Source organism: Myxococcales bacterium, from assembly GCA_016717005.1.
Taxonomy (GTDB): domain Bacteria; phylum Myxococcota_A; class Polyangia; order Haliangiales; family Haliangiaceae; genus UBA2376.
Window position 1 is genome coordinate 590424 of record JADJUF010000007.1, and the last position, 57671, is coordinate 648094.

Below are 57671 nucleotides of genomic sequence, written 5' to 3' on the forward strand. Positions count from 1 at the left end.
TGCAGGCTGCCGGGCAGGACGATGTCGGCGTGGCGCGCGGTGTCATTCACGAAGAAGTCGATCGCGACGAAGAACTCGAGCTTCTCGAGCGCCCGCGCACGAACTGGTTGTCGGGCAGCGAGACCTTCGGGTTGAAGCAGATCGCGAGGAGCCCCTTGATCTCGCCCGCGTCGATCTTGCGGAACATTTCGTAGGCATCGACACCCGGACCTGGGAGGTCGCGCTCGTCGATCTGCCAGACCGACGAGACGTACGCGCGATGCTCCGGGTTCGAGATCTCGCGCAGGCCGGGCAACTGCGTGCACTTCTGGCCGTGCTCGCGTCCGCCCTGGCCGTTGGCCTGCCCGGTGATCGTGCCGTAGCCGCTGTGCGGCTGGCCGATCCGGCCCGACGCCAGCACGAGGTTGATCGCGCCGAGCGCGTTCTGAACGCCGTTGGAGTGGTGCTCGATCCCGCGCGCGTGGAGCAGGAAGCTCGACTTCGCGGTGCCCCACAGCTCCGCCGCCTTGCGCAGCGAGCGCTCGGGGACGCCCGTGACCTCCGCGGCGCGCGCGAGCGGCCAGCTCCGGCAGTACTCGGCCACCGCCTCGAACCCGACGGTGTGCGCGTCGACGAACGCGCGATCGAACCAGTCCTGCTCGATCATCACGCCGAGCACCCCGGCGAAGAGCGCGGCGTCGCGGCCCGGCCGGACCGGGAGGTACAGGTCGCACGTGCGCGCGATCGGCGTGATCCGCGGGTCCTGGACGATCACCTTTGCGCCTCGCTCGCGCGCCTGCCAGATGTAGTTTGTCGTGATCGGCGCGCACTCGGCGACGTTCGAGCCGGCGACCCAGATCAACTCGGCGCCGACCATGTCCTCCACGGGCTCGTCGTGCGATCGATGCCGAACGCCTTCATGCTCGCCGCGCCCGCGCTCACCATGCAGAGCCGGCCGTTGTAGTCGATGAACGGCGTCTTCAGGCAGACCCGCGCGAACTTGCCGAGCAGATAGGTCTTCTCGGTCGTGAGGCTCGCGCCGCTGAGGACGCCGATCGACGCGTTGCCGTGCACCGTCTGTAGCCGCGAGATCTCGCGAGCGACGTGGGCGATCGCGTCGTCATACGGCATCGCCGCGAAGCCACCCGGCGCTTCCGGATCGCGGCGGAGCGCGGTCACCAGCCGATCCGGATGCGAGCCCTGGAGGTAGCGCTTGACGCCCTTCGGACACAGCATCCCGCGGTTGAACGGAAACTCCTCCCACGGCTCGAAGCCGATCACCTCGTTGTCGCGAACCTTGAGCTGGATGCCGCACTGCTGCCCGCAGAAGCAACAGTGCGTCTTCACGAGCCTGTCGGCGACACCCGCCGTGCCGCCGCGGGTGCCGGCGGACAGGTGCGGTCCGAACGCACGGATGATCGCGAGGTCGTCGACGGGGAGTTTCGCCATGGATCAGTCCTTCTCGCTCGCGGTCCACAGGCGGCCCTGGGCGAGCCCGAACAGCGCCCGGCGACAGGCCGGGCAAACCTCCTGGTAGTGACTGGCGCCGCCGGCGGTGGTCTCGTAGCGGAACCCGAGCTCGCGCTCGACGGCGATCAGATCGCGGATCAGCTTCGCGGACGCGAACGGCTGGTCGCAGCGCTTGCACCGCGCCTGCTCGGTGCGCGCACCCTCGTCCTTGTAGAACTCGACGCCGAGCTGGGCCGGCCGCTGGAAGATGTGGAAGAACTTTCCAAACGGGAGCCACAGCATCGTCACGATCACCGTGACGGCATGCAGGATCGCGATGAAGTCGTACGCGTAGCCGCGCAGCCACGTGTAGCTGACCGTCAGCATCAACCCAGAAATGCTGATCGCGGCGAGCAGCATGAGCGGCAGGATGTCTTCGCCGAATTGCTGCACCGCCTGTGCCCCGCGATCGCGCATGCGCCGACGGAACGCGAGCATGACGCCGCCAAGCACGAGAAACGATGCCCAGACCAGGCCGTGGAACACCACGAACGCGAGCACCGAATCGACGGGAAAGTCGCCCGCCGCGAAGCCGAAGATGTACGTGCGGTAGGTGTCGAGGTGCCCGGGCACGGTCTCGAAGTGAATCCAGCCCCAGACGAGCGGAAACGTGATCGCGGCGGCGAGCAGGCAGCCCCACATCAGGAGCATGTGGGTGAGCCCGCGCATGCGCGCCCGGCGGAAGATGAAGCGATTGAGCGCGACCTCATCGACCAGTCGACGCAGGAGGCGGGCGAAGTTCCCCAGCAGGCGGCGCGGGGCGAGGAACGCTCGCCAGCCCTGGCGCCAGTACATGCGCGTCGGCGGGCGCTGGAGCCACATCGAGTAGCGGTAGGTGATCCCGAAGGTCGCGAACAGCGTCGCGAAGGTGTACCCGACCAGCGCCGCGTCGAAGTGCGCCAGGTTGCGCGAGCCGACCACGATCGACACCCCCAGGACGGCCGTGAAGACCGTCGCCCAGACGCTCGCACGAACAGCGTAGGACGTCACGACCGAGCCTCCCTCTGCGACTCCCGACTTTCCAGCTCAACTGTCACGAATCCCCTCCACTCAGTCGCACAGATCCGCGCTTTTTGCCATGTCGAACGTCAAGACGCCCTCACCCGCGGCGCCAGCGAGCTCAAGAGATCGCTGCGCGTGACGATTCCGATCGCGCGGGTCGTGTCGATCGGGTCGACGATCACGATCCGGCCGACCCCAGCCGCGGCCATGCGGTCCGCGGCGATGCGCGCGCTCTCCTTCGGCAGCGCCACGACCGGCGGACGAGCGAGCAGCGTGGCCACCCGCGTGTCACCCTCCGCGACGGCGAGCTCGGCGCGGGTGATGACGCCGAGCAATCGGACACCGTCGAGCACCGGGAACGCCTGGTGATGCGGGCCGAGACCAGCGAGCGCGACGGCCGCCGACTCGTTCGCGTCGACGGTACACAACGCTCTCGACGCGAGCTCGGCGAGGCGCACGTGCGCGAGCCGGTCCACCGCGTAGTCCGCGGCGACCTCCAGCCCGCGTCGCGCGAGCTTCTCCGTCATGATCGTCGTCCTCATCATCAGACACGACACGAAGTACGCCGACGTCACGCCGGTGACGACCGCGACCGCCGAGCCGAGCTGATGCGTCGACTCGATCGCGAACGCGATCGAGGCGAGCAGCGCGCGCGATGCGCCCGCGAACATCGCCGCCATCCCGACGAGCGCACCGACGCGGGGATCGAGGCCGAGTCCAGGTGCGACCGCCGCGGCGCCGGCCACGAGCAGCCAGCCGAGCCCGCTCCCGAGGGTGAGCAACGGCGCAAGCGTGCCGCCTGCCGTGCCGCTGCCAAGTGCGATCGCCCACGACACGAACTTTGCAGCGCACAAGACCGCGATCGTGGCGGCCGTCATCCGACCACCGAGCGCCGCCTCGATATTGTCGTAGCCCACGCCGAGCGTGCGTGGCACCACGAGGCCAACGGCGCCCACGACGACCGCGCCGAGGGCTGGCCACCACATCCAGTGAACCGGCAGGCGCTCGAAGAGATCCTCGATCAGGTAGACGGCGCGTGTCACGTACGTCGAGACCGCGCCGATCGCGATGCCGGCCAGCGCCGCGACCACGATCGCCGCACCGTCCGGCGCCCCGAGGTCCGGCATCGCGAAGCACGCCGCGCCGCCGTGGATCCACAGGCGCAGCCCCCGGCCGCGGCCGTCGCGAGTGCGACGGGCACGACCGATCGTGCGCGGTACTCGAACAGCAGGAGCTCGATCGCGATCAAGACCGCCGCGACCGGTGTGCCGAAGATCGCGGTCATGCCGGCCGCCGCGCCGGCGGCCAGGAGCGTCTTGCGCTCGGCCGTCGTGACATGAATGAGCTGCCCGAGCGCCGAGCCGAGCGCGCCGCCCGTCGCGATGATCGGGCCCTCGGCGCCGAACGGGCCACCCGTGCCGATCGCGATCGCCGACGAGACCGGTTTCAGGAACGTGACCTTCATCGGGATGCGGCTCTCGTTGGTGAGGATCTGCTCCATCGCCTCGGGAATGCCGTGCCCGCGGATCGCACGTGAGCCATAGCGCGCCATCAGTCCCACGACGATCCCGCCGACGACCGGCACGACCACGCCGCCGACTCCGAGGTGGTTCCCCGCCGGTGACGCGGCGTCCAGCGATACGCGCCCGTAGTATACGAGGTTCGTGATCAGGGCGATCGCGCGCACGAGGACCTCGGCGACGCCCGTCGCAGCGACCGCCAGCGCGATCGCGAGCCCGGCGATCCACGCGTCACGGCTGTCCATCACCGCAGGCGGGCCACCGACGTGGTCGCGCGCGAGCGTGGCCGCCAGCGATGGCGCGACCAGCAGCCCGGGCGTCCGGGCCGGGTGAGGCTGGTCAGCGGACACGCGCGAACCTCGACGCAACCGCCTCGTTGCGCGACCCCGGTCGGCCCGCCCTGTGGTCGCCATCGTTGCAAAGATCGTCTATTTAGGTGGGACCCCACATATCACACCGGCCGAATCTTGTGGGCGCCCATGGATGCGATCCGCGCCTGCGGCTAACCTCCGACGGAGTTCGATGACGCTGACCGACACCGAGCCGGCCGCCGTGATGGTCGCGTTGCGACGGATCGTCCGGCACCTGCGCCTCGCCGATCGCCAGATCGAAGCGGCGTCGGGCGTGTCGGCCGCCCAGCTATTCGTGCTCCACACGCTCGTCGATTCGGGTCCGCTGTCCCTCGCGGAGGTGGCCGAGCGCAGCCTGACAGATCACAGCTCCGTATCGACGGTCGTCTCCCGGTTGGTCAAGCGTGGGCTGGTGTCCCGGAGAACCTCGCCGTCCGATCGTCGGCGCCTCGACCTGCGCATCACCGCCGCGGGGCGCCAGGTCATCGCGACCGCGCCGCCGATGCCCCAGCCGCGGATCATCACGGCGATCCGCACGATGCCTGCCGCACGCCGCGCCGAGATGGTGTCCATGCTGGAGTGCCTCGCTGCCGCCATGGGCGCCGACGAGGTCGCGCCGCGCATGCTGTTCGAAGACGAGCAACCAGTGCCGGGCGCACTGAACGAGCGGCCTCGTCATGGAGCAAGGAGCCCCGCGGCGCGCGCGTCGAACCCCGCCGGCCCATCGTCGAGGAACGTGCGCACTCGGCGCAGCTAGAGCCAGCTTGACTCATCCTGGAGGCGGACAGCCGCTCGCGGGTGCGCGACATCCACGCCGGCGATGGCCACGGCAAGGGCGTCACGGGTCGCGCCGTGCTCGCTTCATCGCGGGCCCCTGCCGCCCGCGTACGATCGGTGATGGGGATGTTGTCCGTGTCGGGGATGCTGCTGTCGCACTTGTAGTCGGTCATCGAGAACTCCTGTCTGCCCAAGGCAGCACCGGGGTCCACACGCGCCAACTGCTGGCGCGCGGGACCCGCTGCGGTCCACCCACCCCTGTCTGAGACTCCCGGCCAGCTTCCCTCGCTCGACCCACCGAGGTCACACTGACCGCGATGTCGTGCGCGTCGATCGATCGGCGCGCAGTCGTCACGAATGCTCGCCGCTCACCTCCTCTCCTTCGGCGTCCGCTCGGTGCGGATCGCCTCGGGCCGCGCCGACTGGCTCGGGCCGTCCGTCGAGATCGGCCGTTGAACCGTCCCCGGCTCGCGCGCCATCGCGATGGGCGCTGTGTCCGCGCCCGCGTCCTGGTGCGCGAGGCGCTCGAGCAGCGCGCGGATGCTGTCGCAGATGGGCACGGCGGCAGCGAGCAGCGCCGGGGCGTCGGCGCGGTGGAACACCATCACCTCGCCCGCGCTGTGCGCCAGCTCGGCTACGCCGGCGAGGTCTCCGACCTGGGCCACCGTCATGCGGACGTCCGGCAGCGCACAGCCTGGGTGCGTGCGCGCCAGCGCCTCCAGGCGCAAGCGGTCGGCCATCACGGCGCGCGCGACCGCGCGGAGGTGCGCCGGGAACACGGCACGGTGTGGGGCCCACGGCTGCTTGCCCGCGATCACCTGGTGCGCCGCATGCCGCACGACCCGAGGCGGCTCGAGGCCCAGGCCCAGGCTCCCGACGACCAGCGCGAAGCCCTCGGCGTACGCCAGCAGCCCAAGCACCTCGGTCACGGTCGTCTGTCGCAGCGCGATGCGCGCGATCGTCGGGGTCATCACGCGGACCACCAGCCCACCCACCACACGCCGACGTTCGCCGCGCCCGCGAGCTCGCCCATCACCGCCCCTCCGGTCCGCGGCGCCGGCGCTGACGTACCAGGACACCGACGCGTTCGAGCGCCTCGCTCAGCGTCGTCGAATCGACCGCGAGCACGCGCGCCGCGGCGCTGACGTTGCCGCCCGCGCCCAGGTAGGCGCCCAGGCGCGGCGCCGTGCGCCGCAGGTCGAGCTGATTGTCGGGCCACGCGAACCGGACCATCGCCTCCTGGCGATCGACGGGTAGCTCGGCGAACCGGTGCACGCTGCCCAGCTCGACGAGCAGCGCGTCGAGGAGCGCTGGCACGTCGCTGGGCCGGGCGCTGATCGGCGGCACCTGGATCTCCTCCAGGCGACGCGCGCGCTCCGCCAGCGAGCCGAGCGCGCTCTCGAGCGTCGGCGCCGCGACGATGGCCCGCGCCCGCGCGCGGGGGCCAAACAAGGCCGTGACCAGGTGCGCGCTCGCGTGCTTGCCGCGCAGGGGGCGCAGATCCACGAACATCGATCCGGCCTCGACCCGGGCGAGCGCCGCCGCGACCCCGGTCCGCGTCATCAGCGCGTCGAGCACGACGAACGGCTGGTCGCGGCGTGGCGACGCGCGGTGCAGCGCCGCGGCGAGCAGCTCGGGCTCGCTACCCTGCGGGCCGGTCACGAGCAGCGGCGGTTGCTCGCGCTGCGCCACGTCGACCAGGGCCTGGTCGATCACGGCGTGCGCGTCGTAGCCGAGCGCCCGCTGCAACGCGACGCGCAGCGCGACGAGGTGATCATCGAGCGCCAGCAGCTCAGTCGCGCCCACGGTGAAGCGCTCGCCCGCGAGCAGCGGCGCGCGCTCCTCGCGACGTCCGCCGAAGTACGTCCCGTTCTGCGAGTGGTTGGTCACCACCAGCCAGTTGCCGTCGCGCTCCAGCCGAGCGTGCAACCGCGAGACGTACTGGTGCGGGAGACTCAGATCGATCTGGGTCGGGATCCCAGAGCCGAGGGTGAACGCGAACCGCGTGCGGTCGAGATGAAAGGTCAGCTCGTCGCCGAACACCTTGATCTGGGTCACCGCATCGGACGGCGGGAGCGGCCCCGCCTCGACGCGCGCGAGCGGGTCGGTCGACTGGTTCAGGTTGGTCCGGTCACTGGCAGGTGCCATGGTGCCTACTCATACGATGCGATGCCCGTCCGCCTACCCGGTTGTGGGGTCACTGCGGACATTCCGCGATCCACCCCCGAACTCTGCCATCCATCTAGAATCGCGGACAAATTCAAGGCTACTTCAGTTAGGGGGTCAAGTCCGGATTTTCATCACTTGCCCCCGAATGCAGGTTTTTGAGTTCCATCGGCGGCGCCGCTGGGATAAGCGTAAGAGGAGTCGATGAATCCGATGGAGCCTAGGGTGGCGGGGCCGGCGGCAGCGGCGGCGACGATCGGCCCGTACGAGATCGTCCGCAAGCTGGGCGCCGGCGGCATGGGCCAGGTGTTCCTGGCGCGGCACGCGGTGCTCGGGCGCGAGGTCGTGGTCAAGCAGATCCTGCCGGCGCTGGCGACGTACCCGGCGGCGGTCGCGCGGTTCATCGTCGAAGCCCAGGCCGCGGCTCGCCTCGCGCATCGCCATGTCGTCGTCATCCACGACTGCCAGACCGACGCGCACGGCGTTCCGTACCTCGTGCTCGAGTACCTGCGCGGGTGCTCGGTCGCCGAGTGGCTGGAGCGATGGCAGCGGCGCGCCGCGTCCGGCGCGCCCAAGCCAGTGTCTCCGGGCCTCGTGCTGGTGGTGCTCGCCCAGGCCGCCGCCGGGATCGCCCACGCCCACGCCCACGGGATCATCCATCGCGACATCAAGCCCGACAACCTGTTCCTGACGGCCGCGCCCGCCGAGGACGCAGCCCGGCTCGCCGCGGCCGGTCTGCGGACCGACCTCCACATCAAGGTTCTCGACTTCGGCATCGCCAAGCTCGCCGAGGGGCTCGGGGCCGGCACCGGCACAGGACTCGCGGTCGGCACCCCGGCGTACATGAGCCCGGAGCAGCTCAAGGACGCCAAGCACATCGACCTCCGCGCCGACATCTACAGCCTCGGCGTCGTCGCGTACCAGCTGCTCACTGGCGGAACCCTGCCCTGGGGCGACAGCTCGCCCGTGACCATCTACGAGCGCCAGAGCCTCGAGCCCGCGCCCGATCCGCGCGTTGGCGCGCCTGACCTCCCGCGCGAGCTGTCCGACGTCGTGCGCCGGTCGATGGCGCGGCAGCTCGACGCGCGCTGGGCCACGATCGGCGACTTCATCCGCGCGTTCGCGGCCGCGACGCCCGCCGCGGACGGACTGCCCGACGGGATGCGGATCCTGGCGGCGTACGCCCCCGAGCTGCTCACCGCGTCCCCGGCGCCGGCGCCGCTCGCCGGCCCCGCGACCGACGCGCTCCCACCGGGTGTCATCGCCGCCGCCGCCATGCCCACGACCCTCGGCAGCAGCGCGCACCCACGCGCCCTGGTTCCTCCCGGCCGGCCACGGCGCGGGCTGATCGTCGCGCTCGGCGCCGCAACGGTCGCGGGTGTGGTCGTTGCGATCGTGCTCGCATCGAGCGGCGGCACAACGCCGCCCTCGGGCGCCGCCCAGGCCGCCGCGGGCACCGCGGTCGATGGCGGCGTCGAGACGGACGCGTCGGCGCTCGACGCCGCGACCCTCGCACCGCCGCCCGTCGATGCCGCCACGCCGATCGATGCCGGCCCGGCCGCGGACGCCGCGCCTCGTCGACGAACCACGTCACCACCTCCGCGCGACGGCGCCGGCAGCGGTTCGACCCGCGGATATCGCGACGTCTTGAAGCCTTAGGAACGTCATGCGCCCAGTCACCCTCGCCACGCTCGCGCTCGCCGTCGTCCTCGCCGCGATCACCGCCCGGCCCGCAGCCGCGCAGAAGTCGTGCGACTTCCTGGTGCCACCGTCGGGCGGCGCGTTCGAGATCGCGGTGCATCCGGCCTACCTCACGAGCCTGCAGTTCCCGAACAAGCTCACCAGCGCCAACACGAGCGACCTGGCCGAGTACGAGATCCGCAAGGACGGGGACACCGGCCTGCTCATCCGCCCCAAGGCCGCGTCGGTGCCGCCGGCCAACATCAACGCGCAGAGCGGACCGATCCGCGTCAGCGTCGGCCTGCGCACCGTCGCCGACGCCAAGGACGCGTGCGCCCTCGTGACCTTCACCGCCACCACCGAGGAGGAAGCCCGCCAGCGCGCGATCGACGAGGCCGTCGCCGCCCAGACTGCCGCGCTCAAGGCCGAGGTCGCCGCGGTCAAGCGCGACATCGCCGCGCAGGTCCGAGCCCAGCTCGACGCCGCCATCGCCGACCGCGCGATGGCGCGGCTCGACCTCGCGCGCCTGACCGCGGTCGAGCGCAACGACGACGGGGTCGTGGTGTGGGCCCTGCGCGCGGTCTACCTCGGCAGCGCGCTGCTGGTGAACGTCGAGATCGAGAACCGCTCGGGGGCGACCTTCCGTGTCGCCGGGCTCGAGCTGCGCGACGGCGCCAAGAACCTCGCGACCGCGGCGCGCCTCGCCACTGGCGCCAGCGCCGGCATCGTCGGTACGGTCGCCTCGGGCGCCAAGGTCCGCGGCGTGGTCGTGGTGCGCGACGCCAGTCAGCTCACCGGCAAGGACCTGGTCCTGGTGGTGCGCACGCCCGACGGCAAGGGCCAGATCACCGTGCGCAAGCTGGGACTCCGGTAGTGCGTCGACGCGTCGTCATCACGCTCGTGCTCGGCGCGCTGGCGCCGGTGACGGGGCGCGCCGCGCGTGCCGATCGCTTCGAGGCCTCGCTCGCGGGCGCGGCCCACGGCGGGGTCGCGCGGGTCGGGGAGACCGGCGCGTCGACGACCAGCGTCCCCACGATCGGCGCGACCGCACGCGCGACCTACGCCTGGCGCAACGCCCTGGCCTGGGACCTCCAGCTCGGCGCCGCGCTCACCCAGCCGGCCACGTTCGCCGACGCCGAGATGGACGTGAACGGTCGCCCCGAGCGCGGCGCGGTCACCCGGCGCACGATCACGACCGCCGCGCAGCTCGGCGCCGAGCTGCGCCTGGGCGCGCGCACCGTCCCCACCCTGCGCCTCGGCCTCGGCCCGCAGCTGCGCTACCGCACCGCGTCCGATCTGGGCTCGTTCCCCGACGCCGTGCCCGCCGCGCTCGGCGTCGACGCCGTCGTCTCGGTCGGGCTCGGGATCGATCTGCGCCTCGATCGCCACCGCGTGATCGGCGTCGCGCTCCAGCTCGACCACGCCCAGCCGCTCGGCGACGCCCCGGCCCTCGACGTGATCGCGCTCAACGTCCGCGTCGCGCACTTCTGGTATCCCCGCTGGGGAGCGCCGTCGTGGTGACCGCTCGGCGGTCATTGACCGCGCCCCCGATCCTCGCTACCGCTCGCGCTGGAGGTCGTCTGATGGTGTGTGCCCGCCTCGCGTTCGCCCCCTGTGTCGCCGCGCTCGCGCTGGCCGCCGCGGCGTGCGTCGGCGACGACGGCCCCGGCCCCGACGGGCCCAGCGGCACCGTCGGCGGACGCGTGCTCATGACCCTCGACGGCCCGCTCATCGGCGCCCAGGTGGCGATCGATCACCTCGAGTACCGCGGCGCCACCCCGGTCGTGCGCTCGCACATCGGCGACCGCACCACCGACGCCGCCGGCCACTTCGAGATCCCCACCGGCACCGCGTCGGGCTACTTCTTGATCACCACCCGCGGCGGCGAGTTCACCGACTACGCCACCGGCGCCCGCATCGTCCTCGACCCGACCGACGCGCTGACCGCGCTGCTCTACACCGACTCGCTCGAGGAGCTCACCACCGGCCTGGTCACGCCGATCACCCACCTCGCGCACCGGATGGTCGTCGCGCGCACCACCGCCGGCACCGACCCCACGCTGGTCGACTCGCACGCCCTGGTCAACGACCACCTCGATCACCACTTCGGCGACGTGCCCTGGGAGCGCATCGCCCCCGCCGATCTCGGCACCGCCCAGCCCAGCCCCACGGCCGAGGTCCGCGCCGCGTTCGTCCTGGCCGCGTGGTCGCTGGTCGCGCGCGACATCGCCGCCGCCGCCGGGGCCTCGGCCCAGGAGATCAACCCGTACACCCTCGCGATCGATCTGGGTCGCGACCTCGCGATGGGCCCGTTCGACGGCGACGACGGCAACGCCCGCGCCAGCGGCTCGGGCATCCAGCTCGGCGCGTGCCCCGCCATCGACCCGACCTGCATCCCGACCGGCGCGTGCGACCTCGGCGCCTGCCGCTCGCCCTGCGACGCCTACGCCGGCACGCCGCGCACCACCCTGGCCGCCGCGGTCACCTACCTGATCAACGACAACGGCCCCGACGGTCGCAACCAGACCGGGCTCGCGGTCGCCGACGCGCTCTCGGTCGCCCGCGCCATCGCCAGCAACACCGATCCGATCTTGTTCGGCGACGCCTGCATCGACGAGCTCGACCGCCTGGCCCCGCGCCTCACCTGGGGCGCGACGCCCACCGACGGCGCGATCGTCCGCGGCTCGGTCACCTCGCCCGTCCGCGCCCACGACAACGTCGACGCCGCGCCGGTCGTCACCTGGGCCGACATGCTCCCCGACAGCGACGGCGCGCCCGACAGCGCCGCCACCACCATCGACACCACCCTGGCCGCCGATCGCGAGTACACGGTCACCGCCACCGCCCGCGACACCGCCGGCAACGCGGTCACCGAGTCACGCCGCGCCAGCGCCGACAACACCCCGCCGGTCCTCACCGTCGCCAGCGCCGGCTTCACGCCGGTCGGCTCGACCTGGTGGACCACCCAGGCCGCTCCTCACCTGACCGGCACGGTCGCCGACGATCACGGCCCGATCACCATCGAGGCCCGCATCCTCGGCGCGCTGATCGCCACCACCACCGCCACCGCGGGCGCCTGGGAGCTCGTGCTCCCCGCCGGCAGCGTCGCCGCGTCGGGCAGCACCGTCGTCGTGCGCGCCGTCGACGCGCCCGGCAACGCCACCACCGACACCCCCGCGACCTCGCCGTTCCTGCGCGTCGACACCGACGGCCCCACGGTCGTGTCGGTGCCGACCACGTTCTACAACGAGAGCGCCGACACGCTGGCCTTCGGCATGGGCGACGTGCCCACGCACGCGCACAACCCCGGCGCGGCCGTGACCCTCGGCGGGCCGACGACCTCGTGCGCGGTCGTCTCGAAGTACGCCTACCTGACCGCGACCAACCCCGCCGGCAACGAGACCCTGTCGAGCCAGCCCTACGTCAACGCGCTGGCCTTCCGCGTCACAGCCAGCGACGCCGGCATCGGGCTCGACCCCGCGACCTTCCGCTACGCCGTCACCTCGCCCAGCGGCGTGGTCGCCGGCCCGTTCGCGCTCACCGCCACGCCGGTCCCCGGCTCGCCCGGCACCTTCGACGCCACCGCCGTGCTCCACCGCGAGGCCATCCCTGCGATCGGCACGCCCGGCGCCGTCGAGGAGAGCACCGGCACCGGCCCCACGCGCACCCGCTTCACCATCGCCATCGAGGCCCGCGACCAGCTCGGCCAGGTCGGCACCGTCGCGCCGTGCCTCGACTACAGTCCGCTCGGGCCGCCGCTCCGGGTCGTGACCGGCACGCCCCGCGTTGCGGTCGCCAGCGGCTCGGTCTCCACGCTCGCCGACACGTACGCGCTCCCCACCGGTCCGACCTCGCTGCTGCTCAGCAACGCCGCCGTCGCCGGCATCCTCGAGGTCTGGGTCAAGAACCCCACGCCCGACCCCGCGTACATCACCGTCACCGCGCCGCCGCCCCCCGCCGCCACGTATTCCAAGCGCATCACGACCTACCTCAAGCTCGGCTCGCTGGTCACCAGCACCTCGCCCACGTGCAACCTCGAGCCCGACTGGGGCCCGCCGCTGCCCGGCCAGCCCGCGCTCTGCTACGGCGACGATCCCGCGCCCCAGGCCGACCTGATCGTGTCGACCACCGCGATCACCGGCTGGACGCCCAGCATCGCGTTCTACGAGGTGACCAGCATCAACGTCACCGGCCAACGCTTCTCGGGCTGCACCGGGTGCCAGACCAACGAGTTCGAGGTGCCCCTGGCAGCCGCCGCGCCATCGTCGTCGGCGCCCAGGGCATCACCGACCTCCGACCCGATGTCGCCGGGCCCTACAGCGAGATCGACGGCGACTTCACCGGCGCCATCGCCACCGGCGCGCCCACCGTGCAGCGCTGCGAGAACTGGGTCCTCGAGGGCACCGCGGTCAGCCCCCGGCAGCGGTGCACCCAGAAGCGGAATCTGATCCAGCACCGGACGCTGCAGCAGGCGACGGTGACGCTGAACCAGAGTGGCGTCGCCGGGATCTCAATGGAGTGGTCGGTCGCTGCGGGCCCCACCTTGTCGACGGCGGGCAGTACAACACCAGGCATGCCGCCCGTGCGGTGGCTTGCGAACTACAGCTGGAACAGCGCGGAGAACTAGAATGAAATCGATCCTCCTCCTCACCGCCGGCACCATCGTTGGCGTCACGATCGTCGTGGCCTGCAGCGACGACTCGCCTGGCGACGCCGATGCCGCCGTGTGCGACTGCCCCGCAGCCGAAGCGCCGATCACGGCAAGCCGCGTCCACCGTGTGGACGGCGACGGCACGGCCGGCGTCAACGGTGTGACGTTCGTGGCGGCGGTCTGCCCAGTCGGCGAGTTGTTCCTCTCGGGCAGCTGCTACATCGACGTGGACAACACCGCCCGCGAAGTCTTCGTCCAAACAGCCGGCGCGACCCCCGCGGCCGCTGATCAAGAGGCGCGCGCCTGGGAATGCCACTTCCAGAACGACTCGCTCACGGCGACCGCCACGGTGCGTGCGCAAGCGCTGTGTCTCCGGCCGCTGCAATGAGAGCCGCCGTCGCCTCGACGATCGCGCTGGCGCTCGCTGGCTGCGCGGAGTCGAGGTCGCCCTGGGCCCGCAAGATGCCCGAGGCCGAGCGGGAAGCATGGCCGACCCAGTGCGGAATACCCGACTCGGAGATCAAACGCAGCGACGGCACCACCGCCTCCGCAAACAAGCCCTACCGCCTGATCGGCGGCACGCAGCCTCGCGAGCCGCCGGAACCGCCGCGGCGTTTGCTGGATGCTCGCTGACCTGGGACCGCGGCCACGACCCGGATCTGGCATGTCAACGTCGACCTCTTCGCGGGCGTCAACGGACGCATCTCGCGTGGCAAGGTCGCGCCGTACCTGGACCTCATCCTGCGAGAACTCCGTCCCTTCGATGCGTGGGCCGTCCGCCTCATCGCCAGCGGCCCCGAGAGCACCGACGTGCAAGTGGGAGCCCTCAGGGTCTCCGGTGGCTTTGTCGAAGAGGACAACGAGGTCGCTCCTCCCCGGAGATGCCAGGCCGAGCGCGAGGCCTGGCCAACACGTCGATCCGCCGAGCGCGCGCAGCGAGGAAGGCGCAACCGACGAAGGGCGTCCGGCAGCCGAGGTTGAGGATGGACTCGGCAGGGATCCCACAGGCGCGAAGCGACCTGAAGGCTTCGCTCGGTCCGCGGCGATGCGACGCTCCGCGACATCTTCGTTGCGTACTCGGCGGGCACGCCCGCCTGCCACGTCGCCGCACCTCGTCCTCGGGCAAGACGCGATGCGGGCCGTGCGGGTCGAGATCAACCCCATTCAAGCCAGGTGAACACTTGGGCTGTTTCACCGCCTGGGGGGAAGTCCGGATTCCCAGCACCTGCCCCCTAATTGGGAAGGGCGTCCGTGCGCCTCGCGTAACACGGGGACAATGAGTGATCGTGCACGACGTCCGCCAGGCAGTGACCACGAGCCCGAGATTCAACCAGCCACGACGACCGCGCGCTCGCGGCGCGCTGGTGGAGGTCTGACGACGCGGTCAATTCCGCCGCGACCCACCGGAGGTCTCCCGCAGCCGGCGCCGCAGGCCGCGGTCCAGCATCGAGACATCGACCCGAGCCGCGCGGTGGCGCAGACGAGCCAGCGGCGCAGCGATTCATTCACGCTCATCGAGGGCCTCGACTGGGACCGCGATGTCATCGGCCGCGTCCCGCCTGGGGATCCTGCGCTGCTCCAGGCCAAGAGCCCCGGCGATCTCGACCCAACGACGGTGCAGGCGCACGCCACGGCCGGCGTGTCGGGTCCTGCTCAGGCGCTGCCGCACCAGTCCGCCATCCAGGCGGCCTTCGGTCACCACGACGTCCGCAGCATCCGCGCGCACGTCGGGGGCGCGGCGGCAGACGCCAGCGCCGCCATCGGCGCCCAGGCGTACGCGACCGGCGACGCGGTCGCGTTCCACTCGTCGCCGGACCTGCACCTCGCCGCCCACGAGGCCGCGCACGTCGTGCAGCAGCGAGCCGGCGTCCAGCTCAAGGGTGGCGTCGGCCAGACCGGCGACCGCTACGAGCAGCACGCCGACGCCGTCGCCGATCGCGTGGTCGCCGGGCGCTCCGCGGTGGACCTGCTCGACCAGCTCGCGCCACACGGCACGCGCCAGGCCGCGGTCCCCGATGAGCTCGCGCCACACGGCACCGGCCAGGCAGCGGTCCAGCGCAAGGGCCGCGGAGATGCGGCCGGCCCGCCCCCGACCGCCGCGCTCGTCGCCGACGGCGCCAGCGAAGCGCGAGTCCACGCCGCGCACGCCGCCATCGAGGTCACCAAGGCTCGGATCCCGCCGATCATGGCCAAGGCCGAGTCCGCCGCGACCACCAGCGCCGCCGCCCGCGCCAACCTGATCGCCGTCGCCTGGGCCATGTTCGAGCCGCTCCAGGCGTTCGCCCAGGCGGCCACCGAGACCGACCCCGCCGTGGTCGCCGCGGTCGCGCGCGCCCGGCCCGACGTCATCGACGCGCTCAACGAGGTCGCGCGCGCTTCGCTCGTCATCGATCGCGGCGAGCGCTTCCAGACCGGCGCCCTCGGCCTGTTCGGCGCCGGCGGCGCGGCGGTCAGCCCCAGCAACGCAGCCGAACTGCGGTCGGTGCTGGCCACCCTCGCCACCGCAGGCCGCGCTCTCGACTGGCGCGCGCCCACGAGCATCGAGGCAGCGGACACCGCCCGCCACGACCACGAGCCCTGTCCCATCGGCGCCTCGCCTGTACACCCCGAGGAGTGCCCGTACACCGACGCCAAGCGCGCGGAGCTACGCGGTCAGCTGGTCACTCAGGGCATTCACCTCGTCGACCTCTTCGACAGGGCGTGTGACGTCCAGAAAGACGCGCTCGAGCCGCTGCTCAAGGCCAGCGCCGAGGCCCGCAGGGCGACGCTCGACGTATTCCAATCGTCCATCAAGGTCGGCATCGGCCTGTACGCCCCCGGGCTCAACAAGGTCGTCGGGCTTGTGATCGACCAGGCCATCGGCCAGGCCAAGGCGGCGCTCGCCAAGGTCGCCCTCGACCCGTCGCCCGCCGCCAAGACCATCACGATGCTCAAGCGCCTGGTCTCGGAGCTCCGGGCGCAGATGCGCGAGCTGGACCGGGTCGCCATGTCGGTCGCCGACGAGCAGCTCACCCTGCTCATCGACGGCTTGCGCAGCATCTCCGAGGACACTGTCAAGGCGCGCGTCAAGGACTTCGTCGACCGCTACCGCGCCCAGATCGAGCCCATCGGCAGCCCCCTCGAGCACCGCGACAGCGCGTACCAGATGAGGCCCGAGCGCGGCGAAGGCATCGGCGCCCGCATCCGCATCAACGGCAAGCCCCGCGCCGCCCTCGTGAACCACATCGTCGAGCACAACCCCATCGCCCGGATCTCCGGCGGCAAGCCCAACCGGCGCGAGACCTTCCGCTTCGTCCGCTGGCTCGACGACGACATGGCCACCATGGCCGGCCCCCTCGAAGACCTCGACGCCACCCAGGTCACCGGCCTCCCCCTCGCCGACCTCATGCGCCTGGAGACGCCATGACTCGCCCCGCCGACCTCATGCGCCTGGAGACGCCATGACTCGCCGGCCCCATGCGCCTGGAGACGCCATGACTCGCCCCCCCGGCCCCATGCTTTGCCGAGCCGAAGCGGCGGCGTGGCTGGATCATGTTCGGTCGACGACGAGCGATCGTGCTCGTCCGTTCGGCTGAATCTCGAACGAGTAGGCCTCGACTCGGTCGTTTCGAGCGCCTCGCCTCACCACGAGCAACCTAGATCCGTCGGTCCGCACGTGAACAATCCCGTACGCGATGCGTTCGCGCGCGTAGAAGGTGCCCCGGGTGGCGTTCGGTACCCAGCCGCTCGAGTCTTCGATGGCGTAGAACGCGCGCCCCGCCCACCGATCGAAGGCAGACAGGTTCGTGACGAAGACGACCGGCTCGGCGCCACGATCAGCGCGCCCAAGAAGGCCGAGCAGATTCGCGCGCGGGTGCAAGTAGTCGCGGCGGGCGTCCTCGTCGCCGGCGGAGATCACGGAAACCAGCGGTTCGACCGCACGGATGAAGTCCCGGCTGACGTCGTCGGAGCCGTGGTGCGGCACCTTGAGCACGTCGGCGCGAAGGGACCGCGAGCCCGCCACATGCTCCTGCACGAGCGTCCGCTCGGCGGCCGCGTGGATGTCCCCCGTGAGCAGGGTCCGCACGTTCCCATAGGTCATCATTAGGACGACGGAATGACCGTTGATCGTGCGGGCGGCGGACAACCCCTCCGCGTCATCGCCGCCGAGCATCTCGAGACGCGGCTCACCGTTGCTCGCGGCAACGGTCCTGGGGCCGAGGACATCGACGCTCACGTCGAGGAACGCGAAGGGGTTGCCGCCGCCAAACTCGACCCGAGAGATCTGAACTGCTCGACGGGCCGCGAGCTCTGTGAGCGCCGCCTGCCAGCGGACGAAGTGCTTATTGGCGCCGAGTACCGTCCTCGGATCCTCGACGGCTGGGACCAGGACGCGTCCGCCTTCCTTCAGCGGTGGCCCCAGGCGCTCGAGCTCAGGATCGATGCCGGTCGCTTGACGAGGCCGTTGTGGAACACGCGATCGGTCTCGATGCGGATTCGCTTCTCCGGGCGGGGCTCGTTGGCAGCCTCGACCAAACGGCTCAAGCCCGAGAAGTGGTCGGCGTCGCCGTGCGTGACGACGATCGCGTCGAAGACGACGGTGCCTCCGCCAAACCTCCTGGCCAGGTAGCGCGCCGCGAGCTGGTTCTCCCCGCCGTCAATCAGGACCTTGCGCCGCTCGGGCGTGGTGATGAGGCACGCGTCGCCCTGCCCGACGTCGATGAACGCGAGTTCGAGCAGCCCCGTCGACCGAACCTTCAAGCGACGCACCCAGCCGCTGCGCCCAACCCCGAGCCCAACCTGCGTCCACTCGCCCTGACGGCCCAGAATGTCGATCTCGTCGCCGCGATACAAGACGACCGTCGCCGCGCCGCCGCCGTTCGGCGCCGCACGCACGGCGGCGAGGTCGTTGTCGACGTACGACGGCACGCTAAGACACCAGCCCGGCCGCGAAACCTGGGTGAACGTACCGTCTGACGAGCAGACCCAGACCGAGATCTCCCTCTCGGCGACGATCAACATCAGCGCCGGCTCGCCGTCGCCCGCGAGTACTACGCCGAGCTCGCCGATGAGCGCCATGTCGTCCCAGCTCGGCGACGCGCCATGCTCCGGGGGTGGGAGTGCCACTCGCCCAGGTAGGTAACGATGTTCGCGGTCCGCGTCTGGACGGCCTTCCACGCAGCGGTAAGCCCGTCGGCGCCCCGGACGAACGAGGCCTCGCCCTCAACGCTGTCGGCCGGCGGCGGCAGCACGTCGACGACGTAGATCGTCCGCGCGACGTGGTCTGTGTAGCCAACGATGATGCCCCCGGTCTCCTTCGGGGTGCGCTGCGCGCGCAACTCGAGCATCCGGTCGATGACCTCGTCGTCGAGCACCACGCGCCACGAGTCGGACGTGAGGTGTGGGCGCGGTGCAAGGATGCGGTGTGTGCCGCAACGCCGCCGTCGGACGACGTGACCCAGACGCGGAGGGCGGGCTCCGGCTGCGCGCTCAGCAAGCGGAGCTGGCGCGACAAGATGCCGGCGTGAAGCTCGACCATCTCCGGCGACATCACCGTCGCCACGTCGCGGCAGCCAGCGCCGACAGCGATGTGGCCGACGTGACCGGCGAGATGCGTCGAGCCCCAGTCGACCCGGAGCACCTGGCGGTAGTACTGAGGCTCGATCAGGTGCAGCGGCAGCGTCCGCTCGCGGTCCTCCATCAGGATCACCGATGCCTGACCGCTCGGGGTCATGAACGCGGACGCCATGCGAGGGGAGTCGACGCGCGCAGATAGGTCGCGCGGAACGTCGAGCGTGGTCGACACGTCGACGATGAGCTCCGCGGCGGCGAGTGCTGCGTTGAGCGCGGGGTTGTCGGTCGCGGTCGCACTCGTCGGAATCGCGACACTCTCGACCAGCCCCGCGGAAAAGGCCCCATCGACCATCTCCTTCACCATGTCGACCTTGAACCGGCCGATCTCGTCGTAGGCGGCGCGGTGTCGCGCGAGGTTGTGCGGCTCGACGTGGTCGGGGTCCACGAAGCTCCATCGGCCCCCAGCCCTCGCGGCCCCAGATATCCGCGAGGGCGGAGCCGAGCGACCCCGCCCCGATGAGTACGCGCTTCGCTTCGGCGCCGTCACTGGGGATGCCCGCTTGCGCGCGCGCAGCCTGACGGGTCAGACCCCGCTTGCCATCCATGGGAAGCATCGGAATCGGCCTCCAGTCGTCCCCGTTGTCGGCGGCGGCGGTCGGGCTCGGCGCAGAGGGCGCGAAATAGAGGCCGTCGGAACGAAAGACGGCCCCCATCGCGTGCGCAAGAGATACGAAGCTCTTCGCGATCAAGAACGTCGCCATGTCGCGACGCTCGACGACGCCCCCGGCCCCGCGCTTGATCGAGATGTCGAGCACGAGAAGCACCTGCTGGTCCGGGAAGTCGGCGAGCCCGCCGCCAGCCACCTGCGCGAGTCGCGCGATCAGCAGATCGGCCAAGGCGACGCCCGCGCTTCCCACTGGTCGACGAGGCGGCCCAGCGTGGCGGGGACGGAGTCGACGATGCCCTGCACGCGCTCCACGGCGAGGTAGATCGGGACGTAGCGCACGAACCTCAAGTCCAGGCTGGTCGAGTGGGTCGCGACGAGCGTGCAGCGGTTCGCGCGGATGACGTCGCGGACGTCGAGCCTCGTGCCGGCCGGCTCCGTCCTGTCGCATCCGGGTGGCGGCACGAGCTCCCAGCCCAGATCGAAGTAGACCCGCTCGACGGGCTGGTCAGACGATGCAGCCGCCCCAGGGCGGTGTCCTTCAACCACCACAACGTCAGATTGAGGAAGTGCTGGGGGGTCCACGTGCGCCGCGCGGCGCTCCACGCCTCGACGGTCACGCAGAGCGACTTGGGCTCGCCGTCGCCGACGCCGTTCAGGTGAGGCACGAGGGGGAAGGTCGGGCGGAGCGCCCTCACCTCGGGCGCACCCGTCTCGTCGACCGGGATCGTGAGCGCGAGGGGCTCGCGCACGCGGATCCCGACCGCGTTGCGGTTCGGGATCTCCTGGTTCGTGCACGTCACCACGATGACGTCGCAGGGGCCCAGCGTCTGGCGCTCGAGATGTCGCAGCTCGATCAGCTCGTACGCGCGATGGGCCTGCACGGCGCCGAGCACGCGGCGGGCGCGATCGGAGCGGAGGGCATCCGCGTCCTGCGTTGGGCACGGCGAGCCCCAGTCGATCAGCTGTTCCACGGCTTCCCTGCGCGCGGCGCCGGCTTCGACGTGATGATCGCGGGCCCGGTCTTGTTCGGGTTGACGCGGGCGAGGCCCTTGTCGGTGATCACGAACTCGATCGGCTCCGGCCTGCGCGTGTTCGGCTCCTCCATCGTTACCAGGAAGAAGCCGTAGCGCTGGTAGCACTTCTTGGCCTGGACGTGCGGCGGCTGCTCGCGCTCGCGGCCCTCCTTGTCGTCGGTGATGGGCAGGCTGGAGCTGATCAGGTACGCGTCGGGCCGGCCCATCTTCAGGAGCCCGAGCACCCCTGGCTTCGGGGTGGTCTCGATGTCGCCCTTCTCGTCGCTCAGCGCCTTGTAGCTGCAGTGGTGCGGGATGCTGAACAGATCCCAGGCGAGCCGGTCCTCCCGCTTGTGATACCTGGTGATCGCGACGATGTCCTCCGAGCACGGCCCAGTCGGAGTCTCCGATCGCGAGGCAGTCGACGACACAGGCACCGACCCGGAACCGGACGTTGAAGATCAGCGCGCAGCTGTTGCGCATGTCGTCACCCCTCATCGACGTGCTTGACGAACGGCGAGTGACAGAAGAACTCGACGCCGTCGACGTCCAGCGTGAACCCAGGCAACGACCCGGCTGGCGTCAGTGATCAGTGCTTCCGCCGCCCGAATGGGATGTCCTCGTCGAGGAACCACCGCTTCAGCTGGTCGGGCTTCGAGAACACACGGATGCCCTTGCCGACGCGGAGCCGGTGACGAGCCTCGTCGCGCCAGATCACCCACTCGGCGCCCCGGTCAGCGTGCGTACCCTTCTCGAGCAGCATCGCCGCCGGCACCCAGAGCTCGTCGATCTTGACGCGGTCGCCTCCCTGGTACTTGGCAGCGTGGTCGAGGACGAAGAAGTCGGTGCTGCCGTGGATGTGGTCGGAGTCGCCGTGCGTCAGGGCGACGACGTCGAAGGACGTCTTGTTCGCGCTCTTCAACTCGTCGCGGAGCCGAGCCGCGAGGTTGATCTCCGGAATTCCAGGGGTCTCGCACTTGGCGAGGTGACGGAAGTCGAGGAGGATCCTCTTGCCGTTGTCGAGAATGATCTGGCTCGTGTCGCCGTTGCCGACCGGATAGAAGGTGATGCGGTGTTCGCGGCTGCCCGCAGGTAGGGCCTCAAGTTCGCAATCGATCCCCGAGGTGCGTCGGAAAGACTTCCGACTTTCCGTCAGGGTTTCCCAGACAGCGCCTCTTGAAGCGCCAGTGCCAGCTCCTTGATGTCGTGGTCGCCGATCTTGAGCAACGTATCAAAGGCGCACTCGCCGATCGTGACGTCGTCGCGCAGCCAGTACTCGCCGCCGTGCTCGTTGACGAGGATGTCGACCCCCTCGCCGAGCGCCGGCACGAGCGCGTCCCGAAGGACCGAGGCCTGTTTGAAGCCCTGATCGCTCTCGTAGCCTAGGTCCACCTTGTGCACCCTGGCCCCCTTGACCTTCGCAATCATCAACCGCAAAAGCAATCGGAGGTTGACGTTTGTAAGCGTCGTGGTCCCGGCGCCGATGTTCACTCGGGTGCGCGTCTTCGTTCGCTCGCCGAGGATCGAGATGACGAGCGTCGGCGCGGTTGCGAGGCGCGTTGGCGGCGTGCATTGGCTGTGCTTCAAGCGACCAACGCGCTTCGAGCGCCTCGCGCAAACGCGCTGTCACGAGCACTTCTCGAGCGGCTTCTGGAGCACGACCGGCCCATCCTTCATGACCTGAACTGCGGGTTCCGCCTCTCGCGTGGCCGCTGACGACGATGATCGGGACGCTGTGGAAGCCGCCGACGTAGTCCGGATGCCGCCGCCTGACCTCGCGGACGATGCCGCTGCCCGCTGCGACCGTTCCTCGGATCGAGTCAGGCGAGACCTTGATCTGGAGATCGAGCACGGCGAAGCAGATCGTCGTTCGGTCTAGCTCCGCGAGCGCGTCGGCGGCGTTGTCGAAGACGATAGGCTCGCCGTCGAGCGCTCGGACGATCTCGCAGAGATCCTCGGCGGTCGCCTTCTCGTCCTCGACCACGAGCACGCGATGGCGGCCGCTCACGTGCGCTCCCCGGGTCGCTGCCTCAGCAGGATCACTCGGACCTTGGTTCCTGTGCCCTTCTGGCTCTCCAAGGTGAGTGCCCCACCGTGCTCGGACTCGACAATCTTGACTGCGAGCGGGAGTCCGAATCCCGTGCCGCTCTCCTTGCTCGTCGCGAACAGCACGGTCGCATCCGCGAGCCGCTCCGCGCTCATCCCGCAGCCATGGTCCTCGATCGTGATCACGACGCGTTGCTCGTCGGCGAGCGCGGACACTTCGATGGGTGAATTCTCGACGAGCCCGTCGTACGCCTCCAGCGCGTTCGCCAGGAGGTTCGTTAGCGCCTGCACCAGCCTCGAGCGGCACACGACCGCGTGCGGCTCGTTGGTCGCGTTCAAACGGATCTCCGGCGCGCTCCGGTGCGCGTCGCGGGCGATCGCCACGCTCTCTTCGACCACTTCTCGCAGGTTCTCCGAGGCGAACGTCAGGACAGGTGGAGCGGCGTACGCGCGCATGGCGTCAAGCACCGAGCGGACCCGGTTGACCCGGTGCTTCATCTTCGTCGCTTCCTCTACCAGCACGGTCCGCGGCTCCTTCTCGTCGCCGAGACGGAGCACGAGTCGGTCGGCCGAGGTGGCGAGCGGGAGAGCAGCCGCGCGACCTCGTGGTACAGCTCGCGCGCGAACGTATGCGCGATGTGCTCGGCGGCCCGCTTGACGGCGATGCGGGCGCGCGCGCCGAATCGCGCTTCGATATCGTCCAACGTCGCGTTGATCCGGGTCCTCGTGCCTTGCCGAACGCGCTCGCGCTGCCCCCAATCGCGGCGCTCTCAGCGCAGCGGTTCTCGGCGGCCTGGCGTACGCGCGTTGTGATCGGCGGCGAGCCCTCGGGCCGAGCACGGGCGCGAACCCCGCGTGCTGCGTCTTCGCGGCCGCCGTGCCGACGCCTCGACGAACCTCCCACTTTCGGATGAGAGGCGAGCGCCACGAGCTTCTCGACAACAGCGTCCACGGCGCCGTCACCTGGCGTGACCGACGCCAGCCACGCCGTCGCTGCCGTCACGCCGTCGAGCACGGTCCTCCAATCGGTCGCGCCGAGGGCCGCGACCAGCTCGTCGATCGCGGGTTGCGTGTCAGTGCCCGTAGCGGTGCTTCCTCTGCAAGAACGCTTCGCGTCCGCCCTCCAAGATCGTCTCGATGTCGTCCTTGCACTCATCGACCGATCCGCATTTCCGGAGGCGGGCCTTCTGGCCGTCTGACTCGAGGACGAAGACGCGCTCCGCCTCGCCGAGCACCGGGATGTTCGGGTTGTGCGTCACGAAGATGACCTGCCGCGCTCCCTTTACCGCGCGCAACGCCTTCACGACGGTGTCGTAGATGAAGGCGTTGTCGAGGTTGTCCTCGGGCTGGTCGATCAGTAACGGACGCTCGCTCTGCACGAGGAGGATAGGCAGGATCGTCGTGCAGCGCTGGCCGGTCGAGAGGTTCGGCGACTCCTTGTACGTGTCGCCGTCGAGGAGTTCGATACAGGGTACGTCATCGAGGTCGACCGACTCGATGTCGTACGCCGTGCCGTCGGCTCGGAGCGTATCGAGCACGCGCCGGGTCTTCTCCTGATCGAAGCTCGTGCGTTCCGAGACGAGTCCGACGTTTCCGGCCATCGCTTCCCGCGCGAGCTCACCGGGGAGGAATGCCTGGGTCAGGCGTTCCGCGACCCCTCTGTACGGCAGCCCCTTCAGCGCTTTGGTGATGGCGTCGCGATACTGCTTAGAGTCCGCAGCCTGCGAGATCGAGACACGGATGCTCTTGAACTGGTGACTCAGGCGATCGGCGACGCCCTTGCGGGCGGCAAACCGGCGATCCCGGAACTCCGAGATCCGGTCGAGCATCTCGTTCCGCTTGCCGGCGACACCCATCCGCAGCGTTTCCTTCGCTTCGTGCAGCTTCGCCGCCGCGATCGCCTCAGCATGGTTCTTCTGCAGGCCCGCGCGCTCAGCCGCCCGTCCACCTTCCTCTTCGATCTCCGCGAGAAACTTGCGGTAGTCGGCCTCCTGCATTCCGTGGCGGTCGGTGATCGAGGTCCTGTGGAGCTCGAGTCGGGCCCGGAGCGTTCCGCCGCTCGAGACGGACTTCGTCGCCGCCGAGAGGACGAGTTCGAAAGCGCGGACGTCTGCCTCGAGCGCGGTGAGTAGATCGCTGTTGGTTCCCGACCTCATCGATGGATCGAGCTGTACCTGCAGGGTCGTCTGGAAGGCCGTCACCGCCGATGCGATGCCGCTCGTCGCCGTCTCAGCGGCGATGGCCAGCTGTTCGACGACCTTGGACTCGATGTCCCTGGCTGTCTTGCCGGCATGTGCGGCGTTGATTCTCGCCGCGTCGGTGCCGCTCGATAGCTCGAGGCCCTTGAGCCGCTCCGCGAGGATCGGCACATCCCCTGCTCGCGCTGCGAGATCCTGGATCTCGGTATCGAGCCGACGAAGTTCGCTTGTCGCCTGGTCGAGTTGGCGATGAAGCGCTTCCAGCTCGCGCGAGATATCCGAGGTGTCGTTCTCGACGAAACGATCGAGTAGCCCCAGCTGTGCCGCCGGGTTCGACGCGATGTCCTCGATCTCATTCTGACTGAATACGTCGGCGCTGAAGATCTGATCGCGGTCGAGCGAAACCTGGACCGGCGCCCCCGCTTCATTCACGACCTGAACCGCATCGGCTGCGCCGCGCTCCGCGACGTACCGCATCCCGTTCTTGGTCTTCAGCTGGACCTTCAACCGACCGCCGCCGAGGTTCGCCTTCACGAGGTTCTCGATCGCACGGTGGCGCTGGGCGTTTACCTTGGGGTCCGGCATCAACCCTAGCCCGTACCGCAAGAACTCGAGGAGCGTCGTCTTGCCGGTGCCGCGACCTCCGATGAAGCAGTTGAGCCCGTCGACGAATTCGAGCTCCTGGCCGGATAGGAATCCGCCGGTGATCTGAAGCCGGAGCACGGCGTGATGCGCCGGCGTGTTCGGTTTGATGAGCTCACAGTTCGTCCGCAACGACGTCGCCACGTCGCCATCCGGCCCTGCCGAGATGTCAACAAAGGACAGGTCGTCGCCTCACGTGTAGCGTATATGGGAGCCAGAGCTTGATCCACTCCCGTGGACACATTCCGAGAGACGGATACTGTGTCGAAGGAAACCAAGCGCGGGAGCGGACGGGTCGGCAGGGCAAGCGCCGGCAGTACACGGATGAGTTCAAGGCCGGGGCCGTGCGTCTGGTCCTGGACGAGGGCAAGAGCGTGGGCCAGGTCGCGCGCGACCTCGACCTGACGCCGTCGGCGCTGGGCGGCCGGGTCAAGCAGGCCCGGGCCGATCGCAGCAAGGGCAAGGCCGGGCTCACCACCGAGGAGCGGGCCGAGCTGGCCGCGCTCCGCAAGGATCTCCGGGTCGTGAAGATGGAGCGCGACATCCTGGGCAAGGCCTTCTTCGCGAAGGAGAACGCACGAAGTTCGCGTTCATCCTGGCGGAGAGGGCCTGCTGGCCGATCGCGGTGATGAGTACCGCCCCTGCGAACTCAGTCGCACCCCAGCCGCGCATTCGGGTTCGCCCACTCTTCGGGTTTGGGGCCGCGGGTAAAGATCCGGATGTGGGCGCTGCCCTTTGTTGTCGGTGAACTTGCGGTCGTTGATGCCGACCCAGATGACGCCGGCAAAGGGGCTGACGACGCGGACACACGGCTGGACAGGGAGGACGACCAGCTTGCCTTGCTGGCCCACCAGGGCGACGGTCGAGCCGTGGGCCGTGCGGGGAAAGAGCGGCAGGTTGTAGTCCTGGAGACGGCCGTCGCTGAAGCCCGCGGGCCCGAGCTCTTTGTCGTTGTACGTGCCGATCTGCCAGGTGCCCGAGGCTTCGATGCGGACGATGTCGCCGGCGTTGACCGTGATGCCCCTGGCGGTCTCGCCGCCCGCGCTGGCCGCGAGGTCGAACTCGATCTTGCGGAGGCGGCCGTCGTGCGGCGTCGCGGAGACCTCGAGCAGGCTCAGCGGCGGGGCAGCGAGCGAGGCGAGCTCGCCGGTCGTCGCCATGGTGATGAGCTGGTCGCGGGAAAGGCGGACCGAGCCGATCTCCTCACCGCCCAGGGCGCCGTCGTCGTCGTCCAGGACGGCGAGCACCAGGCCCTGGGCCGGGATGGACTCGTCAGGGATGACGAACGAGTAGTTGAACTGGTGGGCCCGGCGGTCCGGCGCGACGTAGCTCGTGTAGACCACCGGCCCGCTGCGGAGTTCGACCCGCAGGTCGGGCTCGCGCGGGTCGGTCTGGCGCTGCTTACCGCTGCCCAGCAGGTTGCAGGCGAGGCCGGCGATGGCGACCTCAGGTTGCACGACCGCGACGGCGCCGGCCACGTCGGCGCAGAGCTTCTTGTAGCTAGTCTCGGCGATGGGGCCGTCCCACTCGCGGCCGTCGGTGGCGACCCGGACCCGCTCGACCCGGAGCACGATCCGCTTGGGCATCTGCGGCGGCGGCGGCGGTGGCGGCTCCGCGGGGACGTTGGTGGCGGCGGCGCCAGCGGTGGCGGCGGCTGTGCGGGGCGAGGAGGCCTCGCTGCCCCCGCTCATGACCACGACCAGCAGCGCGCCCACGGCGACGGCGATGACCGCGCCAACGATGAAGTAGCGGCGCCGGGCGCCGGGGGCGGATATCAGCCTCGGGGATGTCGACTCGGCCGTCGTCGCGGCGGGCCGAGACGACGCGCCCGCGGGCTGCGCGCCGGTCGCGAGTTGGTCAACGTCGACCTTCACACCACGCGGGACACGCGGCGATCGGCGCCACCGTCCGGCGATCAGCGCCGCAGCGCGGACAGAAAATCATCTCTCACCCCACCTCGCACCGTACTCCGCGTCGCACGAAGACGTCTATCACCCCGATTGGGTCATGGTCGGGGTGTCTTGGGGTAGCGATGGCGCGCGAGATTTGCCGGAAGCGAACGCAATCCGGAGTGGAGAGATCTTCTCTCCCGTTTCTCGCCGTGAGCTAGCGAACCTGTCAGCGGCCTCGGCTAGGGTGACGGCGACATGGAGCTGACGTCCCCGACGGTGGTGGGGTGGGCGAGATGAGGATCTCCGTTTCAGCGCGGGTCCTCACGATGCCGACGGTGTGCGTCTGTTGCGGCAACCCGGCGAACCAGTCGGTGCGCGCCACCTCGACCCGGATCGAAGGGAAGCGGGTGGTGCGGACCAAGACGTCGGCGTGGGAGTTCCCGCACTGCGCGTCGTGTGCAGCGCACGACAATGAGTGGCCCGCGGTCTCGGGTGGCGCGCTGGTCTGGCTGACGATCCTGACGATCGGCATCTATCTCTACCTCTACATCAAGCGGCGGCGGCGGGCGCTGGGCATGCACGGTAGCGTGCGCGCCGCCGCGGTCGGCAGTCCGGTACATCGGGTGGTCCGGATCGGTCCACCACTTCGATTTCCACGCACCTCGGTTCGTGCGCGAGTTCCTGATCGCAAACAAGTCCAAGATCGTAGAGGCCGAGCCGCGCGCGCTTGGGCTGCTCGAGGCGCCACAGCCCCCTGCTCCTGCTTGGGCGCCTCAGCCAGCTGCGGCTGCAGCGTGGGCGCCGCCCGCGCTGGTGGCGTCGCCACGACAGTACGCGCCGCCCGCGCCGGTCGCGCCCCCAGCCCAGCCGCCATTGCGGACGCCCCCGAGCCCGGCGCAGACCAGCGCGCGGCGAGTCCTGCCGGCTGCTGCGAGTGGGCCGGTGACGCAATTCCTGGGAAGGGGGACAGCGCCGCGGTCGCGGGCCGGATGTTGATCGAGCCCTTGACGTACGTTGCGTCGGGTGACGTGCCCTCCGCGAGCGCGATCGTCTTGACGGCGCCGGTCGGCGACAGTCGGCTCGCGTCGCCGCTGCCGTACTGGCCGTCGTATGGGGCGGCGAGCCCAGCGCAGCGGGCTGTCTACCTCGACTGGCTGGCAGGCGTACGGGCCGACCCGGCGGTGCCCATCGGCTACGTGTTCATCTACTTCTATGGGCTCGAGCAGCGCGTGCTGGTCGACGACTGCGACCACGTCGAAGTGCGCGCCGAGCTGCGGCGCTTGCTCAGTGTTTACGGCGGGGACGCGTCGTTCTCGGCCACGCGCAGCGACTGTTGCCGTTCATGGCGGTGCCGCGGTTGCATCGACTCAGCGGAGGACGAGCTGCGGTCCGAGTTGTCCCCAACGTCGGGATGACCCGACGGCGATGTCGGCGGTCCTAGCCTGGTACCACATGCACGAACGCCCGCTGCCGGCTGACTACGCCGCGGTGGTGGCACGTTCGCGGGAGGGCGCCAAGCGCGGCGTCGTCGTGCAGCGCTCCGGGCGCGAACTCGCGGATCTGTTCGCGATCCGGTACCGGGAGAAGTTTGAGGCCGGGCTGGTGCTCCAAGTCGCGAAGCGCCCGGAGCTGATCACCTACCGCCCGGCGAGCGCGACGCTCGCGATGTCCCGGCAGGAGATCCGGAGCGGCGCTCCCCACGTGCTCGGGCGCAGCGCGCAGTTCAACCCGCTCGTGACGATCTGGAACGGCTGCATCGCGGACCTGAAGAAGGCCAGCACAGCCAAGCGCAACCCAACGGGAGAGGGGAGCCCACGGCGGCGGCGTGGGAGGCGCTGCCGCCGGAGTTGCGAGCTGAGTACGACCATCCGGCCCAGGACGCGTGGACACCCTCATCCAACGGGCCCGGCGACTCGAGCAGTACCACGTGGTCAAGGCCGGGGAGTTGGTCGCGCTTGGAGGTACGCGCCCTCCCGCGAGCGTCAGCGCGGTGCAGCTGCGGCAGGCCTGTGAAACCGCAGCGTTGCTGGGGTACGCGGTCGAACCCGACGCGCGCGTCGTCACCAAGAAGCGGACCGGCGAGAGCGAGATGCTGATCTGGCGCGTCGATGACACACGGCCAATGCCGGCAACCACATGGCGATCGGTCCACACGATGCTGTCGCTGATGCTGTCCGTCGCCGCGGCCGATGGTGTGGTCGGGGCCGACGAGGTTAGCGTCGTCGCGTCCTTCATCGAGGAGCTGTTCGTGATGGATGACCTGATGCGCAGTCGTGTCGAGGCGTTGCGACACCTGATCACCCGTGGGCCGGCCAAGGCTGGCGCGATCGCTAAAACGTTGCAGACATCGCGCACCCGCGACGAGTTGCTCAAGATCGGCCGGGTCCTGGTTGCTGTGGCCGGAGCCGACGGCGTGATCTCTGACAACGAGCATGCGTCGTTGCGCACCCTCTACAAAGGCCTCGGTCTGACGCCGGCCGAGCTCTCAGCGGCGGTGATCGCCTCGGGGGCTCAGCTGGCGAACGACGTGCCGGTTTCGGTTCAGCCGGCCGAAGCGCCTGCACCGGGCCAGCTGATCCCTCCCCCGCGCACAACTAAGGGCCCAGCGCTCGACAGCAAGGCGATCGCCGCCATCCTCGCCGAGACGCGCGAGGTCGCCGCGCTGTTGTCGGCGGTGCTCGACAGCGACGACGATGAGAGCCCGGCGCCCACCGTGGCGGCCGCGCCGGGCGCGCCGGCGCCGACGGCAATGGCGGCGCCGGCGGCAGAGGGTATGTTCGCGACCCTCGACCTGCGCTACCAGACCATCGTGCAGCAACCGATCACGAAGCCGCACTGGTCGAGCGCCGAGGTTCGGACCATCGCGACCGGCGCCAAGCTGATGCCCGGCGCCATCGTCGAGACCGTCAACGCCTGGTCCGACGATCAACTCGGTGACTACCTCATCGACGAGAGCGACGGCTGGCAAATAAGGGCTGAGCTGCTGGAGAGGGCCACCGCATGACGACGCCGACGATTCCCCCTACGCCGAAGCTCCGCGACCGAGACCGCCAGGCCATCCTCAAGGCGCTGCGGGCGGGTGTCGTCCCGCGGGTCGGGCTCCAGCACATCCAAGTTGGCCGCAAGCTCGAGGTGTCGGCCATCTTGTCCGACCTCGAGCACGCTGCCGACGGCGGCGCCGGCATCCGGTTCGTGGTCGGGCGCTTCGGCGCCGGAAAGAGCTTTTTCCTCAACCTGGCGAGCGTCGTCGCCCTCGAGAAGGGCTTCCTGGTCGCCCGCGCGGACGTCACGACCGATCGCCGATTGCACGGCAGCGGCGGGCAGGCGCGCGCGCTCTACACCGAGCTGATGCGCAACCTGTCGTCGAAGGCGCGACCTGACGGCGGAGCGCTGAGCTCGGTCATCGAGAAGTGGATCTCGGACGTCGGGACTACGGCCGACGGGCCAGGCGGACTACCGCACGCGCTCGTGCAGCGCCTCAAGCCGCTCCAGGACCTGGTCGGCGGCTTCGATCTGGCCAACGTCCTCACGGCCTACATCCGCGGCTTCGAGGCCGGCGATGCGGCGAAGCAAGAGGCGGTCCTGCGGTGGCTGCGCGCCGAGTTCGACACGAAGACCGAGGCCCGCCAGGCGGAGTTAGGCGTACGCGGGATCATCGAGGATGCCGACGTCTACGACTACCTGAAGCTGATGGCGAAGTTCGCGCGCATCATGGGCTACCAAGGTCTCGTCGTTTGCATCGACGAGATGGTCGTGCTGTCGCACCGCCTGGCGAGCGTGCGCGCGCGCAACGCCAACTACGAGGCGATCCTGCGGATCCTGAACGACTGCCTGCAGGGGGCGGTCGAAGGGCTCGAGATGATCTTCGGCGGCACCGACGAGTTTCTCGAGGACAGGCGGCGGGGGCTCTACAGCTACGAGGCGCTCGCGACCCGGCTCGCGGCGAACCAGTTTGCGAAGGACGGCGCGGTGGACCTCGCGGGCCCCGTGTTGCGCCTGAAGACGTTGACGCCGGAGGATCTGTACGTGCTCCTGGTGCGGATCCGAGACGTGTTCGCGAGCGGCGATTCTACCAAGTACCTCCTGCCAGATGACGGGCTCGCCGCCTTCATCGAGCACGCGCGTCGCACGCTGGGCGATGACTACTTCCGGACGCCCCGCGAGAGCGTCATGCGCTTCGTCGGGTTGATGAACTTGCTGGAGCAAGATCCGACGCACGACTGGCGGACCGCGCTGGGGCACGTCGACGAACTGCCCGTCGACGCGAGCACATCAGCCGAGGCGGGCGGCGATGCGACGCCGGAGGGTGAGGACGACCTCGTGAGCTTCCGGCTCTGATGGCGGACGCGTTCGGGCGGTTGCATCGGAACGTGCAGCGGAAGCTGCACGATATGCGCTGGACGTCGCTCAACGCGATCCAGGTCGAGGCCATCGAGCACCTGCTCGGCCACGAGCCGAGCGACTGCGTCATCGCCGCGCCGACCGCCGGTGGCAAGACCGAAGCCGCCTTTCTTCCGGTCCTGTCGGCGATCGCGGACGATCCCGGCGGCGGCGTGCGGGCGATGTACGTCGGGCCGTTGAAGGCGCTCATCAACGACCAGTTCCGGCGCGTCGAGGACCTGTGCGAGCGCATGGAGATGCCGGTCCATCGCTGGCACGGCGATGTTGCGCACGCGCAGCGCAAGGCGCTGCTCTCGAGTCCGGCCGGGGTGCTCCTCATCACCCCGGAGTCGCTGGAGGCCATGTTCATCCTGCGCCCGACGCACATGCCCCGGCTGTTCGCGCGGCTAGCGTACGTCGTGATCGACGAGATGCACGCGTTCCTCGGTAGCGTCCGCGGCGCGCAGCTGATCTCCCAGCTCCACCGGCTGCGCGTCCGGGCTGGCACCGATCCACTTCGGATCGGGCTGTCCGCGACGCTCGGTGACCCGCAGGCCGCGCGGCGGTGGCTGCGGCCCGACGGGCGCGCGGTCAGGAACATCACGCAGTCGACCGGGGGAGCGAGATCGCCATCAAGGTGCGGGGTTCCGGAAGCCGACGCCGCCACGCCGACGGCGAGGACGACGACCAAGCGGACTTCGTCGAACTGGCGCACGCCGTGCTGGTCGCGGGCGAGGCAAGACCAACCTCGTCTTCGCAAATACCAAGTCGTTGATCGAGCTCGTGGCCGAGGAGCTGGCGACACAAGCGCGGGCGCTAGAGCTGCCGGATGAGGTCGTCGTTCATCATGGATCGCTGTCGAAGGACTCGAGGGAGTTCGCTGAGGCCCGACTTCGGGAAGAACGCCCGTGCACGGCGGTCTGCTCGAACACGCTGGAGATGGGCATCGACATCGGCGCCATCGACGAGGTCGTGCAGGTTTCGGCGCCGTGGTCCGTTGCGTCCTTGGTCCAGCGGCTCGGCCGGAGCGGGCGCCGCCCGGGCAGCAAGCGCGTCTTGCGTGGATACTTCATCGAGGAACGGGCCGACGAAAAGGGCTTCTGGGAGCGGATCCATCCGTCGTTCCTTAGAGCGGTCGCGGCGATCGAGCTGATGCTAGAGCGGTTCATCGAGTCTCCGCGCAGCGACCGCGCCGAGTTGTCGACGCTGGTCCAGCAGGTGCTTTCGTGCGCGGCTGAGACCGGCGGCGCGCGCGCGGCCGACCTGTTCGATCGGGTCGTCGGATCGGGCGCGTTCCACGGCGTGACCCGTGCCGACTTCGTCGACCTGCTGCGGGAACTGGGCGCCCGCGAGCTTCTTTGAGCAGATGCCAGACTCGACGCTGGTGCTCGGGGTGAGGGGCTCCCGCTCGTCGACCACTACACGTTCTACGCGGCCTTCCGCGCGGCGGTCGAGTATCAGGTGTTTCATGGCAGCCGAAACCTCGGACGGCTACAGGAGGACTGCCTGCCGCTCCCAGGCGAGCACGTCATCCTCTCGGGTCGTCGCTGGCGCGTCGATGAGATCGATGTCGAGCGCAAGCAGGTGTATGTCGTCCCATCGCGCGGCCGGCGTCCGCCAGCGTTCAAGAGTGGGGGCAGTGACATCGACCCGCGGATCCATGAGCGCATGCGACAGGTGCTTGAGACTCCGACGTCCCCGTTGTACCTCGACGCGACGGCGATCGAGATCCTGAGCGCGAGCCGAGCCGCCATACGGCACATGGACCTCGGCCGTCGTGTCCACCTCAAGGAGAATGGCGTTCGCCTGATGCTGTGGGCCGGCACGCGCGTACACCGCACGTTCCACCTCGCCCTGCACGCGGCGGAGCTCGAGGTAGAGGCAGCGACGGACCTGGGTCTCGACGTGAGCGCACCCGGCGACGCCATCGCGGGCGCGCTTCGAACGCTGCTCGCGGCCCCCGACGGCATCCGGCTTGCTGCCTTCGCCGAGGCCCATCACGCGGCCCGTGCGCTCCATGGCGACAAGTTCGACGAGTTCGTGCCAGCCCGCCTATGGCAGCGCGGCCTATGCCAACGAGCGCCTTGACCTGCCAGCGGCGCAGGTGCTCGCGCAGGCGATCCTGGACGAGATGGAGGCTGGGTGATGTCGAGGGCAGAGATTGTCCGGACGTGTAGTCGCTGCCGCGCCAAGTACGGCGGCCGCAGCGTCACCGATCCTCAGGATCACGGTCAGCCCACTAGAGGCATGGGGTTCGATCCCCCATAGCTCCACCGGAAAACGTCAAGGTCTCGCAGCGATGCGCCACCTTACGCCGGCGGCAACAGCGGCGCCGCGAGCGTCTCGAAGGCGCCCTGCTTGGCGAGTGACTCCTCGGACATCGCTGAGTCGAACGACTCGGTGAGCTGGAAGTAGACGCCCAAACCGAACTCGCGGACGACGGCCGGGCGGACAGCCTCGACGATCTTCGCCGTGCCCCCGAGCTGGGCGACGTGGGCGTGCGAGTAGAGGGTGCCCCAGCGTGGGAAGCGGACGTAGCGCGTGCCGACCTCTCGCCGGCACCTGGACATACGCAGCCACTGCGAGAAGCAAGCGTGCGACGAGTCTCCAGGCGCACGACTGCGAAGGATGTCCTCCTCGCGGGAGACATCGAACTGGTCGAGCATGGTGAACACCACCCCAAGGCTCGTCGGCGCCCGGTCAGCGAAAGCGAGCACTTCTTCGAGCCAGCTGGCGTGTGTCTCCTCGGGCGACCAGGGGCGACGGCCCGAGATCTGCGGCCTGCAAACGAGGGTCTCTTGTGTGTCGAGCACGCAGGCGGCGTGCCTGTCGTCGGTCCGCGCCGATGAGGCCATCGTGACCATGTTCGTCTCGGATGCGGAGATGACCTGTTCGACGACCCGCGCAGCACCGTCGGTCGCAGCATGCCCGCTTCCGCGGCGGATCCATGCCTGGATCGGCGACGAAGCTGAAGTAGCGAAGCTGCTGCCCCCATCCTTCGCTGGTGACCAGGCTGACGAAGTCGCTCGCCAGCGATGGAGCAATGCGTGCCTCGCGTTCGAGCAAGAACGAGAACCCAAGCGTCGCCCGAGTCACTCCTCCTCCTCGGGCACCGAGGCATCCGGCGGCTGCACGCTGGGTCCGACCTGGTCTGCCGCGGGGCAGAAGTCGTAGAGTTCCACATCCGTCGCGAGGTCCAAGGTCTTCCCATCGTCCGAGATGCACTCGCGGAACACGCCGAGCCTGCCCGTGAATCCCGAGGCGCCGCCGCGTGCAAAGAGGTCGCGGACGGCCTTCTCGTAGGCACGCAGCTGGTCTCTGCCGAGAGACTCCGCCTCCCTAGGCTTGATCTCAACAATCGTGCACTGCTTTCCGCTCACCATCACGCAGTCCATCTTGCAGTCGCGGCGCTTCGGATTGGGGTTGCTGCAGTTCGAGATCGCGACTTCCTTGTTGCTCCCGCACTTGTCCTGACGGCGGCTGTGCTCCGCAACGCCATAGTCGGCGCGGGCCTTGATTAGCGGGTTGTTCGATCCCTTGAGCTGGAATTCCTTGAGCTTTGCGATGCTGATCAAGATCTCGTCAACCTTGGTGATCACCTTCGGCCCGTTCTTCAATGCGCGCCGCTTGTTGATCAGCTCTTGGGCGCGGGCCTTGATCCGGTCGGCTTGGCCGTGGACCGCCCCCCACTGGTCCTGGAGCTTGGAGGCCCAGCGGTCGGCCACGGCGTTGACCTCGTCCCAGTCGCCGGCGTCAGGGGCTCGGCAGAACGCCTGCCGGATCTCCTCGACGTCCTGGGCGCTCCAGTCGCGGAGCTTGTCGACCTCGGCCTTCCAGCGGTTGAACTCGGCGCGCAGCTCGCGGTAGCTGGCGCCCGCCGCGGTCGTATCCCGCTGCATCTCGGCCATGGCGGTCTTGACGTCCGGGTGGTCCTCGCCGAGGGACAGGTTCGTGCACGCCGTCTTGGCCGCGCTGTACTTCTCCTTCCAGTGGTCCCGGATCTTGTCAGCCGAGGAGTGCAGGCGGCTCCGGATATCGCCCCAGGGTGCATCGGTCCGGCTGAAGCGCTTGGCGATGGCGTACAGGTTGTCCATCTCCTGATCGCCGTTGGCGGCCGCTTCGAGCTTGGGCTTCCACTCGTTGCCGAGCTGCCGGGCCTTCCCGGGCAGGCGCGGGATGCCTTCCTTGTGCTGGCTGGGCTCGCCGACGTAGCCGCGGATCGTGGCCTGGAGCTGGGTGTCGAGCTCCTTGCACCGGCCGGCGCCTTCGTCGGCTCGGTTCTGCCGGAGCTTCATGTCCCGGAGCGCCTCGAGCGATCCGCGCAGTTCCTGGTTCCAGCCGGGCCAGTTCGCCGCGAGGGCGCGGGACTCCGCGTCGTCGCCCTGCGCGCTGCGCAGGCGCTCGAGCAGCGACTCCACCTGCTTCGTGAGTTCGACCGCCCCGTTCGCGTCCGACGCGCTGCTCTGCGACTGGACGTCGGTGACCTTGGACAGGATGAGGCCCAGCATCTCGTCGAGCTTCTTGCGCAGCTCGGCGCGCCCCGCCTGAGAGTTGGCGAGTTCCCCGAGGGCCCGCTCGACGTCGCGGTGACGCTCGCGCTTGACCACCTCCTCACAATCGCGCCGGGCCTGCTCGTAGTCGCGGAGCCAGATCTTCGCCATCTCCTCGGCGGCGCGATGCACCGCGTCCTTGACGTTGGCCCATTTGCCGTCGCTAGCCGAGAACCGCTTGGCGTCATCACGGCTGCGTTCGATCTCCGACTTGGTCCGCTCGGCGTCCTTCATCATGTCCTCGGCCTTGCGACCAACCGACTTGGCGAACTCGCGCAGTTCCTCGGCGCCCCGCGGGTCGTCCTTGGCCGCCTTGGCGCGCTCGACCATGGCGGCGTCGAACGCCTTGCACTGGCGGACAAGATCCTCGGCGCTCCGTTGGCGGCTCTTGAGCGCCTTCAGCTGCGCGGACGCCGAGCCAAAGTCGCTGATGTAGCCCGGGTACCGATAGACGACCTCTTTGGCCGTCGAGTCGTCGTCCTTGACACCGTCGAGCCGGCTGACGAGGTCCTTGGCCTCGGAAATGTTGTTCTCGGCCTCGCGGATGTAGCCGTCGTCAGAGTTCGACTCGACCCCCGACAGCTTGCTGGCCGCCCTCTCTAGCCGGTTGTTGATCTCGCTCAGGTAGTTGCTGCGGTCGCTGGCGTTGTCGGCCAGCGCAACGCGTGCGACCAGCAGAACGATCGCAACCAACGCTGCCGCAGCGACTGCGGCACCGACTACGCCACGCTTCTGCCTCGTCGTCATCTCACGCCTCCAGGCCGGCGCTGCCGGCATCGAACTCGATCGTTACCATCGTCGGGGTGCTCGGCCTAGAAGTACGTGTCCGGCTCGGCCGGGGGTGGCTTGACCACCGGCGGCTCCCCGGGGCGGTCCTTGGGCGTGGCCGGGTCGGCGGGGGGTGGCTTCGCGCCCGGATCAGCACCGACGATCAGCACCCGATCGCTCCCCTGGCCAGCTCGTTCCATCGCGGCGGGGTAGGTCTGGCAGACGTAGTTGGGCTTGCAGCTCTTGTCCTCGCGCCGATCGACCCGCGTGCGCTCGTCCTTGAAGCCCGCGGCCTTCATCGCCGCGAGCGCCTTGTCGACGTGCAGGCCCACCACCTCGGGCATGAGGTGCCACTCGCCGAACTGGCCGACCTTGCCGTGGCGCGGATCCTCGGGCTGGACCAGTAGCCGTACCGGCAGGCGCGCCGGTTGCTCGCGACCCGCTGGCGGGCTCTGGCGGCACACCTCGCCGAGCTCCACGAGCTGCCCTTCGACGACGCTGCCGCACAGCTGGTCGTCCCAGCTGATGTCCCCCTGGAACCCGGCCTGCTGGAGCGCCTTGATGGCGTCGTCCTTCTTCATCCGGAACAGGTCCGGCATCGTGAACTGCGCCGAGCTCGACCCGCCGCCGCCGGAGCTCGACGAGCCGCCGAACCCGCTGGTCTTGAGGCCAGAGGTCATCGAGCACGCCCCGAGGAGCGTGACCGACGTGAGCAGAATCCGATGCCACATGAAGGCTCCTGAGTGTCGCATCGACCGATGTCGACCCACCTGTGTCCGAGAGGCACTGACGCTATCACAACGGCGCGGTGGCCACGCCCAGCGCGATTCAGGTTTGCACGGTTCGTGTCTCCGCACGCGCTCAATGTCCGTGATGCGGAGGGCGGCGGGTCTGGAATCATCCCGGCGAGCACCAGGCCCGGCGAAGTCACGTAGATCGCGGAGCATGCGTCATCCTCGACATCTTCCGTCTGAAACGGTCGGTCAAGGACAGAGCTTGCGCAACATCGCGACAGCTCTGCCGAGGTGCGAGCCTTCGCAGGAGAACGCCTGCCCGCCGACGGTGACCGCCCACGGCGCGTGATGAGGTCCCTGGGACGCCGTGCTCAGCATCGCGAAACCGCTCGTGCGTGCCTCGGGGCCGACGTAGACGAGCAGGCGGATATCCGGGAAGTCGTCGGTGTGTTCGATGTGCGCCGCGTACGGGGCCGGCGACAGCAACGCCGCCGCCAGCAGACCCAGGAACTCCGCGGCCGTGGCCGGGGCAAGGGTGATCGTCCGCACGACCTCCGGCTCCCCTTCTACAAACCGCTGAGCGTCGCCGACCAGCGCGCCCGTCGAATCGTGGCGCAGCTCGTAGGACGTTATTGTCGACGGCCCGAGGCCTGACCACGCGTCACGGAGGACGACCACGCGGCTGTCGCGCACGTCGAGCCAGGCGCCTCAGGGTGCCTGGCTGCTCCGGGTCGGGGCCGAGAAGTGCCGCGAGCTGAGCGTCGACGCCTCGGCGTGCGCGGGGGCGAGCCATGGGGTTCCGGCAGCAGCAATGGCGGTCGGGTCACCCGCGTCACCGGCGTCACCCGATCGACGCCGCGTCACGTTGGCACGCCTGCGCCGCGGAACGGCAGGACGGCGGCCGGGTCCGGGTTCTTGGCGTTCTTGGAGGTGTAGATGCGCACGAAGGCGCCCTCGACGATGGGGACCGTGGGCTCGAAGCCGAGACGCTGGAGCTGGCGGCAGAACGCCGCGGCGTCGTCGAAGTAGCTCGCCGGCTCCCAGATGTGGAGGCGGCCGTCGAGGCGGAGGCAGCGGTGGGCCTCACGGAGGTAGTCGGTGAAGTTGGCCCCCATGAGCGACAGGCAGAAGACGGCGATGTCGAGGCTCTCGTCCTCGAGAGGGACGTGGGCGATGTCGCACGCGATCACGCGGTCATCGATCGCGACGTGGTCGAAGCTGTGGATCGTGTGGGTGTCGGCGACGGCGGCGGCGAGGAGGGCCTCGCCGCAGCCAAAGTCACCGACGATCAGCGGGTCGGTGCGCTTCGCCAGCCAGGTGATCTCTTCCCTGAACGGCACCACCGTCCACGTTTCGCGCAGCCGGCGGTACTCGGTGTGGTAGTGCGCCCACTCCTCGGGCGAGGTGGCCAGGCGCTCGTGGGTCTTGCCGCTGGCCGACGCGTACCAGCGGTTGTTCATCTTGGCGAAGTCGCCGTAGCTGGTGTTGCGGCGTGCGACCTCGGCCGGCTCGCCCGACAGCGGGATCTTGATGACCGGACGGACGACCTCGGTGACCCCGCCGGTCTCGAGGCGCGCCAACCAGCCCATGATGTCCTGCTGCGCCTGGGCCGCGGTGCGCAGGTTACCCTCGGGCACGATCCCATCGACGGCCGCGTCGGCGATGGACTTCTTGTATTCGAGGCGCTGCAGCTTCGACTCGCAGTACGACCAGCGCTCCCCGTTCACCGTCGCGAACGTGACCGGGATGATCACCTGGACGCGGTCGAACTTGCTGCCCTGGCGCCACAGCCGGCCCACGAGCTGCTCGTACTCGGCGTTGGTCCACGGCAGGCAGTTGATGATGAGCTTCTGGCAGACGAACTGCAGCCCGTTCACGCCCGTGCCGACGCGGCTCGATGCGATGAGCACGTCGACCGTGCCGTCGGGCTTGCGGAACTCGTCGAGGTCCAGGTCATCGGTGTCGCCGGTCAACATGCCGACGCGGAGGCCAGCGCTCACCAGGGCATCGCGCAGGGTCCGGACGATGCCCTCGACGTAGTGGGTGTAGATCAGCACCTTCTCGCCGGGCTTGATGTGCTCGAGGATGGCCGGCAAGCGCAGCTCGGTCAGCACCTTCTCGAGCTCGAGCACCGTGCCGCGGCCGACGGCGCGGATCCGGTCGAGGTCGCCGGTGCAGTCGATCTCGTGCTTGTGGACGTCGAGCTGGATCTTGTAGTCGGGGCGCCACCGCGTTCCAAGCGTGACCAGGCGCTGGTACAGGCGCATGCAGTTCTGCACGGTGGCCACGACGTCGAGGTCGTCGTGGCGGTGGCCGGTGATCATCTCGATCAGGCTCTTGCCCTCCTGAAGGGTGTTGATCACCGGCGTTCCCGACATGCCCAGCACGCACAGCTCGGCGTTCTTCTTTCCAGCCTCGAGCACCAGCCCTTGGACCAGCCGCTTGCGCTTGCTGACCTGCGCGGTCGCCTCGCGGTGCTTGGTGAAGTGGATCTCGTCGATGACGATGAAGTCGACGATGGCCTTGTCGACGAACTCGACCAGCCGGGCCTCGGAGTCAGGCTGCTGGAACTGCTCGAAGTTCATCACCAGGTAGCGCGGCGTGGCCTGGAGCGGGTCCTGCCACGCCGGCGTCCAGGTCTTGGTCGCGACCTCGCTGTCAGGGAACGCGTTCTTGATCTCGCCGGCCCAGTTGGTGACCACCGCGTTGGGGCAGCAGATGACGGTCAGGCCCGCCCCGACGACCCGGGTCGCCAGGATCGCGCTGAGGGTCTTCCCCGCGCCCATCCCGGACCAGTTGCCGAAGCGGCGCTGCTCGCGGACGCACACCGCGACGCGACGCTGCATGAGGTTGGGCAGGACGACGGGGGCACCGGGCGCGGGCCGGAACCCGTAGCCCTTGGGCACCTCGAGCGCCTCGGCCTCGCGAAACTCGGCGAGGAACCGGTCGCGGACGATCGTCGAGTAGGTGTCGCCGCGAAACCCTTGCGCTTGCGCGTGCGCGTCTTCTGGCGCGACGTAGGTGTGGCGCCAGAGCTTTGCCTTGGCACTGTCGAGCAGGAACTTCACCGTCTCGGCGTCAGCGTTAGCGATGAGCACGTTGTCGAGCGCGGCGAGGGCGTCCCGGGTCTCGACGAGCGGCAGCGCGTCGGCGTCGACACCCGCACCGGTGCTGGCCACGACCGTGGATGCGTCGATCTCGCGGCTAACGTCGATGGTCGCGCCGGGGTCGTCGTGCTCCCCCGCTGGCGCGGCCGGCAGGGCGTACGGATCGGTCGTCGCGGGCGGCGGCGCGGCCTTGGCGGTGGCCTCGACCAGCTCGAGGGTCAGCGGTTCCGGCGGAGAGGGCGCGACAAAGTCATCGACCGCGGACGGTTGGCCGTCGGCGAACTTCGCGAGCTCCTCGGGCGGGAACCGCCCGTTGGTCAGGGCCATCACGAACGGCTTGCCCTTGTCCTTAAGGACGCCGGCTTGCATGGCCAGGGCGAAGAGCTCGCTGGGGTTGAGCGAGTGGATGTGACCGATCAGGGCCTTCACGAACGCGCGGATGCTCTCCAGCGACCAGCCCCATAGCAGGTGGGGCATCGCCGGCTGCTCTGGGTCCGTGCCTTCACCGTCGCCTGGTACTCGTGGCCGTTGGGGCACAACCACCAGGCGCTCATCACGTCGGTCGGCGTCGATTTCATCAGGCTTGACCGCGTTCTTGATCGGGTGCCACTCCGCGGCGACCGCGGGGGCAACAGCGGCCAACGACGTCTTGGCCAGGGCGCACGTCGGGCAGGCGTCGTTGGCCAGCATGTCGACGGGCGCCCGGTGGAAGGCGTGGCCCTCGGGGCAGCGCCACCACAACGCGTTGCTGCTGGTGGCGACGACGTTCGCGAGGGCGATGTCGCCGTTCTTCGTCGGGTCCCACCGCGGCGCAAGAGAAGGTCGCAGCTTCAGCAGGCTGGCGTGCGCGGGCGTGGTCCTGCAGCCCGGGCAGCTCGCGTCATTCTGCATCGCTCGCGGCGAGCGCTGGAACGCATGGCCGTTCGGACAGCGCCAGGCCGCGGCCCGATAGCTGGTCGCTGCGGTCTTGTCCGCGGGCTCCGGGGTTCTTGGCAGCGTCCCACAGGCTCGCCAGCGTCGCGTCGTCGGCAACGGTCTCAGACATCCCGTCCTCCCTCACTCCGCCGCTGGCGGCTCGATGCGGTCGGTGCTCATCCAGCGCGGGTCGTTGGGATCGAGCTCATCTGGCAAGCCAGGTCCGCGAACCTTCCGGCCCGCATCCTCGTCCTCTGCAACGAGCAGGTTCAGCTCGAGCAGGAACTCGATAACGTCCAGGTTGGCCGGAACACCGTAGGCGGCCCCGACCGCCGCGTCCAGTGCGGCTTGTGCGTCTTTCAAGGGGTGCGGCCCGTCGACCTCCGCGGCCTGGTACAGCGCGCGCAGCGTCCATCCATTCTCGATCATTAGCGTCTCGCGTGTGCGCCGTACCCCACGGCCCGCTGCGGCGACGGCGGCTACCTGGGTGTCCGTCGGGTCCTGCGGCCACGGGAAGGTCTTCCAAACGTGCGTCGTGTAGCGAGTATCTTGTCGGACGTTTCCTCCGCCGCCGGTTGTCCATGACCAGTGTTGGCTGGACTGAATGATGCCAAAAGAGTAGTCGTCCTCGAATGCGAATACTTGCATCGTGTTCGTCGGGACGAATTGCGGCGACAGAAACGAGAAGATTGGTCGCGCCTGGGGATTCGAACACGCGATGAACCTGCTGAGCCGATCTAGAGCACCGAAGAACCGTCGACTTGGCTCGCGAGGATGCCACCACGTGCGAAGCCACCGTGCGTAGTGGTGCGTTGCACCCTCTAGTGCTGCTTTCGCCTTGATCATCGGGTAGACCGTCGAGCGCAAGAGCCCGTACGCCTCGCTCGCAGCCCTCTGGGCAGCGGCTTCGGTGTCGTAGGCGGTCAGCAAGAGGCAGTAGTCAGGCTTGCTCGCAAGCTTCCCAACGAGCATATGTGTTCCCGTGGCCACCGGCCGAACCGTCGTCGGGTTGGCCGCGCGGTGCCCGCGGGCGGCGTCACCGGGCACCACGAAATCGTCACTGCCAAAGATGACGCCCATGGCCGTGCCGTGTTGATTTGCCGAGAGTCTACTCGCCCCGCGCGTGTCGGCTTTGAGCTGGAGGTGCATCGGGATCGTTGCGACGGGCAACGCGACATCGTCGACGACAAGCATGAACGGACCGTCCGCGTGGCCTTTGAGCCAGTTGACCATGGACACGTCGAGCGGCGTCGCCTGGCCACAGGCGCGACGAGACTGCGTTCGTGAGTGCCGCCGTTGTGAACGATGTACTCGACGGTCGCAGCCCGAGCCTTTCCGACGCGGATTCCCGTTGTTGCAACCAGCCCCGCACGGCCGCCGGCGGGGAGGTGGTCGTGCGCACGGCGAAACCAGTAGCAAGAGAGATCTACTACTCCTTCAATGCCCGAGGACGCCTGAAGTCTTTCGAGGTACGCCGCTCCGAGTTCGCTGCGGATTTTTCGGTCGCCGAGAATCGGCGGATTGCCGACGATCGCGTCCACCTTCGGCCAGTCGCTGAGCAATGCGTCCTTGCAGACGATGTTGTCGTCGAGGTTGTCGAGCGGCAGCGAAGGATCGAGGTCCAGTTCGACCTGGCCCGCCAGCGCGTACGCCTGCGCCTTGCGCTCCTCGAACGCGATCTTCTTCGCGATGTTGAGCGTGACCTTGGCCAACTCCACCGCGAACGGGTTGATGTCGATGCCGTAGAAGTTGGTCGCCAGGATGCCGCCGTTCCACGACAGTTTGCCGTGGGTCGAGCGGAACTCGCGCATCCGCGACAGCAGCTCGGTGTCGAGGCGGTAGAGCTCGCGGTAGGCGACGTAGAGGAAGTTGCCGCTGCCGCACGCCGGATCGAGGACGCGGAAACGGATGAGCTCGGCGCGCAGGTCGGTCAGCTCCCTCAGCGTGTTCGCCGCGAGGATGCGCTTGCGCCACGGCTCGACGATCGTCGGGCCGACCACGCGCATGATGTCGTCGTGCGCGGTGTAGTGCGCGCCGCTGGCGTGGCGCTCGGCGTCGTCCATGATGCCCTGGAACACGCTGCCGAAGATGTGGGGGTCGACGTACGTCCAGTTGGCCTCGGCGGCCTTGGTCAGCGCCACGGTCTGCTCGCTGCCGAGGTGGAGCGACACCGCATCGGTGAACAGGCCGCCGTTGAAATACGGGACCACGCGGGGCGACGGCAGGTCCTTGGTGTTCATCTGCACGAACAGCTCGTGGAGGCGGGCGTCGAGGTCCTTGTTGCTAGCGCCGTCGTAGAGCAGCGAGGTGAAGTAGTGCTTGCGCATGAGCCCGATGTCCTCGGCGAACATCGCGGTGATGCACTGCAGCGTGAAACGGATGACGTCGGGCTCGCGGTCGGGGTACTGGGCGCGCACGCTGCGGTACAGCTTGGCCACTAGGTCGGCGACCTCGGCCGACACCTTCTCGACGTTCACGATGCGGGGCGTCTGGCCCGGGACCCAGGTGGTGGTGAAGAACGGGAACGCCTCGCTGTACTTGGGCAGGTCGTCGAGCCCGATCGCCAGGCGCGCCTCCTCACGGTCACGCGCGAGGTCGTAGAGCTGCAGGTCGCGCTGGTTGGTGAAGACCACGTACTGCGGCGGCGGGTCGTGCTGCAGGCACGCGCGCAGCAGGTCCTTCCAGGCGTAGTCCAGCACCGCGTCGTGCGGCACGACCGCCAGCATCGTGCGGCGCTCGGGCCACCACAGCGCCACCTCGCGGTCGACCATCTGGCCCGCCTCGGCGCTGCGCAGCGCGTATGGGATCTGGGCCCCGTCGGGGCGGCCAGCGGGCCAGCCGAAGCACTCGAGCAGGTGCGTGGTGAAGCTGACGTCGGCGTCGCGGCCACGGTAGCCACCAGCCGCGCCCAGCGCGAACTGACGCAGCGCCGCCTTGAGCGACCCAGACACGACCGCCTCGGACTCCGGGACGCCGGCGCGCCGGCGCTCGGGCGCCTTGGCCTTCTTGGGCTTGCCTTTGGCCGGGGTCGGTACGCTTCCCAGACCCGTGAGCGACCCGAACGTCCCCGTGCCGTCGACCGCCGCGCTGGTCAGGTCCTCGGTCTCGACCTTGTAGGCCGCCCCGCTGTCACCCGCCGCGAGGATACGCTCGACCAGCCCGGCCTTCCCCCGGCCCGTATCGTCGAGGCCGCACGCCCGGCAGATCTCCTTGAGCGTGTCGCGCGTCAGCGACTCCTGCACGATCAGCGACAGCTTCGCCCTCTTGCTCGCCGCGATCACGTCGCGCAGCTCGTCCACGGTCATCCGCGTGGTGACGTCGAGCTCGAGCGCCCGGCCCACCTCCAGCAGCTCGTCCTTCCCCAGGGCCGACAGCACACGGCGTTTGAACGTCATCGTCGCGCATCTTAGCCGACGCCGATCCGCGTGGCTCGGCCAGGACCTCACCCTGGTACGGTTGCGGTGCGATCTTGTCGGTCTGCCTCCGCGGCCGGTGGCACGGACGCCCCGGAGGTCACTAAGATGCGCCGCATGACGAAGGCGATGTGGATGGTCCGTGCTGGCCGGGGCGGCGAGCTGATCGAGCGCTATCGCGAGCAGGGGCGGGTCGGCCTGGGTCAGGGCGGCGAGGGGCTGGGCGAGCTCGCCTACACGAAGATGAGCAGGAACGACTCCAGACGCACCTGCGCGCGAGGTTCCCGGCCTGGAAGCCAGGCAAGATCATTAACGCTGCCGGTCAGCTCCACCGATTCTTCACCGAAGTCGCCGAGGACGACGGTGTCGTGACCTACGACCCGACGTCCCGTGAGTATCTGGTCGGGACCATCGCCGGGCCGCTCGAGTACCTGGATGGGGAACAACTCCCGTTCGTGCGCAAGGTGCGCTGGCACGGCAAGGTGTCCCGCGACTCGCTCTCGGCTGCGGCGCGCAACCCGCTGGGCTCGACCATGACTCTGTTCCGCGTCCCCGACGATGTCGTGCGCGAGCTGGAGGCGGGCATCGTGGCGCTCGATGCGCCGACGCCGGTCGCGACCACACCAACGGCGCCATCCGCGGTGGAGGTGCTCGCCGAGGCCGACGACCCGACCGAGCGCGCGCTCGAACTGCTCAACGACCGCATCAACGGGTTGGACTGGGTGGCGTTGCAGGAGCTGGTCGCGGGCATCCTGCGCGCCATGGGCTACAAGACCAGGGTCTCGCCAGGGGGGCCGACCGCGGCGTCGACATCTTCGCGTCGCCTGATGGGCTCGGGCTGCAGGAGCCACGCATCTTCGTCGAGGTGAAGCACCGCGGCCAGGCGATGGGCGCTCCGAGCTACGCGCGTTCCTCGGCGGCCGCAAGACCACCGACCGCTGCCTGTACGTGAGCACGGGCGGCTTCACGAAGGACGCGCGCTATGAGGCCGGGCGTTCGACGATCCCGATCACGCTGGTGGACCTGCCCCTGCTGGTGACCTGGTCTCGACCACTACGAGACTGGACGAGCCGACGCGGTGGCTGGTGCCGCTCACGCGGGATCTACTGGCCCATCGCCGAAGACTGATCAGGACGCATGAGATCGACACGTGCACTCGATCGCGGCGCCGCCAGCTGAGCTGGAGGAAACAAGTGGAGGACGGAGCGACGGCGCGCGGCTGGGTGTCGGCTGGTCGTTGGTGCTCGCGGTGGTGCCGTCCTGGCTGCGCTAATCGAGCGCCGGCCCGCGAAGTAACAGGCGGGTTGGCTACGTCGCCGGGCCGTCGGCGGCTGGCCGCGATGTCTTGAAGATCTTCTCGATCGACAGGAGCCGCAGCACCGCATCGTACCCGCTCGACAGCTCGGCGATACGGCGAATCTCCGCGAGGAGACTCGCGGTCGCCGGTCCGCTTGGCAGCGGCATGCCGCGGTTCCAGGCGATCGCGAGGAGCACCAGGGCTAGCTGCACGGCGTGAAAGCCGTCGCCGTAGAGCACAACGGCCTCGCCCTCGACACGAGCCAGGAAGGGCAGAAGGTCGCGGACGCATCCTTCGAGTTGCTCTGGCGACGGTGCGAAATCGGCGAAGCGATGGTCTCGGTCTTTCGGACAGGTCGTGCTCCGACGTCGCTCCAGCCGGAAGGTATCGCTCGAGATACTCGCGTTCGTTCACGTGGCCCCGCGGGTCAGCCTATCACCCGACCAGGACCCTCGCGGAGCTGCCGTCCAGCCAGTCGAGGCGCTCGCCGACCCGCTTGATCCGTGCTGCCAGTGTGCGGCCACTCCAGCAGGCACGGGGCGGCATCGAACGGTCCCGAACGGAACCCAACCGCCTGGAATCACCCGAACCAGGCGACAGGCCAGGCCCCCGTAGAATAGGGCCCCCACCCAGGACGCGAAACTCCCGGCGCGTCGACCGGCGCTCGACCGAAGAACTTACAAACTCTGAGTTTCAGAGGGTTCGTCGCCGAACCCTCCCCCATCGGGGGCAAGCCCCGACGAGGGCCCCCACCCAGGACGCGAAACTCCCGGCGCGTCGACCGGCGCTCGACCGAAGAACTTACAAACTCTGTGTTCCAGAGGGTTCGTCGCCGAACCCTCCCCCATCGGGGCAAGCCCCGATGAGGGCCTCCACCCAGGACGCGAAACTCCCGGCGCGTCGACCGGCGCTCGACCGAAGAACTTACAAACTCTGAGTTTCAGAGGGTTCGTCGCCGAACCCTCCCCCATCGGGGGCAAGCCCCGACGAGGGCCCCCACCCAGGACGCGAAACTCCCGGCGTCGACCGGCGCTCGACCGAAGCACTTACAAACTCTGTGTTCCAGAGGGTTCGTCGCCAGGTTTCAGAGGGCTCGTGGCCGAACCCAGGCAGGTGCAAGGGCGCGGTCCGCGGTCAAGCCCCGACAGGGCCCCCACCCAGGCCCCCCCACGACGCAGAGACGCCCCCTCCAGCGCGCGGGTCAGGTGGCGAGGGCGACGTAGATCCGGCGGTCGCCGCGCAAGAGCGCGACGTCGGCCGCCGCGTGGCCACGGCCGGGCTCGGTCCGGATCGCGGCGCACGCGACCGACGACCGCACGAACGCGGCGATCGCGTCGACCGCCGTGCGCCCGAACCGCCAGCCGAGCTCGCGCACGAGCTCGCGGCCGCGGGCCTGCCAGGCCGCGACCCCGGCCCACTCGGCCGCGGCCGCGCTCATCGCGACGATGCGCCCGTCGCCGTCGAGGGCGATCAGCGGCTCGCCGGCACGATCGAGCTCGGTCGCGCTGAGCTCGTCGAGCTCGACGCCGCGCCAGCGCGGACACACGGCGGCCGGTACTTGACCCATGCCGCTGTGACGTCGGGTCCCGCCGCCCGGTTACGGTCGGCGATCAGTTCGCGCCGCGGGGGCCGCCGCCCTCGGCGGCCTCCATCTCGGACGCGCGCCGCAGCGCCAGCGTGATCAGCGCCTCGACGATGTCGGCCGGCACGTCGGCCTGGCCGCGGCCGATCGCGCTCATCACCGGTGACGCGTGGTCCTGGTCGTTGGCGTAGACCACGTCGGACCCCGGCACGACCGCGTCCTTCTTCGGCACGAGGCCGTCGGACTCGAGGCCGTACTGGTTGCGCATGTACGACGCGGCCGGGCCCACCGTCGACACGGTCGGCCCGCCGGTGGTGCCGTAGCTGATCGTCGGCATCCGCGCGGTGTCGTACGGGTGCGCGCGCACGAACTCCTGGCGCGCCTGGTAGGTCAGATCGGTCAGCGCCCGCTGGTCACCGGAGAACAACCGCTTGATCGCCGAGCCGACCAGCCCGAGCAGGCGCGCGTTGCCGGCGATGTCGGACGCGACCGGCGTCCCGCCGTACGGCGTCTGCATCGCGATCACGGCGTGGACGTGCTCGTAGAGCTCGGGGTACTGCGCGATCGCCGCCGTCGCGTCGACGCCGCCCTTGCTGTGGCCGATCAGCACGACCTCCTTGCCCTCGGCCTTGGCGATCTCGTTGATCGCGTCGCGGATGATCTTGGCGTTGTCCTCGACCGAGGCGTCGGTGTCGATCGTGACCATGCGCGCGTCGAGCCCGAGCTTCTTCATGCGCGCCATGTTGTCGTTCATGTATCCGGGGTAGTGCTCGGTGAAGAGCCCCGGCACCACCAGGTAGATGTAGTCCTTGGCGTCGGGCGGCAGCTGGTTGGTGCCGGCCTTGGCCGCGTCGGCGGTCGTGCGGTACTCGGCGGAGCGATCGGCGCGGGCGCCGCCCTGCTCGGTCTGCGCCCAGCCGGACGGCGACGGCTTGACCTCGGGCGCCTGGGCCGTCGACGACGACGAGCCACCGAACGGGTTCCACCACGCGCCGCTGCTGGTGCCGCTGGTGCCGCTGGTGCTGCCGGCCTCGGGCGCCGGGGTGGCGCTGGTCGTCTCGGCGGCGGGGCCGGGCCGCGCGGCCGGGCGGCCGCGGTAGAGGCTGTGCAGCAGCTCCTGCGCAGCGGCGATCGGGCCGCGGCTGGCCGCCGGCCCGCTGCCGATCGCGGCGGTGACCCGACGGCGACCGTCGGTCTCGGACACCGTCACCGAGCGCAGATCGACGGCGGGCGGGGCGGCTTCGGGGCTCGCTTCACGGTCCTGGGGCATCGCGGTGAAGCGTACTCGCGAACAGACGCGCGCGACAGCCGTCGCGCTCGGCCGCTGGTCCAACCAGCGCCGCGACGCAGGCGCCGCTCGCCAGCCGGTGCGACGACGCCAGCGGCGGCATGGTCGGGCGCCCGGCGATCGGGTCCCCAACCGTGAGCCGCGTCCACGGCACCCAGCGGATGGACGCGTGCCGCTACTTGGCCTTGGCCAGGTCGCCGGCCTCGATCCAGGTCAGCCGCTCGGGCACCAGGTAGCGCTTGATCACCCGGTTGACGTCGGCGGCCGAGACCTGCGCGATCGCCGCCCGCCGCGCGCGGCGCCAGGCGAAGTCGCGCCCCAGGTACCGGTCGCGCCCCAGCATCTGCGCCAGCGCGCCGTCGTCGGCCAGGGCGTTGTCCTCCTGTTCGAGGAGCGACGTCCGCGCGGTCGCGACCTCGGCCGCGGTGACGCCGGCGTCGCGCAGCCGCGCCACCTCCTCGACCATCGCCGCCCGAGCCTTGACCAGGTTCTGCGGCGCCAGGATCGCGCCCATGATCACGCCCCCGACCGGATCCAGATCGCCGGGCGTCAGCCCGCCCCAGACGCCGTACGAGAAGCCGTCGTGCTCGCGCAGGCGCATCCACAGCCGCGAGCCGGTCGAGCCGCCCAGGATCTGCGACGCCACCGCCAGCGCCGGCGCGTCGGCGTGATCCTCGTCGAGCTCGAGCTCGTTGCCGGCGAGGATGATCGCCATCTCCTTGTCCTTGGTGTCGATGCGCTCGGCCGTCGCCGCGGCCTGCCACGCGTGATCGGCCAGGCGCGCGTAGGCGGCCTTCGCGGTCCAGGTGCCGAACTCGGCGCCGAGCTGGACCGCGAGCGCGTCGGCGTCGAAGTCACCGACCGCGGTCACCTCGCCGTGGCCGCCGCCCCAGAACCGCGCGTGGTACGCCGCCAGCGCCGAGACCGTCACCGCCTTGAGCGCGGCGATCTGATCGTCGGCGCTGCGGGTCGCGCGCGGATCGTCCTTGGGCCAGGGCGCGAGCACCTGGCTGAAGCGCCGGAACGCCAGCTGCGCTGGATCCTGGCGCTCCTCCTCGACCGCGCCGATCTCCTCCTGCCGCACCACCTCGAGCTCCTTGGCGGCGAGCGCCGGGTGCTTGAGCAGATCGCTCACGAGCGCGATCACCTCGGGCACCGACCCGCGCACGGTCTCGATCGACACCGCGATCGTGCCGGCGTCGCTGCGCACGCTGACGCTCGCGGTCAGCCGATCCTCGAGCTCCTCGAGCTGCTGGAACGACCGGGTCTTGGTGCCGCGCGTGACCATGCGGCCGAGCAGCCGCGCGACCGCGGCCTGGCCCCGCAGCGCCGCCGCGTCGCCGTGGTGGAAGCGCAGCTCGATCGTCACCTTCTCGCCGCGGGTCTTCTTGGGCAGGGAACGTGGCCGCCAGGCCGCCTGGCAGCTCGAGCTTCTGGGTGCGCGCGGCGAGGTTGTCGAGCGAGGCGACGAACGCCTCGCCGGCGGCCGGGGCCGCGACCTCGAGGTTCGCCACCAGCGCCGCGACGTCGGGCTGGCTCGGGGCCGGCGCGCGCGCGGGCGCCGCGGTCGGCACGAACTCGCCGAGCGTCCGGTTCGAAGGCCGCAGGTACGCCAGCGCCACCCGCTGCACGTCGGCGGCGGTGATCGTCTTCAGGCGCTGCCGGTACGCGAAGATCAACCGCCAGTCCCCGGCCGCCGCCCACTCCGACAGCTCGACCGCGACGCGCTGGCTGTCGGCCATCGACCGCACCAGCTCGCTGGTCGCCCGGGCGCGGAAGCGCTCGACCTCGGCCTCGGTCACCGGTCGGCGGGCGAAGCCCTCGACCGTGTCGATCAGCGCGGCGCGCGCGCGCGCGACCGCCTTCGCGTCCTTGGGCTTGACCCCGACCAGCAGGTAGCTGGGATCTCGGAACAGGTACTGGTCGGCCGAGACCTCGTTGGCCACGCCGGTCGCGACCAGCGCCTGGTACAGGCGCCCGGTCGGCTCGCGCGTCAGCAGGTCGGCCAGCGCGTCGAACGCGACGTGGTCCGGGTCGGCGCCGGCGACGCCGTGGTACAGGGCCAGCAGCAAGCGGACGTCGCCGGTGCGGCGCAGCGTGACCGAGCGCTCGCCGTCCTGGACCGGCTCGACGGTGTAGGTCGTCGGCAGGGTCCGGGTCGGCCGGGGCAGCGCCCCGAAGGTCGCGTCGATCTCGGCCAGCGCCGCGGCGCCGTCGAACTTGCCCGCCACCACGAGGATCGCGTTGTCGGGCTGGTAGTAGCGGACGTAGAACTCGCGCAGCCGCGACGTCGGCACGTGCTCGACGTCGCTGCGCGAGCCGATCGTGTCCTTGCCGTAGTTGTGCCACTGGTAGGCGGCCGAGGTGACGCGCTGCTCGAGGATCGAGTCGGGGTCGTTCTCGCCCGACTCCATCTCGTTGCGGACGACGCTGAACTCGGTGGCGAGATCGTCGTCGGAGATGCTGGCGTTGACCATCCGGTCGGCCTCGAGCGCCAGCGTCCAGCGCAGGTTGTCGCCCGTGGCCGGCAGGGTCTCGAAGTAGTTGGTCCGATCCTGCCAGGTCGTGCCGTTGGCGAAGGCGCCGCGCTCGTCGAGCAGCTTGAGCACGTTGCGGTGCCCGGGCGAGCCCTTGAACATCATGTGCTCGAGCAGGTGCGCCATGCCGGTCTCACCCGAGCCCTCGTGCATCGAGCCGACCAGGTAGGTGACGTTGACCGTGACCGTCGACTGGGTCGGGTCCGGGAACAGGAGCACGCGCAGGCCGTTGCCCAGCTCGTGCTCGCTGATGCCCTCGACGGTGCGCACCAGCCGCGGCGGCGTGCGCGGCGGCGTGACCGCGGCCGGCGGCGTGACCGCGACCGGCGGCGTGACCGCGACCGGCGGCGAGGTGACCGGCAACGTGCCGGGGCGAGCGCTGCCACCGCAGGCGGTCAGCGCCGCCAGCGACACCAGCGCGAACGTGCGCGCGAACAAGGCGACAGGGTGCATGGGGCTCGCGGCGTTATAGCAGCGCCGCGGGCCCGGCCCGTCACGACTTCATCCGGTAGATCACGATCTCGACGGTGCACATCGGCGCCGGCACGCCGTTCACCTTGTAGGGGCGATAGCGCCAGGCCTGCATCGCGGCGACCAGCGCGCCGTCGTAGTCGTCGTAGCCGGTCGACTGCATCACCCGGACCGAGTCGACGACGCCGGTCGCCGACACGCACAGCTTGAACGTCCCGCGCAGCTGATCGCGATCGCCGTGGACCATCTCGACCCGCACCCGGTCGGGAGGATAGATGCGATCGTTGCCGCCGATCCGCAGGCCGGCCGCGACGCTCGGCGGCACCGCCACCGGCGGCGGCACCTTCACGACCGGCGGGGTCACCTTCGTGACCGGCGGGGTCTCGCCGCACGGCGGCTGCGCGCAGGTGCCGGTGCCGATCTCGGTCGACGCGGGGTCGCCGCCGACGTTGTCGCCGCCGCCGCCGGTGCCGACGGTCTGCGCGCCACCGCCGGTCGTCGGCACGACGGGCGGCGTGACCTCGAGGTGGACCGGCTGCACCGGCACCACCGGCTTGACCTTGGCGACCGCCTTGGGCCGCTCGACCTGCAGGCGCGCGCCCGGCGGCGGCCCGCCTGGCGGCGGCAGATCGATCTTGGCCGCGAACCGCACGTCGGTGCGGTCGGCGTACGCGACCTTGTCGATCTTCCAGAACGCGGACACCACCAGCACGACCAGGACGGCGGCGTGGCCGGCGACCGTGGCCAGGAGCAGCGCGGTCTTCCACCGCGGCGACGACGAGGGCGAGAGGGCGCGGTCGAACATGGGGTGGACACGCGCCGGCGCGGGCGCCGATCTAGCGCGCGCGTTGACAGCCGGCGACCGGCTGCGGCCCGGACGCCGCCCCCGGTGTCGCACCCCGCCGCCCGGCGCGCGATCGCCGTGATTCCGCGGCCGCGTCGCAGCGGCCCACCCTCCGCGTGCTGGCGCGGCCGGTTCGTGGCCGGCCGCAGGCCGCGCTACCTCAGCGTTGTCCGACCGGCGGGCGTACGTCCCGAAATGGCGCGCCGGATCCGGTCCGGTCGACGCTCCGTGCGTGCCGCCGCGTGGATCGCCAGGGCTGAACCTGCTCGCGAGACCGACGGCCGCGCGCGCCGGCGAGCTGCCGGCATGACCGCGGCAACGCCAGGCTGCTCCACGGGTTGGCCGATGGCGGGCGGTCGTGCGGTCCGCTCAACGACGGTGACGTCGGCGTAGTCTGGATCGTCGGACCCAGTGGCAAAGTGAGGGGCCGCCGATCGTTCGCCCTCTACATGGCGGCGCGCGCGGACGCCATCGCCTTCGGCGGACGATCGCGTCACCATCAACGAACGGTGCAGCGCGGACGGCTGGTCGGCGGACGTCATCACCTGCCATGGCGACCGCCCCGCAAGAGAAGGCTCGACGCCATCGGCACCAGCGCAGCGTCCGAGCAGACGTTCGCCCTCGACCCGGTGACGCAGGCGACGGTCCCACAGGGGCGTCGCCCTCGACGTCAACGGAACCTCGAGATCCTTCCTGGCGCCGAGTAGGCCTGCCCCGATAGCAGCGAGCCCGGGCCGGAGATCACGCGCCCCGACCTGTCCCGGCCCGGCGCCGTGGTCGAGGTCAGTCATTCCTCATCGAGCGGAGCCGCGGGCCCGTAGACCGACCGCGCCTGGCCTCGACGCCGTCCCCCAGCCGCGGTCGCGCGCCGCGCGCGCGCGGCTCAGAACTTGGCTTGGAGCGTGACGTTGGTGCCGAGCTGGTTGAAGTCGCCGAACTCGTACTCGAACAGCGACTCGGCGTCGTTGCGCACCAGCCGGGTCTGGTTGGGGTCGTAGAGGAAGTACACGTCGACCAGCGCCGCGAACACCTGGCCGAAGTCGTACTGCCCCGACAGCTTGAACGCGTACGACGGCGCCGCGGTCTCGCCGGCCGGGAGCACGGTGATGATCGTGTCCGAGCCGTTGTTGCGGATGACCGCGGTCGACTTGCCGGTCATCTGCGTGCCCGGCAGCCCGGTCGGCGTGGTCAAGGTCGCCGGCAGCTCGAGGCCGAGCACCGCGCCGACGGTGAGCTTGTCGTCGAAGTTCTGATCGACGCCGATCGCCGCGAAGATGTTGGGGTTGCGCTCGTAGCCGGCCGGGAAGTCGCTGTAGGTCGGCAGCGACGGCACCGAGTGCAGGATGAACGCGAGGTCGCGGTACTGCAGGTCGACGCGGGCGCGGATCCGATCGACCTTGGCGCGCAGGTTGACGTCGGCGGCGATGCCCTGCTGGACCTTGGTCGAGCCCGACTTCTCCGGATCCTTGAGCGTCTGGCCCAGGTAGGTGGCCTCGGCCATCGCCAGCCACGACGTGCCGCCCGGGTACTGGGCCTTCTGGAACACCCGACCGACGCGCTCGGGATCGTACTTGTAGAGCTTGTAGTCGATCGACGACGACACCGGCATGCCCTTGTGGGCCGAGACCTGGGCCGACACGCCGTAGAGCTGGACGTCCTCGGTGTTGACGTCCTCGAGCTCGTTCGAGCCGCGGTTGAAGTAGCCGCCGTTGAGCTCGACCCGGACCATCTCGTTCAGATCGACGCCGGCCCCGAACAGGAACGCCACCTTGGCGACCTGCTCGGCGGTGGCGCGATCGAGCAGCACCGAGCTCTTGGCGCCGACGAAGGCGTAGGCCTTGTCGGTGTCGACCTGGAACTTGATGCCCGGCACCGCCTGCGAGCTGCGGCGGTACTCGTCGTTGCCGCCCCACGACAGGCGGTAGCTGTAGCCCAGGCGCATGCGGTCCGACGACACCGGGAACGCGGTCAGGGTGTAGCGGGTCGGATCCTTGTGCTCGGGATCCTTCCACCACGACACCGTCACGTAGCTGCCGGCGTCCGACAGGGCGATGTTGCGCTCGGACAGCTCGTTGATCCGGATCACCAGGCCGGCCTCGGCCTCGAGGTGATCCTTGCGGAAGTTCCGGTACATGATCGCGTGCGACAGCGTCTCGTAGCCCGAGAACCGCGTGTCGTAGTTGTCGAAGAACAGCGTGCCCAGCGAGTTGGGCCGCCCGAACCGCCAGCCCGGCACCGACGGGATGGTCTCGCCGGGCGAGGTCAGCATGTTCTCGTTGGTGAGCGTCAGGTTGAGCCGGACGTCGGTGAAGCCGCCGCCGCCGTGCAGGTAGTCGTCGCCGCTGGCGGCGGCCGCGTCCGCGGCCTTGGCGGCCTCGACGGCCTTGGTGTCCTCGCCCAGCTTGAGCTGGAAGGCGCTCAGGTCGTCGATCTGCTTGCGCAGCGCGGCCACCTCGGCGCGGCTGACCTCGAGCTCGGCCGCGGCCCGGGCGTCACGCTCGGCCTGCTCGGCCTCGAACCGGGCCCGCTCGCGCGCCACCGCGTCGGCGGCGGCCAGGTCGGCGATGGTGCGGGCCTGCTCCTCGGTGAGGGCCGGCGGGGCCGCGGGCGCGCCCGGGGCCGGGCGGCGCGGCTGGGGCTGCGCGACCGCCGCGGCGGGGACCAGCAGCACGGCGGCGATGAACACGGACAGACGCGAACGCGACACGGGAGCCTCCGGACGAAGCGATGGCGACGCCACCACGACAGGACCACCACGGGTTGGGCGCACGATCACAGGACCAGATCGGCGCTGAAGCGCGGGTAGATGATGAAGACGTTGAACGAGCCGATGTTGACCGGGCGCAGCACGCCGACGACGCGCGCGACCGTCAGGCCCTCGCGGCTGGCGGGATCGAACTCGATCACGCCCGACGTGATGACGTTGACCGCCGAGCCGCAGCCGCGGCCGACGTCGATCTTCCACTGCTTGTAGGTCGTGTAGTCGGCGTCGAGCGGGCAGACCGTGCCGTTGTCGATCGCGATCAGCCCGGACTCGTGCTTCTCGAACTCGATCGGGTTGGTGAACCACGACGGGTTGACCACCGCCGGCGCCGGGATCCGCGCCACGTCGGCGCTGGTGTCGGTGATGAAGCTCTGGGGGAAGCTCATCTCGGTCAGGCCGTTGAACTCCGAGACCGCCCCGGCGAACCCGTCGATGAACTGGCCGGCCTCGATGTTGCGGCCCTGCTCGTCCTTGGGCCGCGAGAACGAGAACACCAGCACGTGATCGAAGTCGCCGGCGACGCACGGCGGGGTGCCGGCGGCGTCGGCGCACTCGACGTCGGACACCGAGTAGCCCTGGGCGTAGGTGCCGGTGACCACCAGGCGGCCGCGGTCGCCGTAGCGCGAGCTCGACACCGTCACCTGGCGGTTCTGGAGCGGCGACACCGCCAGCGCGTCGAGCGCCATCAGATCGCGCGGCGTCGAGATGTCGGCGACGTGCGGGTCCGGGTACCACAGCGGCACCGACGAGCCGGTGGCGTAGGTGGCGCCCTCGCCGCCGTCCTCGATCCACAGGGTCGTCGGCCCGAAAACCGCCGGCAGCGTCAGCGACACCGTCGGCGAGACGCCGGCGGTGAGCTCGATCGTCGCGAACGGCAGCGGCGAGCCCAGGGCCGGGGTCAGCGCGCCCAGGAACTGGACGTAGACCTGGACCGGGCCGGTGAAGCCGGTGTCGAGCTGGTTCTGGGCGTCCTTGGCCGTGACCCGGATCATGACGTCGCGGGCCGACGGGTCGAGGCGGCGATCGGGCGCGCCGGGGTCGGTCGGCGCGACCAGCTCGACCGCGAGCGAGGTGGTCTCCTCGATCGGCGGCAGGGTCTCGACGCAGCCGGCGGCGGCGACGAGCAGGGGCACGAGCAGTCGGGACATGGCGGGCCTCACTCGAACACCGGGCGGATGCGGCCGTCGTGGGCCTCGGTCATGTCACCCAGGCACGACACGTCGCCGTAGCGCGACACGATCGTCGCCGGGTTGAGCGGATCGGTGATGAGATCCATCGCGTCGGGCGCGCACTTGGCCTGGTTGCGCAGGTACACCGTCAGGGCGTCGCGCAGGGCGATGCCGGTGTCCTGTTTCGAGGTGTTGCGCTTGAGCACC

The 57671-nt window shown here is 69.9% G+C and carries 42 protein-coding genes and 5 pseudogenes (2 of these 47 cut by a window edge); 16 read left to right on the forward strand and 31 right to left on the reverse strand.

What is annotated here, in order from left to right:
• The 3 genes and pseudogenes from IPL61_09415 to IPL61_09425 form a co-directional block, all read right to left on the reverse strand.
• A pseudogene (locus IPL61_09415) lies at positions 1–1428 on the reverse strand (molybdopterin oxidoreductase family protein); it reaches 838 nt to the left of the window's first position.
• Between the two features lie 3 nt (positions 1429–1431).
• Complete coding sequence (locus tag IPL61_09420; protein ID MBK9031539.1) at positions 1432–2478, reverse strand: MFS transporter; 1047 nt, start codon at positions 2476–2478, stop codon at positions 1432–1434.
• A 98-nt stretch (positions 2479–2576) separates the two neighbouring features.
• Positions 2577–4255: pseudogene (locus IPL61_09425) on the reverse strand (chloride channel protein).
• Positions 4256–4532: 277 nt separating this feature from the next.
• Between IPL61_09425 and IPL61_09430 the strand changes: the two are divergent.
• Positions 4533–5117: a MarR family transcriptional regulator gene (locus IPL61_09430; GenBank protein ID MBK9031540.1), complete on the forward strand. Its 585-nt coding sequence runs from the start codon at positions 4533–4535 to the stop codon at positions 5115–5117.
• 388 nt (positions 5118–5505) lie between these two features.
• Here the strand turns inward: IPL61_09430 and IPL61_09435 are convergent, their stop codons facing one another.
• The gene (locus IPL61_09435) at positions 5506–6120 is read right to left on the reverse strand and encodes a hypothetical protein (GenBank protein MBK9031541.1); all 615 of its coding nucleotides are present in this window, start codon (positions 6118–6120) and stop codon (positions 5506–5508) included.
• A gap of 49 nt (positions 6121–6169) precedes the next feature.
• Positions 6170–7285: an FHA domain-containing protein gene (locus tag IPL61_09440; protein MBK9031542.1), complete on the reverse strand. Its 1116-nt coding sequence runs from the start codon at positions 7283–7285 to the stop codon at positions 6170–6172.
• A gap of 231 nt (positions 7286–7516) precedes the next feature.
• On the opposite strand from IPL61_09440, the gene IPL61_09445 reads away from it, so the two are divergent.
• The 6 genes from IPL61_09445 to IPL61_09470 all read left to right on the forward strand — a co-directional run bounded on the left by IPL61_09445 (position 7517) and on the right by IPL61_09470 (position 17040).
• Positions 7517–8962 carry a serine/threonine protein kinase gene (locus IPL61_09445; GenBank protein ID MBK9031543.1) on the forward strand — a complete coding sequence of 482 codons (1446 nt, stop codon included), beginning with the start codon at positions 7517–7519 and terminating at the stop codon, positions 8960–8962.
• A gap of 7 nt (positions 8963–8969) precedes the next feature.
• Complete coding sequence (locus IPL61_09450) at positions 8970–9857, forward strand: DUF2381 family protein (GenBank protein MBK9031544.1); 888 nt, start codon at positions 8970–8972, stop codon at positions 9855–9857.
• Positions 9857–10504: a hypothetical protein gene (locus tag IPL61_09455; GenBank protein ID MBK9031545.1), complete on the forward strand. Its 648-nt coding sequence runs from the start codon at positions 9857–9859 to the stop codon at positions 10502–10504. Before IPL61_09450 ends, IPL61_09455 begins: the two co-directional genes overlap by 1 nt.
• A 62-nt stretch (positions 10505–10566) precedes the next feature.
• Positions 10567–13431 carry a hypothetical protein gene (locus tag IPL61_09460; protein MBK9031546.1) on the forward strand — a complete coding sequence of 955 codons (2865 nt, stop codon included), beginning with the start codon at positions 10567–10569 and terminating at the stop codon, positions 13429–13431.
• Between the two features lie 180 nt (positions 13432–13611).
• Complete coding sequence (locus IPL61_09465) at positions 13612–14022, forward strand: hypothetical protein (protein MBK9031547.1); 411 nt, start codon at positions 13612–13614, stop codon at positions 14020–14022.
• Between the two features lie 888 nt (positions 14023–14910).
• Positions 14911–17040, forward strand: a complete 2130-nt coding sequence (locus tag IPL61_09470; GenBank protein ID MBK9031548.1) for a DUF4157 domain-containing protein — start codon at positions 14911–14913, stop codon at positions 17038–17040.
• 123 nt (positions 17041–17163) lie between these two features.
• On the opposite strand, the gene IPL61_09475 is transcribed toward IPL61_09470, so the two are convergent.
• The 3 genes from IPL61_09475 to IPL61_09485 form a co-directional block, all read right to left on the reverse strand.
• The gene (locus IPL61_09475; GenBank protein MBK9031549.1) at positions 17164–17850 is read right to left on the reverse strand and encodes a hypothetical protein; all 687 of its coding nucleotides are present in this window, start codon (positions 17848–17850) and stop codon (positions 17164–17166) included.
• Between the two features lie 170 nt (positions 17851–18020).
• Positions 18021–18692, reverse strand: a complete 672-nt coding sequence (locus IPL61_09480; protein ID MBK9031550.1) for an MBL fold metallo-hydrolase — start codon at positions 18690–18692, stop codon at positions 18021–18023.
• Complete coding sequence (locus IPL61_09485) at positions 18665–18991, reverse strand: Mov34/MPN/PAD-1 family protein (GenBank protein ID MBK9031551.1); 327 nt, start codon at positions 18989–18991, stop codon at positions 18665–18667. The genes IPL61_09480 and IPL61_09485 overlap by 28 nt, the downstream gene beginning before the upstream one ends.
• Positions 18992–19903: 912 nt before the next feature.
• Between IPL61_09485 and IPL61_09490 the strand changes: the two genes are divergently transcribed.
• The gene (locus tag IPL61_09490) at positions 19904–20176 is read left to right on the forward strand and encodes a hypothetical protein (GenBank protein ID MBK9031552.1); all 273 of its coding nucleotides are present in this window, start codon (positions 19904–19906) and stop codon (positions 20174–20176) included.
• Between the two features lie 22 nt (positions 20177–20198).
• Here IPL61_09490 and IPL61_09495 read toward each other — a convergent pair whose 3' ends face one another.
• From IPL61_09495 to IPL61_09515, 5 genes and pseudogenes are all read right to left on the reverse strand, one after another.
• Entirely contained in the window at positions 20199–20825 is a 627-nt protein-coding gene (locus tag IPL61_09495; protein MBK9031553.1) for a hypothetical protein, read from the reverse strand.
• Positions 20813–21984, reverse strand: a pseudogene (locus IPL61_09500) (hypothetical protein). The gene IPL61_09495 and the pseudogene IPL61_09500 overlap by 13 nt, the downstream one beginning before the upstream one ends.
• A 35-nt stretch (positions 21985–22019) precedes the next feature.
• Positions 22020–22454 (reverse strand): hypothetical protein, encoded by a 435-nt coding sequence (locus tag IPL61_09505; protein MBK9031554.1) that lies wholly within the window; start codon positions 22452–22454, stop codon positions 22020–22022.
• 417 nt (positions 22455–22871) lie between these two features.
• Positions 22872–23471 carry a sensor histidine kinase gene (locus tag IPL61_09510; protein ID MBK9031555.1) on the reverse strand — a complete coding sequence of 200 codons (600 nt, stop codon included), beginning with the start codon at positions 23469–23471 and terminating at the stop codon, positions 22872–22874.
• Between the two features lie 515 nt (positions 23472–23986).
• A complete protein-coding gene (locus IPL61_09515) occupies positions 23987–25897 on the reverse strand; it encodes an AAA family ATPase (protein ID MBK9031556.1) in 1911 nt (636 codons plus the stop codon).
• 200 nt (positions 25898–26097) lie between these two features.
• On the opposite strand from IPL61_09515, the gene IPL61_09520 reads away from it, so the two are divergent.
• A complete protein-coding gene (locus IPL61_09520) occupies positions 26098–26382 on the forward strand; it encodes a transposase (GenBank protein ID MBK9031557.1) in 285 nt (94 codons plus the stop codon).
• Here the strand turns inward: IPL61_09520 and IPL61_09525 are convergent.
• Complete coding sequence (locus IPL61_09525) at positions 26344–27627, reverse strand: hypothetical protein (GenBank protein MBK9031558.1); 1284 nt, start codon at positions 27625–27627, stop codon at positions 26344–26346. The two genes, IPL61_09520 and IPL61_09525, sit on opposite strands and share 39 nt — an antisense overlap.
• Before the next feature lie 1007 nt (positions 27628–28634).
• On the opposite strand from IPL61_09525, the gene IPL61_09530 reads away from it, so the two are divergent.
• From IPL61_09530 to IPL61_09550, 5 genes are all read left to right on the forward strand, one after another.
• Positions 28635–29060, forward strand: a complete 426-nt coding sequence (locus tag IPL61_09530) for a TerB N-terminal domain-containing protein (GenBank protein MBK9031559.1) — start codon at positions 28635–28637, stop codon at positions 29058–29060.
• A 467-nt stretch (positions 29061–29527) separates the two neighbouring features.
• The gene (locus IPL61_09535; protein ID MBK9031560.1) at positions 29528–30649 is read left to right on the forward strand and encodes a TerB family tellurite resistance protein; all 1122 of its coding nucleotides are present in this window, start codon (positions 29528–29530) and stop codon (positions 30647–30649) included.
• On the forward strand, positions 30646–31983 hold the full coding sequence (locus tag IPL61_09540) for an ATP-binding protein (GenBank protein MBK9031561.1): 1338 nt from the start codon (positions 30646–30648) through the stop codon (positions 31981–31983). The genes IPL61_09535 and IPL61_09540 overlap by 4 nt, the downstream gene beginning before the upstream one ends.
• Complete coding sequence (locus tag IPL61_09545; protein MBK9031562.1) at positions 31983–32858, forward strand: DEAD/DEAH box helicase; 876 nt, start codon at positions 31983–31985, stop codon at positions 32856–32858. Before IPL61_09540 ends, IPL61_09545 begins: the two co-directional genes overlap by 1 nt.
• Complete coding sequence (locus IPL61_09550) at positions 32797–33387, forward strand: hypothetical protein (protein ID MBK9031563.1); 591 nt, start codon at positions 32797–32799, stop codon at positions 33385–33387. The genes IPL61_09545 and IPL61_09550 overlap by 62 nt, the downstream gene beginning before the upstream one ends.
• Positions 33388–33516: 129 nt before the next feature.
• On the opposite strand, the gene IPL61_09555 is transcribed toward IPL61_09550, so the two are convergent.
• On the reverse strand, positions 33517–34044 hold the full coding sequence (locus tag IPL61_09555; protein ID MBK9031564.1) for a hypothetical protein: 528 nt from the start codon (positions 34042–34044) through the stop codon (positions 33517–33519).
• On the opposite strand from IPL61_09555, the gene IPL61_09560 reads away from it, so the two are divergent.
• Positions 34034–34171: a hypothetical protein gene (locus tag IPL61_09560; GenBank protein MBK9031565.1), complete on the forward strand. Its 138-nt coding sequence runs from the start codon at positions 34034–34036 to the stop codon at positions 34169–34171. The two genes, IPL61_09555 and IPL61_09560, sit on opposite strands and share 11 nt — an antisense overlap.
• Positions 34172–34334: 163 nt before the next feature.
• Here IPL61_09560 and IPL61_09565 read toward each other — a convergent pair whose 3' ends face one another.
• The 7 genes from IPL61_09565 to IPL61_09595 all read right to left on the reverse strand — a co-directional run bounded on the left by IPL61_09565 (position 34335) and on the right by IPL61_09595 (position 45494).
• Positions 34335–34889: a hypothetical protein gene (locus IPL61_09565; GenBank protein MBK9031566.1), complete on the reverse strand. Its 555-nt coding sequence runs from the start codon at positions 34887–34889 to the stop codon at positions 34335–34337.
• Positions 34890–35117: 228 nt separating this feature from the next.
• Positions 35118–37352, reverse strand: a complete 2235-nt coding sequence (locus IPL61_09570) for a hypothetical protein (GenBank protein ID MBK9031567.1) — start codon at positions 37350–37352, stop codon at positions 35118–35120.
• Between the two features lie 35 nt (positions 37353–37387).
• The gene (locus IPL61_09575) at positions 37388–38074 is read right to left on the reverse strand and encodes a PASTA domain-containing protein (GenBank protein ID MBK9031568.1); all 687 of its coding nucleotides are present in this window, start codon (positions 38072–38074) and stop codon (positions 37388–37390) included.
• Positions 38075–38326: 252 nt separating this feature from the next.
• Entirely contained in the window at positions 38327–38770 is a 444-nt protein-coding gene (locus tag IPL61_09580; GenBank protein MBK9031569.1) for a hypothetical protein, read from the reverse strand.
• A gap of 167 nt (positions 38771–38937) precedes the next feature.
• A complete protein-coding gene (locus tag IPL61_09585) occupies positions 38938–42075 on the reverse strand; it encodes a methyltransferase domain-containing protein (protein ID MBK9031570.1) in 3138 nt (1045 codons plus the stop codon).
• Positions 42076–42240: 165 nt separating this feature from the next.
• On the reverse strand, positions 42241–43029 hold the full coding sequence (locus IPL61_09590; GenBank protein ID MBK9031571.1) for a hypothetical protein: 789 nt from the start codon (positions 43027–43029) through the stop codon (positions 42241–42243).
• Entirely contained in the window at positions 43023–45494 is a 2472-nt protein-coding gene (locus IPL61_09595) for an N-6 DNA methylase (GenBank protein MBK9031572.1), read from the reverse strand. The genes IPL61_09590 and IPL61_09595 overlap by 7 nt, the downstream gene beginning before the upstream one ends.
• A 147-nt stretch (positions 45495–45641) precedes the next feature.
• Between IPL61_09595 and IPL61_09600 the strand changes: the two are divergent.
• Positions 45642–46640, forward strand: a pseudogene (locus tag IPL61_09600) (restriction endonuclease).
• 180 nt (positions 46641–46820) lie between these two features.
• Here IPL61_09600 and IPL61_09605 read toward each other — a convergent pair.
• The 9 genes and pseudogenes from IPL61_09605 to IPL61_09645 form a co-directional block, all read right to left on the reverse strand.
• On the reverse strand, positions 46821–47048 hold the full coding sequence (locus IPL61_09605; protein MBK9031573.1) for a hypothetical protein: 228 nt from the start codon (positions 47046–47048) through the stop codon (positions 46821–46823).
• A gap of 962 nt (positions 47049–48010) precedes the next feature.
• Entirely contained in the window at positions 48011–48376 is a 366-nt protein-coding gene (locus tag IPL61_09610) for a hypothetical protein (protein MBK9031574.1), read from the reverse strand.
• A 43-nt stretch (positions 48377–48419) separates the two neighbouring features.
• Complete coding sequence (locus tag IPL61_09615) at positions 48420–49661, reverse strand: hypothetical protein (protein ID MBK9031575.1); 1242 nt, start codon at positions 49659–49661, stop codon at positions 48420–48422.
• A gap of 193 nt (positions 49662–49854) precedes the next feature.
• Positions 49855–51048, reverse strand: coding sequence for an insulinase family protein (locus IPL61_09620; GenBank protein ID MBK9031576.1), 1194 nt, complete (start codon positions 51046–51048; stop codon positions 49855–49857).
• Positions 51049–52000: 952 nt separating this feature from the next.
• Positions 52001–52669: pseudogene (locus IPL61_09625) on the reverse strand (insulinase family protein).
• A gap of 40 nt (positions 52670–52709) precedes the next feature.
• On the reverse strand, positions 52710–53492 hold the full coding sequence (locus IPL61_09630) for an energy transducer TonB (GenBank protein ID MBK9031577.1): 783 nt from the start codon (positions 53490–53492) through the stop codon (positions 52710–52712).
• Positions 53493–54414: 922 nt separating this feature from the next.
• Positions 54415–56238: a hypothetical protein gene (locus tag IPL61_09635; GenBank protein ID MBK9031578.1), complete on the reverse strand. Its 1824-nt coding sequence runs from the start codon at positions 56236–56238 to the stop codon at positions 54415–54417.
• A 65-nt stretch (positions 56239–56303) separates the two neighbouring features.
• Positions 56304–57443, reverse strand: coding sequence for a hypothetical protein (locus tag IPL61_09640; GenBank protein MBK9031579.1), 1140 nt, complete (start codon positions 57441–57443; stop codon positions 56304–56306).
• Positions 57444–57451: 8 nt separating this feature from the next.
• Positions 57452–57671: the 3' portion of a bifunctional metallophosphatase/5'-nucleotidase gene (locus IPL61_09645; GenBank protein MBK9031580.1), read on the reverse strand. It continues 1607 nt past the right edge of the window; only the last 220 of its 1827 coding nucleotides appear in the window; the start codon falls outside the window, past its right edge; its stop codon occupies positions 57452–57454.

Excerpts from the sequence above, each read along its gene's own strand:
- IPL61_09465 (MBK9031547.1), top strand. The coding sequence starts at position 13,612 with ATGAAATCGATCCTCCTCCTCACCGCCGGCACCATCGTTGGCGTCACG.
- IPL61_09595 (MBK9031572.1), bottom strand. The coding sequence starts at position 45,494 with ATGACGTTCAAACGCCGTGTGCTGTCGGCCCTGGGGAAGGACGAGCTG.
- IPL61_09615 (MBK9031575.1), bottom strand. The coding sequence starts at position 49,661 with ATGCCCCAGGACCGTGAAGCGAGCCCCGAAGCCGCCCCGCCCGCCGTC.
- IPL61_09440 (MBK9031542.1), bottom strand. The coding sequence starts at position 7,285 with ATGGCACCTGCCAGTGACCGGACCAACCTGAACCAGTCGACCGACCCG.
- IPL61_09445 (MBK9031543.1), top strand. The coding sequence starts at position 7,517 with ATGGAGCCTAGGGTGGCGGGGCCGGCGGCAGCGGCGGCGACGATCGGC.
- IPL61_09575 (MBK9031568.1), bottom strand. The coding sequence starts at position 38,074 with ATGTGGCATCGGATTCTGCTCACGTCGGTCACGCTCCTCGGGGCGTGC.
- IPL61_09630 (MBK9031577.1), bottom strand. The coding sequence starts at position 53,492 with ATGTTCGACCGCGCCCTCTCGCCCTCGTCGTCGCCGCGGTGGAAGACC.
- IPL61_09480 (MBK9031550.1), bottom strand. The coding sequence starts at position 18,692 with ATGGCGCTCATCGGCGAGCTCGGCGTAGTACTCGCGGGCGACGGCGAG.
- IPL61_09610 (MBK9031574.1), bottom strand. The coding sequence starts at position 48,376 with ATGGGTCAAGTACCGGCCGCCGTGTGTCCGCGCTGGCGCGGCGTCGAG.
- IPL61_09530 (MBK9031559.1), top strand. The coding sequence starts at position 28,635 with ATGTTGATCGAGCCCTTGACGTACGTTGCGTCGGGTGACGTGCCCTCC.
- IPL61_09585 (MBK9031570.1), bottom strand. The coding sequence starts at position 42,075 with ATGCAGAATGACGCGAGCTGCCCGGGCTGCAGGACCACGCCCGCGCAC.
- IPL61_09540 (MBK9031561.1), top strand. The coding sequence starts at position 30,646 with ATGACGACGCCGACGATTCCCCCTACGCCGAAGCTCCGCGACCGAGAC.
- IPL61_09450 (MBK9031544.1), top strand. The coding sequence starts at position 8,970 with ATGCGCCCAGTCACCCTCGCCACGCTCGCGCTCGCCGTCGTCCTCGCC.
- IPL61_09470 (MBK9031548.1), top strand. The coding sequence starts at position 14,911 with ATGAGTGATCGTGCACGACGTCCGCCAGGCAGTGACCACGAGCCCGAG.
- IPL61_09565 (MBK9031566.1), bottom strand. The coding sequence starts at position 34,889 with ATGGTCACGATGGCCTCATCGGCGCGGACCGACGACAGGCACGCCGCC.
- IPL61_09555 (MBK9031564.1), bottom strand. The coding sequence starts at position 34,044 with ATGGAGCGCACGGGCCGCGTGATGGGCCTCGGCGAAGGCAGCAAGCCG.
- IPL61_09570 (MBK9031567.1), bottom strand. The coding sequence starts at position 37,352 with ATGCCGGCAGCGCCGGCCTGGAGGCGTGAGATGACGACGAGGCAGAAG.
- IPL61_09430 (MBK9031540.1), top strand. The coding sequence starts at position 4,533 with ATGACGCTGACCGACACCGAGCCGGCCGCCGTGATGGTCGCGTTGCGA.
- IPL61_09545 (MBK9031562.1), top strand. The coding sequence starts at position 31,983 with ATGGCGGACGCGTTCGGGCGGTTGCATCGGAACGTGCAGCGGAAGCTG.
- IPL61_09460 (MBK9031546.1), top strand. The coding sequence starts at position 10,567 with ATGGTGTGTGCCCGCCTCGCGTTCGCCCCCTGTGTCGCCGCGCTCGCG.
- IPL61_09640 (MBK9031579.1), bottom strand. The coding sequence starts at position 57,443 with ATGTCCCGACTGCTCGTGCCCCTGCTCGTCGCCGCCGCCGGCTGCGTC.